General features: G+C 69.9%; 53 protein-coding genes (1 of these 53 cut by a window edge). 21 read left to right on the plus strand and 32 right to left on the minus strand.

What is annotated here, in order from left to right; translation table 11 throughout:
- Together ACFSKW_RS32145 and ACFSKW_RS32150 are read right to left on the minus strand one after the other, a co-directional pair.
- Positions 1 to 6: the start of an L-fuconate dehydratase gene (locus ACFSKW_RS32145; RefSeq protein WP_379576228.1), read on the minus strand. It extends 1,284 nt beyond the left edge of the window; 6 of the gene's 1,290 nt are visible here — the first part of the coding sequence; the start codon lies at positions 4 to 6; the stop codon falls past the left edge of the window.
- Positions 3 to 848: a fumarylacetoacetate hydrolase family protein gene (locus ACFSKW_RS32150; RefSeq protein ID WP_379576229.1), complete on the minus strand. Its 846-nt coding sequence runs from the start codon at positions 846 to 848 to the stop codon at positions 3 to 5. Before ACFSKW_RS32150 ends, ACFSKW_RS32145 begins: the two co-directional genes overlap by 4 nt.
- Positions 849 to 1,079: 231 nt before the next feature.
- Here ACFSKW_RS32150 and ACFSKW_RS32155 point away from each other — a divergent pair, with 231 nt between their 5' ends.
- A complete protein-coding gene (locus ACFSKW_RS32155) occupies positions 1,080 to 4,370 on the plus strand; it encodes a glycosyl hydrolase family 95 catalytic domain-containing protein (protein WP_379576230.1) in 3,291 nt (1,096 codons plus the stop codon).
- Positions 4,371 to 4,890: 520 nt separating this feature from the next.
- Here the strand turns inward: ACFSKW_RS32155 and ACFSKW_RS32160 are convergent.
- The 3 genes from ACFSKW_RS32160 to ACFSKW_RS32170 form a co-directional block, all read right to left on the minus strand.
- Positions 4,891 to 5,607, minus strand: coding sequence for a hypothetical protein (locus tag ACFSKW_RS32160; protein ID WP_379576231.1), 717 nt, complete (start codon positions 5,605 to 5,607; stop codon positions 4,891 to 4,893).
- Positions 5,604 to 5,942 carry a PadR family transcriptional regulator gene (locus tag ACFSKW_RS32165; RefSeq protein ID WP_379576232.1) on the minus strand — a complete coding sequence of 113 codons (339 nt, stop codon included), beginning with the start codon at positions 5,940 to 5,942 and terminating at the stop codon, positions 5,604 to 5,606. Before ACFSKW_RS32165 ends, ACFSKW_RS32160 begins: the two co-directional genes overlap by 4 nt.
- 283 nt (positions 5,943 to 6,225) lie before the next feature.
- A complete protein-coding gene (locus ACFSKW_RS32170) occupies positions 6,226 to 7,089 on the minus strand; it encodes a CPBP family intramembrane glutamic endopeptidase (protein WP_379576233.1) in 864 nt (287 codons plus the stop codon).
- A 165-nt stretch (positions 7,090 to 7,254) separates the two neighbouring features.
- Between ACFSKW_RS32170 and ACFSKW_RS32175 the strand changes: the two genes are divergently transcribed.
- Both ACFSKW_RS32175 and ACFSKW_RS32180 read left to right on the plus strand, forming a co-directional pair.
- Positions 7,255 to 8,451, plus strand: a complete 1,197-nt coding sequence (locus tag ACFSKW_RS32175) for a cytochrome P450 (RefSeq protein ID WP_379576234.1) — start codon at positions 7,255 to 7,257, stop codon at positions 8,449 to 8,451.
- Positions 8,452 to 9,135: 684 nt separating this feature from the next.
- Positions 9,136 to 10,320: a cytochrome P450 gene (locus tag ACFSKW_RS32180; protein WP_379576235.1), complete on the plus strand. Its 1,185-nt coding sequence runs from the start codon at positions 9,136 to 9,138 to the stop codon at positions 10,318 to 10,320.
- 667 nt (positions 10,321 to 10,987) lie between these two features.
- Here the strand turns inward: ACFSKW_RS32180 and ACFSKW_RS32185 are convergent.
- Positions 10,988 to 11,839, minus strand: coding sequence for an AraC family transcriptional regulator (locus tag ACFSKW_RS32185; RefSeq protein WP_379576236.1), 852 nt, complete (start codon positions 11,837 to 11,839; stop codon positions 10,988 to 10,990).
- Between the two features lie 573 nt (positions 11,840 to 12,412).
- Here ACFSKW_RS32185 and ACFSKW_RS32190 point away from each other — a divergent pair.
- Positions 12,413 to 12,823 (plus strand): DUF2000 family protein, encoded by a 411-nt coding sequence (locus ACFSKW_RS32190; RefSeq protein ID WP_379576237.1) that lies wholly within the window; start codon positions 12,413 to 12,415, stop codon positions 12,821 to 12,823.
- Here the strand turns inward: ACFSKW_RS32190 and ACFSKW_RS32195 are convergent, their stop codons facing one another.
- A complete protein-coding gene (locus ACFSKW_RS32195) occupies positions 12,824 to 13,612 on the minus strand; it encodes a DUF559 domain-containing protein (protein WP_379576238.1) in 789 nt (262 codons plus the stop codon).
- A 229-nt stretch (positions 13,613 to 13,841) separates the two neighbouring features.
- A complete protein-coding gene (locus tag ACFSKW_RS32200; RefSeq protein ID WP_379576333.1) occupies positions 13,842 to 14,846 on the minus strand; it encodes a GDP-mannose 4,6-dehydratase in 1,005 nt (334 codons plus the stop codon).
- A 236-nt stretch (positions 14,847 to 15,082) separates the two neighbouring features.
- Between ACFSKW_RS32200 and ACFSKW_RS32205 the strand changes: the two genes are divergently transcribed.
- From ACFSKW_RS32205 to ACFSKW_RS32220, 4 genes are all read left to right on the plus strand, one after another.
- Complete coding sequence (locus tag ACFSKW_RS32205; RefSeq protein ID WP_379576239.1) at positions 15,083 to 16,309, plus strand: glycosyltransferase family 4 protein; 1,227 nt, start codon at positions 15,083 to 15,085, stop codon at positions 16,307 to 16,309.
- Complete coding sequence (locus ACFSKW_RS32210) at positions 16,303 to 17,010, plus strand: class I SAM-dependent methyltransferase (protein ID WP_379576240.1); 708 nt, start codon at positions 16,303 to 16,305, stop codon at positions 17,008 to 17,010. Before ACFSKW_RS32205 ends, ACFSKW_RS32210 begins: the two co-directional genes overlap by 7 nt.
- A complete protein-coding gene (locus tag ACFSKW_RS32215; RefSeq protein ID WP_379576241.1) occupies positions 17,007 to 18,032 on the plus strand; it encodes a prenyltransferase in 1,026 nt (341 codons plus the stop codon). The genes ACFSKW_RS32210 and ACFSKW_RS32215 overlap by 4 nt, the downstream gene beginning before the upstream one ends.
- A 207-nt stretch (positions 18,033 to 18,239) precedes the next feature.
- The gene (locus ACFSKW_RS32220) at positions 18,240 to 19,205 is read left to right on the plus strand and encodes a DUF1702 family protein (RefSeq protein ID WP_379576242.1); all 966 of its coding nucleotides are present in this window, start codon (positions 18,240 to 18,242) and stop codon (positions 19,203 to 19,205) included.
- Between the two features lie 35 nt (positions 19,206 to 19,240).
- On the opposite strand, the gene ACFSKW_RS32225 is transcribed toward ACFSKW_RS32220, so the two are convergent.
- Together ACFSKW_RS32225 and ACFSKW_RS32230 are read right to left on the minus strand one after the other, a co-directional pair.
- Positions 19,241 to 19,837 (minus strand): cupin domain-containing protein, encoded by a 597-nt coding sequence (locus ACFSKW_RS32225; protein WP_379576243.1) that lies wholly within the window; start codon positions 19,835 to 19,837, stop codon positions 19,241 to 19,243.
- A gap of 56 nt (positions 19,838 to 19,893) precedes the next feature.
- The gene (locus tag ACFSKW_RS32230) at positions 19,894 to 20,520 is read right to left on the minus strand and encodes a class I SAM-dependent methyltransferase (protein WP_379576334.1); all 627 of its coding nucleotides are present in this window, start codon (positions 20,518 to 20,520) and stop codon (positions 19,894 to 19,896) included.
- Between the two features lie 74 nt (positions 20,521 to 20,594).
- Here ACFSKW_RS32230 and ACFSKW_RS32235 point away from each other — a divergent pair, with 74 nt between their 5' ends.
- From ACFSKW_RS32235 to ACFSKW_RS32250, 4 genes are all read left to right on the plus strand, one after another.
- Complete coding sequence (locus ACFSKW_RS32235; protein ID WP_379576244.1) at positions 20,595 to 21,038, plus strand: pyridoxamine 5'-phosphate oxidase family protein; 444 nt, start codon at positions 20,595 to 20,597, stop codon at positions 21,036 to 21,038.
- Entirely contained in the window at positions 21,035 to 21,226 is a 192-nt protein-coding gene (locus ACFSKW_RS32240; RefSeq protein WP_346129432.1) for a ferredoxin, read from the plus strand. Before ACFSKW_RS32235 ends, ACFSKW_RS32240 begins: the two co-directional genes overlap by 4 nt.
- Before the next feature lie 6 nt (positions 21,227 to 21,232).
- Entirely contained in the window at positions 21,233 to 22,315 is a 1,083-nt protein-coding gene (locus ACFSKW_RS32245) for a Zn-dependent alcohol dehydrogenase (RefSeq protein WP_379576245.1), read from the plus strand.
- A gap of 94 nt (positions 22,316 to 22,409) precedes the next feature.
- On the plus strand, positions 22,410 to 23,156 hold the full coding sequence (locus tag ACFSKW_RS32250) for an AraC family transcriptional regulator (protein ID WP_379576246.1): 747 nt from the start codon (positions 22,410 to 22,412) through the stop codon (positions 23,154 to 23,156).
- 65 nt (positions 23,157 to 23,221) lie between these two features.
- On the opposite strand, the gene ACFSKW_RS32255 is transcribed toward ACFSKW_RS32250, so the two are convergent.
- The 7 genes from ACFSKW_RS32255 to ACFSKW_RS32285 form a co-directional block, all read right to left on the minus strand.
- Positions 23,222 to 24,229 carry a sugar phosphate isomerase/epimerase family protein gene (locus ACFSKW_RS32255; protein WP_379576247.1) on the minus strand — a complete coding sequence of 336 codons (1,008 nt, stop codon included), beginning with the start codon at positions 24,227 to 24,229 and terminating at the stop codon, positions 23,222 to 23,224.
- A complete protein-coding gene (locus tag ACFSKW_RS32260; RefSeq protein ID WP_379576248.1) occupies positions 24,226 to 25,368 on the minus strand; it encodes a Gfo/Idh/MocA family protein in 1,143 nt (380 codons plus the stop codon). The genes ACFSKW_RS32255 and ACFSKW_RS32260 overlap by 4 nt, the downstream gene beginning before the upstream one ends.
- A complete protein-coding gene (locus ACFSKW_RS32265; protein WP_379576249.1) occupies positions 25,368 to 26,420 on the minus strand; it encodes a substrate-binding domain-containing protein in 1,053 nt (350 codons plus the stop codon). The genes ACFSKW_RS32260 and ACFSKW_RS32265 overlap by 1 nt, the downstream gene beginning before the upstream one ends.
- Positions 26,417 to 27,412: an ABC transporter permease gene (locus ACFSKW_RS32270; RefSeq protein WP_379576250.1), complete on the minus strand. Its 996-nt coding sequence runs from the start codon at positions 27,410 to 27,412 to the stop codon at positions 26,417 to 26,419. Before ACFSKW_RS32270 ends, ACFSKW_RS32265 begins: the two co-directional genes overlap by 4 nt.
- Positions 27,409 to 28,893 carry a sugar ABC transporter ATP-binding protein gene (locus ACFSKW_RS32275; RefSeq protein ID WP_379576251.1) on the minus strand — a complete coding sequence of 495 codons (1,485 nt, stop codon included), beginning with the start codon at positions 28,891 to 28,893 and terminating at the stop codon, positions 27,409 to 27,411. Before ACFSKW_RS32275 ends, ACFSKW_RS32270 begins: the two co-directional genes overlap by 4 nt.
- Entirely contained in the window at positions 28,887 to 30,044 is a 1,158-nt protein-coding gene (locus ACFSKW_RS32280) for an ROK family transcriptional regulator (RefSeq protein WP_379576252.1), read from the minus strand. Before ACFSKW_RS32280 ends, ACFSKW_RS32275 begins: the two co-directional genes overlap by 7 nt.
- A 218-nt stretch (positions 30,045 to 30,262) precedes the next feature.
- Entirely contained in the window at positions 30,263 to 31,135 is an 873-nt protein-coding gene (locus tag ACFSKW_RS32285; RefSeq protein ID WP_379576253.1) for an SDR family oxidoreductase, read from the minus strand.
- Positions 31,136 to 31,317: 182 nt separating this feature from the next.
- On the opposite strand from ACFSKW_RS32285, the gene ACFSKW_RS32290 reads away from it, so the two are divergent.
- On the plus strand, positions 31,318 to 32,397 hold the full coding sequence (locus ACFSKW_RS32290) for an NAD(P)H-dependent amine dehydrogenase family protein (RefSeq protein WP_379576254.1): 1,080 nt from the start codon (positions 31,318 to 31,320) through the stop codon (positions 32,395 to 32,397).
- Positions 32,398 to 32,532: 135 nt separating this feature from the next.
- Here ACFSKW_RS32290 and ACFSKW_RS32295 read toward each other — a convergent pair whose 3' ends face one another.
- A complete protein-coding gene (locus ACFSKW_RS32295) occupies positions 32,533 to 33,045 on the minus strand; it encodes an NADPH-dependent FMN reductase (protein WP_379576255.1) in 513 nt (170 codons plus the stop codon).
- Between the two features lie 80 nt (positions 33,046 to 33,125).
- Positions 33,126 to 34,184 carry an MBL fold metallo-hydrolase gene (locus ACFSKW_RS32300; protein ID WP_379576256.1) on the minus strand — a complete coding sequence of 353 codons (1,059 nt, stop codon included), beginning with the start codon at positions 34,182 to 34,184 and terminating at the stop codon, positions 33,126 to 33,128.
- Positions 34,185 to 34,277: 93 nt separating this feature from the next.
- Here ACFSKW_RS32300 and ACFSKW_RS32305 point away from each other — a divergent pair, with 93 nt between their 5' ends.
- Both ACFSKW_RS32305 and ACFSKW_RS32310 read left to right on the plus strand, forming a co-directional pair.
- A complete protein-coding gene (locus ACFSKW_RS32305; RefSeq protein ID WP_379576257.1) occupies positions 34,278 to 35,393 on the plus strand; it encodes a sensor histidine kinase in 1,116 nt (371 codons plus the stop codon).
- Entirely contained in the window at positions 35,390 to 35,995 is a 606-nt protein-coding gene (locus tag ACFSKW_RS32310; RefSeq protein WP_379576258.1) for a response regulator transcription factor, read from the plus strand. Before ACFSKW_RS32305 ends, ACFSKW_RS32310 begins: the two co-directional genes overlap by 4 nt.
- On the opposite strand, the gene ACFSKW_RS32315 is transcribed toward ACFSKW_RS32310, so the two are convergent.
- From ACFSKW_RS32315 to ACFSKW_RS32325, 3 genes are read right to left on the minus strand one after another with little or no spacing between them, the layout of a single operon-like run.
- Positions 35,945 to 37,309, minus strand: a complete 1,365-nt coding sequence (locus ACFSKW_RS32315) for an MFS transporter (protein ID WP_379576259.1) — start codon at positions 37,307 to 37,309, stop codon at positions 35,945 to 35,947. The genes ACFSKW_RS32310 and ACFSKW_RS32315 overlap by 51 nt on opposite strands.
- On the minus strand, positions 37,306 to 37,860 hold the full coding sequence (locus tag ACFSKW_RS32320; protein WP_379576260.1) for a helix-turn-helix domain-containing protein: 555 nt from the start codon (positions 37,858 to 37,860) through the stop codon (positions 37,306 to 37,308). Before ACFSKW_RS32320 ends, ACFSKW_RS32315 begins: the two co-directional genes overlap by 4 nt.
- 38 nt (positions 37,861 to 37,898) lie before the next feature.
- A complete protein-coding gene (locus ACFSKW_RS32325) occupies positions 37,899 to 38,297 on the minus strand; it encodes a hypothetical protein (protein WP_379576261.1) in 399 nt (132 codons plus the stop codon).
- Between the two features lie 25 nt (positions 38,298 to 38,322).
- On the opposite strand from ACFSKW_RS32325, the gene ACFSKW_RS32330 reads away from it, so the two are divergent.
- Both ACFSKW_RS32330 and ACFSKW_RS32335 read left to right on the plus strand, forming a co-directional pair.
- Positions 38,323 to 38,967 (plus strand): B3/B4 domain-containing protein, encoded by a 645-nt coding sequence (locus ACFSKW_RS32330; RefSeq protein ID WP_379576262.1) that lies wholly within the window; start codon positions 38,323 to 38,325, stop codon positions 38,965 to 38,967.
- 204 nt (positions 38,968 to 39,171) lie between these two features.
- The gene (locus tag ACFSKW_RS32335; RefSeq protein WP_379576263.1) at positions 39,172 to 42,813 is read left to right on the plus strand and encodes a multifunctional oxoglutarate decarboxylase/oxoglutarate dehydrogenase thiamine pyrophosphate-binding subunit/dihydrolipoyllysine-residue succinyltransferase subunit; all 3,642 of its coding nucleotides are present in this window, start codon (positions 39,172 to 39,174) and stop codon (positions 42,811 to 42,813) included.
- A 69-nt stretch (positions 42,814 to 42,882) separates the two neighbouring features.
- On the opposite strand, the gene ACFSKW_RS32340 is transcribed toward ACFSKW_RS32335, so the two are convergent.
- From ACFSKW_RS32340 to ACFSKW_RS32350, 3 genes are read right to left on the minus strand one after another with little or no spacing between them, the layout of a single operon-like run.
- Positions 42,883 to 43,686: a hypothetical protein gene (locus ACFSKW_RS32340; protein WP_379576264.1), complete on the minus strand. Its 804-nt coding sequence runs from the start codon at positions 43,684 to 43,686 to the stop codon at positions 42,883 to 42,885.
- A gap of 19 nt (positions 43,687 to 43,705) precedes the next feature.
- Positions 43,706 to 44,788, minus strand: a complete 1,083-nt coding sequence (locus tag ACFSKW_RS32345; RefSeq protein ID WP_379576265.1) for a CU044_5270 family protein — start codon at positions 44,786 to 44,788, stop codon at positions 43,706 to 43,708.
- On the minus strand, positions 44,781 to 45,365 hold the full coding sequence (locus ACFSKW_RS32350) for an RNA polymerase sigma factor (RefSeq protein ID WP_379576266.1): 585 nt from the start codon (positions 45,363 to 45,365) through the stop codon (positions 44,781 to 44,783). The genes ACFSKW_RS32345 and ACFSKW_RS32350 overlap by 8 nt, the downstream gene beginning before the upstream one ends.
- A gap of 158 nt (positions 45,366 to 45,523) precedes the next feature.
- Here ACFSKW_RS32350 and ACFSKW_RS32355 point away from each other — a divergent pair, with 158 nt between their 5' ends.
- From ACFSKW_RS32355 to ACFSKW_RS32365, 3 genes are all read left to right on the plus strand, one after another.
- Entirely contained in the window at positions 45,524 to 45,703 is a 180-nt protein-coding gene (locus tag ACFSKW_RS32355; RefSeq protein WP_379576335.1) for a DUF6104 family protein, read from the plus strand.
- Between the two features lie 101 nt (positions 45,704 to 45,804).
- Positions 45,805 to 46,605, plus strand: coding sequence for a DUF4097 family beta strand repeat-containing protein (locus ACFSKW_RS32360; RefSeq protein ID WP_379576267.1), 801 nt, complete (start codon positions 45,805 to 45,807; stop codon positions 46,603 to 46,605).
- A complete protein-coding gene (locus ACFSKW_RS32365) occupies positions 46,602 to 47,357 on the plus strand; it encodes a PadR family transcriptional regulator (protein WP_379576268.1) in 756 nt (251 codons plus the stop codon). Before ACFSKW_RS32360 ends, ACFSKW_RS32365 begins: the two co-directional genes overlap by 4 nt.
- On the opposite strand, the gene ACFSKW_RS32370 is transcribed toward ACFSKW_RS32365, so the two are convergent.
- The 4 genes from ACFSKW_RS32370 to ACFSKW_RS32385 form a co-directional block, all read right to left on the minus strand.
- Positions 47,346 to 48,185 carry an oxygenase MpaB family protein gene (locus ACFSKW_RS32370; protein ID WP_379576269.1) on the minus strand — a complete coding sequence of 280 codons (840 nt, stop codon included), beginning with the start codon at positions 48,183 to 48,185 and terminating at the stop codon, positions 47,346 to 47,348. The two genes, ACFSKW_RS32365 and ACFSKW_RS32370, sit on opposite strands and share 12 nt — an antisense overlap.
- A 78-nt stretch (positions 48,186 to 48,263) precedes the next feature.
- Entirely contained in the window at positions 48,264 to 49,220 is a 957-nt protein-coding gene (locus tag ACFSKW_RS32375) for a zinc-binding dehydrogenase (RefSeq protein WP_379576270.1), read from the minus strand.
- Positions 49,221 to 49,229: 9 nt separating this feature from the next.
- A complete protein-coding gene (locus ACFSKW_RS32380; RefSeq protein WP_379576271.1) occupies positions 49,230 to 50,117 on the minus strand; it encodes a hypothetical protein in 888 nt (295 codons plus the stop codon).
- 55 nt (positions 50,118 to 50,172) lie between these two features.
- Positions 50,173 to 51,606 (minus strand): acetyl-CoA synthetase, encoded by a 1,434-nt coding sequence (locus ACFSKW_RS32385; protein WP_379576272.1) that lies wholly within the window; start codon positions 51,604 to 51,606, stop codon positions 50,173 to 50,175.
- Positions 51,607 to 51,882: 276 nt separating this feature from the next.
- Between ACFSKW_RS32385 and ACFSKW_RS32390 the strand changes: the two genes are divergently transcribed.
- Complete coding sequence (locus ACFSKW_RS32390) at positions 51,883 to 53,001, plus strand: trypsin-like serine peptidase (RefSeq protein ID WP_379576273.1); 1,119 nt, start codon at positions 51,883 to 51,885, stop codon at positions 52,999 to 53,001.
- Positions 53,002 to 53,041: 40 nt separating this feature from the next.
- Here the strand turns inward: ACFSKW_RS32390 and ACFSKW_RS32395 are convergent, their stop codons facing one another.
- The 3 genes from ACFSKW_RS32395 to ACFSKW_RS32405 all read right to left on the minus strand — a co-directional run bounded on the left by ACFSKW_RS32395 (position 53,042) and on the right by ACFSKW_RS32405 (position 55,887).
- On the minus strand, positions 53,042 to 54,202 hold the full coding sequence (locus ACFSKW_RS32395; protein WP_379576274.1) for an RNA polymerase sigma factor: 1,161 nt from the start codon (positions 54,200 to 54,202) through the stop codon (positions 53,042 to 53,044).
- A 65-nt stretch (positions 54,203 to 54,267) separates the two neighbouring features.
- On the minus strand, positions 54,268 to 54,615 hold the full coding sequence (locus tag ACFSKW_RS32400) for a YciI family protein (protein WP_379576275.1): 348 nt from the start codon (positions 54,613 to 54,615) through the stop codon (positions 54,268 to 54,270).
- Positions 54,616 to 54,861: 246 nt separating this feature from the next.
- Positions 54,862 to 55,887, minus strand: coding sequence for an SSI family serine proteinase inhibitor (locus tag ACFSKW_RS32405; protein ID WP_379576276.1), 1,026 nt, complete (start codon positions 55,885 to 55,887; stop codon positions 54,862 to 54,864).
- Between the last annotated feature and the right edge of the window lie 162 nt (positions 55,888 to 56,049).

Here is a 56,049-nt window from a genome sequence, read left to right on the forward strand (position 1 = left end):
GCTCATGCCTGGCCCACCGTCTGGCGCTGCCGTCCGAGCTTGTCGATCTCCAGCTCGACGACGTCGCCTTCCCTGAGGTACGGCTGGCCCGGCAGGCCGAGCGCGACCCCCGCGGGCGTGCCGGTGTTGATGACGTCGCCGGGCTCCAGCACCATGAACCCGCTGAGATAGCGCACGACCTCGGCCACGCCGAAGATCATGTTCTTGCTGTTGCCGTCCTGGCGCCGCTCGCCGTTGACCCACAGCCGCATGCCGAGGTCCTGCGGGTCGCCCACCTCGTCGGCGGTCACCAGCCATGGGCCGAGCGGGTTGAACGTCTCGCACGACTTGCCCTTGTCCCACTGGCCGCCGCGCTCCAGCTGGAACTCGCGCTCGGAGACGTCGTTGGAGATCGCGTAACCGGCGATCCTGGCCAGCGCCTCCTCCCTCGACTCCAGGTAGCGGCAGGTCTCGCCGATGACGACGGCCAGCTCGACCTCCCAGTCGGTCTTCACGCTGCCGCGCGGCACCAGGATCTCGTCGTCGGGGCCGACCACGGTGTTGGGCGCCTTCATGAACACGACGGGCTCGGTGGGCGGGGTGGCTCCCGTCTCGGCCGCGTGGTCGCTGTAGTTGAGGCCGATGCACACGATCTTGCCGGGCCTGGCGATCGGCGGGCCGACACGCAGGCCCTCGGCGTCGATCACCGGCAGGTCGCCGCGCTCCAGCGCGGCCCGGACGCGCGCCACTCCCCCCGAAGCGAGGAAGGCCCCGTCGATCTCGGGCTCCCCGATGTCGTACAGGTTTCCCCGGGCGTCCATCACCGCGGGCCGCTCCTGGCCGACCGGTCCAACTCGCAGCAGCTTCACACCGCATCCCTCAGCTATACATCGGATGTCTCGCTAACCGATGCTCGTTGGCGCACGTGGCGCTGTCAAGCCCTCCACCACAGATACATCCGATCCGTGACCTCGGTTGATGGGGTTCGATCTGCATATGTGAACGAAAAATCCAACTAAACATCGGATCGAAGCTCTTGTTGCACCGACGTTTCAGGTGCTAACAACATGGCGGACATCCACCAGTCACCGGAGGAATCCGTGGCCCCACGGCTTGCGTTAGTCCTGCTGTCCGCCCTCATGATCGGAGCGTCACCCGTGCACTCCCCGGCGGCGGCCGCCGCCGCCCTCGACCCGCCCGACGATCTGACGCTCTGGTACGACAAGCCGGCCGCGAACTGGGAGACGCAGTCGCTGCCCATCGGCAACGGCGCGCTCGGCGCGACCGTGTTCGGCGGCGTGGCCACCGAGCAGCTCCAGTTCAACGAGAAGACGCTGTGGACCGGCGGCCCCGGATCCAGAAGCGGATACGACTTCGGCAACTGGAAGACCCCGAGACCCGGCGCGATCGCCGAGGTGCAGGCGCAGATCGATCGCGACGGCAAGATGTCGCCCGACGCGGTCGCCAGGAAACTCGGCCAGCCCAAGAGCGGGTTCGGCGCCTACCAGACCTTCGGCGACCTCTGGCTGGACACCGGGCACGCCGCGGCCACCGGCTACCGCCGGGAGCTCAGTCTGCGCGAGGCCGTGGCCAGGGTCGGCTACACCTCGGGCGGGGTCGCCTACGCCCGCGAGTACTTCGCCAGCCATCCCGGCAACGTGATCGTCGGCAGGCTCAGCGCCTCGGAGACGGGCAAGGTCTCCTTCACGCTGCGCACCTCCTCCCCACGCAACGACAAGACCGTGAGCGTCAAGGACGGCCGCCTCACCGTCCGCGGCGCCCTGGCCGACAACGGCATGGCGTTCGAGTCGCAGGTCCAGGTCATCACCAGCGGCGGCAGCCGTACCGACGGCACCGATCGGATCACCGTGACGGGCGCCGACAGCGCGGTGTTCGTGCTGTCGGCGGGCACCGACTACGCCGGCGTCTACCCCGCCTACCGGGGCGCCGACCCGCACGCCAAGGTCACCGCGGACGTCGACAAGGCCGTGGCGCTCGGCTACGACGGGCTGAAGCGCGCGCACCTGGCCGACTACCGGGACCTGTTCGACAGGGTGAAGCTCGACCTCGGGCAGCAGGCCCCGCGCGTCCCCACCGACCAGCTTCTCAGGGCCTACACCGGCGGCGGCTCCACCGACGACAGGGCCCTGGAGGCGATGTTCTTCGCCTACGGGCGCTACCTGCTCATCGCCTCCTCGCGGGAGGGCTCCCTGCCGGCGAACCTGCAGGGCGTGTGGAACAACTCCACCAGCCCGCCGTGGTCGGCCGACTACCACGTCAACATCAACCTGCAGATGAACTACTGGCTGGCCGAGCAGACCAACCTCGCCGAGACCACCAAGCCCTACGACGACTACATCCAGGCGATGCTCGCCCCAGGCAGGCAGACCGCACAGGAGATGTTCGGCTCGCGCGGATGGGTCGTCCACAACGAGACCAACCCGTTCGGCTTCACCGGCGTGCACGACTGGGCGACCGCCTTCTGGTTCCCCGAGGCGGCCGCGTGGACCACGCAGCAGATGTTCGACCACTACCGCTTCGGCGGCGACGTCCAGTACCTGCGCTCGGTCTACCCGGCGATGCGGGAGGCCGCGCTGTTCTGGGTGGACAACCTCCACACCGACCCGCGCGACGGCAAGCTCGTCGTCTCCCCCAGCTACTCCCCCGAGCAGGGCGACTTCTCCGCCGGCGCGTCGATGTCCCAGCAGATCGTCCACGACCTGTTCACCAACGTGCTGGAGGCCGCCGCCGTCCTCGGCGAGGACGAGCCCGAGGTACGGCAGGCGCTGGCCAAGCTCGACCCAGGCCTGCGCGTCGGAAGCTGGGGCCAGCTCCAGGAATGGAAGACCGACTGGGACGACCCGAAGAACACCCACCGGCACGTCTCCCACCTGTTCGCCCTGCACCCGGGCCGCCAGCTCGTCGCCGGCACCCCGATGGCCGAGGCGGCCAAGGTCTCGCTGACCGCCCGCGGCGACGGCGGCACCGGCTGGTCGAAAGCCTGGAAGATCAACTTCTGGGCGCGGCTGCTGGACGGCGACCACGCGTTCAAGATGCTCGGCGAGCAGTTGCGCGGCAGCACCCTGGACAACCTGTGGGACACCCACCCGCCGTTCCAGATCGACGGCAACTTCGGCGCCACCTCAGGCATGGCGGAGATGCTGCTCCAGTCGCAGTCCGGCGTGGTCGACGTGCTGCCCGCGCTCCCCTCGGCGTGGGCCACAGGGTCGGTCAAGGGGCTGCGCGCCCGCGGCGGCGTGACCGTCGACGCCGCGTGGAAGGACGGCACCGCCACCCGGATCGACCTGCGGGCCGGAGCCGCAGGGCCGCTGAAGGTCCGCAACAAGGTGATCGCCGGCAGGTACCGCCTGGTCGACGCCGCGGGTAGGAACGTCGCGCACACCCGCGAAGGCGACACGATCACTTTCACCGCCAAGGCCGGGCAGACCTACACGCTCGTCGGGCAGGTCGCCGTCGCGGTGAAGGCGCCCGCCGAGACCGGGCCCGGCGCGAGCTTCCCCGTCGAGGTCACGGTGTCGGCCACCGGCGGGCGGGCCGTACCGGCCGGCGAGGTCACGCTGGCGCTGCCGAACGGCTGGACCGCCACCCCGGAGGCCGCCCAACTGCCGGGCGTGCCCGGCGGCGGCAGCAGGACCGTGACGTTCACCGTCACCTCGGGACCCGCCGACGGCTCGCGCACGGCACGCGTCGTCGCGACCGCCAAGGGCGACGAATGGTCAGGCACCGGCGGCGCCGTGCTCGCCGTCGCCCCCTGCGCGGTGCCCACGCCCGACAAGCCCCTCGTGGCGTGGGATCCCGCCTCCGGCTCGACGGTCGCCGACACCTCTGGCAACGGCAGGAACGCCACCGTGACCGGCAACGCCGCCTACGACGGCGAGGGAGGACTGGTGCTCGACGGGTCCACCTACCTGACGACCGCGCCGACCACGCTGGGCTTCCTGCCCGAGGCGTCCTTCGCGGCCAGGGTCAAGGTGGCCGGGTCGGGGTATCGCCGGCTGTTCGACTTCCAGCCATCGGGCGACCCGGGCACCGACGGCGTGCTGATGGACCTGACGCCGGCCGCCAAGGTCCGGTTCATCGGGGCGGGGCTGAACGTGACCACCGACGCGACGGTGCCCACCGGCAAGTACGTCGACCTGGTCATCACGATGGGACGCGACGGGACGATCAACGTCTACGTGGACGGCGTACGAGCGGGCGGGGCCAAGGTGCCCGGCGACGGGATCACCGGATGCGCCACCAGGCCGTTGCGCTTCGCCGCCGACCAGGGCGGCGGGCAGCGTCTCAGCGGGGCCGTCGACCGGATGGCGATCTTCGCCCGGACGCTGACGGCGGCCGAGGCGCGGGAGTGGCAGCGGCTCGCGTTCTGATGCCTGAAGCCGGTCGAGACCCGCGGCCCCTCTTCCCAGGGGCCGCGGGTCCTGCCTCGGTGCACGACGATGCGGCCGCCGCGGACCAGCCGCTTGAGCTCCTCCGCGACGCCGTCGGCCACCGGCTCGCCGCTCTGGTCAAGATCAGCGCCGGCTACTTTCCCCAGCGGGCGCCGGCTTCTCTCCCCCGCGGGCGCCGGCTTCGTTTCCCAGCGGAGCCCGGCCGCCGGGCGGAGCCCGGGATTCCCGGGATGGCGCAGGTCCAGGACCTGGGCACAGGTCCGGGGGCCGGGCATCAGGTCCAGGGGCCAGGCACAGGTCCAGGGGCCAGGCACAGGGCCGGGGGCCAGGCACAGGGCCGGGGGCCGCTCGGGTGTCCGGGGTTCGGATCGAGGGCGGGCCCGCTCGGGTGTCCAAGGTCTGGGCGGGTGTGCAGGGTCTGGGTGGCTGTCCAGGATCTGGGCGGGCGTTCGGAGTCCGAAGGGAGATGCGGGTTTCGGGTGGGGGCTCGGGCGGCGGTTCAGCGGGACCTGTTGTGTCGGCGGGCGGCGAACCAGAGGGCTCCCAGACCGGCCAGCGCGCCACCCGCCGCACCAATGAGCAGGCCGACCACGAACCCCTCGCCCGCGCCCGAAGCCGACGGCAGCAGCGCCAGCGCGAAGATCAGCCCCGCCAGCATGACCACCATCAGGAGGTAGAACCGCTTGCTGAAGAAGACGCCCTTCACCGGAGCGCTCGGCGGAGAGTCGATCCCGGCTTCAGGACCCAGGCTCGCGGCCTTCGGACGCTTGAAGTACTCGTAGAACACCCAGGTGCCGCACGGTTCCCAGCCGTCGGGGGCCAGCCGCTCGACGAGCGCCTGCCTGCCCTTGCGGGTGACGACCTCCCTGCGGTACTCCCACCGCTGTGGCTCGCGCAGGTCGCGGTGGCTGATGAACCAGCCGACGGCGTCGACCCTGTCGACCTCCCAGCCCTGGTCGCCGAACTCGTTCAGCCGCCGCTCGTCGACGAAGATGTCGGCGGTCCAGCGCCAGGTGTCCTCCTCGGCCACGGGCTCCGCGACGGGCGTCACTCCCAGTTGCTCGGCGAACTCCGCGGCCGGGCCGAACTCCTCCTCGGGGTCACCGCCGGTCTCGGACAGGTAGGCGGTGAGATCGGCGACCGTGGCCCTCACCGTGTCCTCGGGGACCCCGCGTTCGCGCAGCCGTACGGCGAGCTCGTCGAAGTAGCCGGTCACTTGACGCCTCCCTGTTCGAGCACGGACCGTACGGACTGGTCGAACGCGAGCCACAGGCCTCCCTGCTCGGCGAGCGTCTGCCTGCCCTGCTCGGTGAGCCGGTAGTAGCGGCGGCCCGGGCCCCGCTCGGTCACCCTGAACTCGGCGGCGACCAGGCCCGCCTCCTCCAGCCGGTTGAGTACGGGATAGAGGGTGCCGCCCTTGATCTGCCCCAGGCCGGAGTCGGCGAGGCTCTTGGCGATCTCGTAGCCGTAGTTCTCGCCTTCGGTGAGGCTGGCGAGGACCAGCAGGTCGAGCACGCCCTTGAGCCAGCTCGCACGACGATCAGCGGTCATTAGGCCATCCTTCCACGGTAGCGATGCTACCTACGCCGCTCCACCACCTACACGATCGCCCGGTTCCTGCACGCGCCGGGTCTCCCCGATCCGCGAGTCGGCGACGCGCCCGGCCTGGCCTCTCGCCTCGAGCCACACCGTCGACCTCGGCCTGGCGCGCTCGGGGCGGAGGGATTCCGGGTCTCACGGGGTGCGGATCACGATCGGGAGGTGTGTCAGGGGCTGGCGGCGGTCGAGGCGCCCCAGGTCGCCTTGGCGCACTCGGCGTTCCCGCCGAGCTCTGCTACCGGCCGGATCCGGCGATCCTGGCGTCCCCGGCGGACACGGAGCGCTCGGTGATCTGGGAGGGCTCGGTGATCTGGGAGGACTCGACCGTTCCGGAGGACTCGACCGTTCCGGCGGACTCGACCGTTCCGATGGACTCGACGGTTCCGGCGGACTCGACGGTTCCGGCGGACTCGACGGTTCCGGCGGGCTCGGAGGTGGGCGCGAGCCGGGGCGTGAGGAGCAGGGAGCGGACGTCGATCAGGATGTGCAGGACGATCGGCAGGAGCAGCGAGCCGGTCGAGAAGTAGAGCATCGTCAGCGAGAACCCAGCGAGCGTCACCATCACCATGCCCTTCCACCCCTGGTAGAGGTGCCCGACGGTGAAGATCGCCAGCGCGAGCCCGGCCGCGACCGGTCTGGGGACGTCGAAGATCGACATGAAGCCCGAGATCAGGAGCCCGCGGTAGACGATCTCCTCACAGACGCCGGCGCTGATGGCCAGCGCGAGCGCGAGCCAGCGCTGTGCGGCCGTTCTGGGAATGAGCGCCTCGAACGCGGCCTGCCCGGACACCGCGATCTTCTTCAACCGCGTCACCAGACCGATGGCCACGGCCACGACCGTCGCACCGACGATCATGCCCAGCACGGTGGACAGGTCCTCGGCCGGCACCAGGCCGATGCCGGCGATGTCCAGGTCGGGAGACAGGCCGACGATCGCCAGGGCCACGAGCGCCAGGGCCCACAGCTCGGCGATCCAGACGAGGGACATCCGCGTGTACAGCCTCCGGTCCTCGCGCAGGGCCGCGTAGCTGCGGCGGCCGAGCAGCGGGCTCACGCCGGCCAGGTGAACCACCAGGAGAGCGAACAGGACGAGGGACATGGGAGCGGCCTCCGACAGCCAGGGAGTTTCCGGTACGACTTAGACGGTAGAACAAGCTAGTTAGGAATGCAATCTAGCTAGTGGCGCATGAGTCCTTGACGGGCGTACAGGACCGTAATAGAACACTTACAAAACCAAGCGCTTGATCAAAACAGGAGTGGCCGCATGATCGAGCTCTACGACCCGTCCGTCTACGAGCGCGGCGTGCCGTACCGGGATCTGGCATGGCTGCGGGAGCACTCCCCCGTGCACTGGCACAGGGACCCGCAGACTCCTGGGTTCTGGGCCGTGACCAGGCACGCCGACGTGGTGCACGTCTCCAGGCACCCGGAGCTGTTCTCCTCCTACGAGGGCCTGGCGATGAGCGGCGAGTACCCGGAGCCCGACAAGGAGCTGCAGCGGCTGCTGATGCTCAACCAGGACCCGCCCGAGCACTCCAAGCGGCGCTCGCTGGTCAACAAGGGATTCACCCCTCGCATGATCGGGAAGCTCGAACAGCACATCAGGGAGGTCTGCGACGACCTGATCGATCGCTGCTCGGGCGAGGGCGACTTCGTGACCCAGGTCGCCGCACCCCTGCCGCTGCAGGTGATCTGCGAGCTGCTCGGCGCGCCCGTGGAGGACAGGGACCTGCTGTTCGACCTGTCGAACCGGCTCATCGGCTGGGACGACCCCGAGTTCCAGACCACGTACGAGGACGGGCAGGCAGCGGGGACCGAGCTGATGGCGTACGGCAACGCGCTGGCGGCCGACCGCGTCGAGGACCCCCGCGACGACCTGATCACCAGGATGATCACACCGGACGCCGACGGGGCCGTGCTGTCGCCCGACGACGTGGGGATGTTCACGATCCTGCTGGCCGTAGCGGGCAACGAGACGACACGCAACGCGGCCTCGCTCGGGATGAAGGCGTTCTTCGACCATCCCGAGCAGTGGCGGCGGCTGGTGGCGAACCCCTCCCTGCTCGACACCGCGGTCGAGGAGATCGTCAGGTGGGCCACGCCCGTCATGCAGTTCCGCAGGACCGCCATGACCGACACGACCATCGGCGGGCAGCCGGTCAGCCGAGGCGACAAGATCGTGGTCTACTACAGCGCCGCCAACCGCGACCCCTCCGTCTTCGCGCGTCCCGACGTGTTCGACATCGGCCGGGACCCGAACCCGCACCTCGGCTTCGGCGGCGGCGGACCGCACTTCTGCCTGGGCGCCCACCTGGCCAGGATGGAGCTGAGGGTCCTGTTCGAGACCATCGCCCGCCGCCTGCCCGACATCGCTCCGGCAGGAGAGGTCCGCCGGCTGCGGTCCAACTTCATCAACGGCATCAAGGAGATGCGGGTCTCCTTCGGACCGCCGAGCTCGTGAGACCGTCGGCCCATCGCAGTCGGGTGCTCGGCAGAACACCGCAGTCGCGAGCCCCTCCCATGCCGCAGTGGTGCGATTGTCGGAACGCAAAGGCAGTCCTGACGCCTCCGGACACGGCGATCGCGAGCCGCCAGAACGCCGAGATCCGATGCCTGAGACACCACGGCCTCGAGGCCTTCGGACACCGGGTCGCGAAGCTGCCGGAACGGCGCGGTCGTGCGCCCCTCGCAACGCCGCATTGGCGCGACCCTCCAGCCCGTCGAGAGACACCCCACGAGCCGAGAGGCCCGCCGGACCTGGTCAGCACCTAGAACACCGAGGTCGCGAGGCCACCGGAACGGCACGGTCGTGCGCCCCTCGCAACGCCGCATTTGCGCGACCCTCCAGCCGGTCGAGGGACGCCCACGAGTCGAGGGGCCCGTCGGACCTGGTCAGCATCTCGGACACCGAGGTCGCGAGGCCGCCGGACCTGGTCAGCATCTCGGACGTTGGGGTCGCGAGGCCGCCGGAACGTCCGTGCGACTCTCGGAACGCCATGGCTACGGGGCCCTCGGAACGCCGAGGTCGTGGGGCCGCACCGACCTCCTCGGCGGCTCTCGTGCCTTGACCGTCGTGCGGGCCTGTAATAGAACACGTTTCAGTACTGCTCCTACCAAGCGCTTGATCAAGTCGAGGTGACGGCTCGTGCACATCGATCTCGTCGATCAGGACCACTACGCGGCCTTCGGACCCCCACACGAGCAACTGCGCTGGCTACGGGAGAACGCGCCCGTCTACTGGCATCCCGGCGAGCCGGGCTTCTGGGCCGTCACCCGGCACGAGGACGTCACCCACGTCTCCCGCCACTCGGACCTGTTCTCGTCGGCGCGCAGACTCGCCCTGTTCAACGAGATGCCGGAAGAGCAGCGCGAGCTCCAGCGGATGATGATGCTGAACCAGGACCCGCCCGAGCACACCCGGCGGCGTTCCCTGGTCAACCGCGGTTTCACCCCTCGCACGATCAGCGCCCTCGAACAACACATCCGCGACATCTGCGACGATCTTCTCGACAAGTGCTCGGGAGAGACCGACTTCGTCACCGAGATCGCCGCCCCCTTGCCGCTCTACGTGATCTGCGAACTCCTCGGCGCCCCCGTCGCCGACCGCGACAAGCTCTTCACCTGGTCGAACCGCATGATCGGCGCCCAGGACCCCGACTACGCCTCCTCCCCCGAAGAGGGCGGCGCCGCGGCCACGGAGGTCTACTCCTACGCCTCCGTCCTGGCCGCCCAACGCCGTACCGAGCCACGCGACGACATCGTCACCAAGCTCCTCCAACCAGACGAAAACGGCGAAAGCCTCACCGAGAACGAGTTCGAGCTGTTCGTCCTGCTCCTCGTCGTCGCGGGCAACGAGACCACCCGCAACGCCGCGTCCGGCGGGATGCTCGCCCTCTTCGAGAACCCGTCCCAGTGGGAACGGCTGGCCGCCGACCCCACGCTCGCCAGGACCGCCGCCGACGAGATCGTCCGATGGGTCTCTCCCGTGAACCTCTTCCGCAGGACGGCCACCGCCGACCTCACACTCGGCGGCCGGCAGGTCAAGGCGGACGACAAGGTGGTCGTCTTCTACTCCTCGGCCAACAGGGACGCCTCCGTCTTCACCGACCCGGAGACGTTCGACATCGGACGCAGCCCCAACCCGCACATCGGCTTCGGAGGCGGAGGGGCGCACTTCTGCCTCGGAAACCACCTGGCCAAGCTGGAACTGCGGGTGCTGTTCGAGCAGTTGGCCCGGCGGTTCCCCCGCATGCGCCAAACGGGAGAGGCACGGCGGTTGCGCTCGAACTTCATCAACGGCATCAAAGATCTCCCCGTCACCCTCTCCTGACCCAACCCCCCAACCAGCTCTTCCAGTCCCGACTCCCAACCGGATCCTCCAACCCCGCGTCCGGATCAGGTCCACCCGCCTCCGGACCCCCGCCGGATCGCCCCAGGACCCCGGCCGGATCTTCCCTGCCCCGGACCCCGGCCAGATCGCCCCCGAACCCCGGCCAGATCATCCCCGGCCCCGGATCACGGCCGGGTCGCCTCCACACACCGGCCGGATCACCCCCCGAGCCCGAACCCCGGCTGGATCACCTTCGGGCCCGGACCCCGACCGGATCACCCCCGAACCCGGGCCGGATTCGCCCCCGGGCCCGGACTCCGGTCGGATCGCCCCGGAAGCCGGCCGGATCAGCCCGACCCCAGATCACGGCCAGATCACCCCCGAGCCCGGCTCCCGACCAGATCGCCCCCGAACCCTGGCCGGATTCGCCCCCGGGCCCGGCCCCCGGTCAGATCGCCCCCGGAAGCCGGCCGGATCAGCCCGACCCCGGTCCCTGGCCAGATCATCCCCCGGCCTGGACCCCGACCGGATCGCCCTGCGCCACGCCAGGTCCCAGCCCGGAGCTGCCTGGCTGGCGAACCCAAGTGGGCCACTCGCGGACCTCGGGTGGACCGCTCGTTGAAGACAAGGTGGAGGCCTCTTCTCGCAGGCGGGATGAGGCGCGTGATCATCCCGTGGGCTGGCGGCCTGCTCTGCGGTAGGTGCCGGGGGTCACGCCGTAGGTGCGGGTGAACCAGCGGGTCAGGTGGCTCTGGTCGGCGAAGCCCGACTGGGCGGCCACCTCGCCCAGAGGGAGGCCTCGGGCGATGAGGCGGCGGGCGGTTCTGAGCCTGAGCTGGCGTTGGTAGTCGCTCGGGGCGAGGCCGTACGCGGCCTGGAACGCCCTGTAGACCATGAAGCGGCTGCATCCGGCTGCCGCGGCGAGGTCGGTGGCGGTGAGGTCGTCGAGCGGCGAGTCGTCGAGGCGGCGGCGGACGCGTTCGGCGATGAGTTGGGCGCCCGTCCGGGGTGCTCCGCCCGTCCGGAGTGTTCCGCCGGATGCTCGGCTGGTGGTGCTGCCGCGGCGGACCATCGCGGCGACCGTGGCCCTGAGCAGTTCGTCGCGGCGCAGGGCTGAGGCGCCGCCGAGGAGGGCGAGGTGGAAGGCGTGCAGCGAATGAGCGAGGACGGGATCGTCGAGAACGGGGTCGGTGAACAGGGGCAGGCCCGTTCGGTGGCCCGTGGTGTCCAGGGCGTCGGCGACGACCTCGGGCCCGATGTGGATGATCCGGTAGGTGAACCCGAACTGGTCCGCGGCGTGACCATCGTGCGGATCGTCGGGGTTGAACGCCATGACCATGCCGGTGGCGCTGGTGTGCGCCGAGCCCCGGCACGTGAAGGCCTGCGCGCCGATCTCGGTGACGCCGAAGGAGTAGGTGTCGTGACTGTGGCGGTGGTAGACGTGCTGCTCGAAGTGGGCGTGCATCGCCTCCAGCGGCCTGTCGGGAGAGCGCCAGTAGCAAGACCAGTCACGCGTCACCCCTCCATTGTGGCTGCTGGGCCCCGGTGAGCCGCACCGGTTCCCGGGGCCGAAGGCGGAAAAGACCCGGGCCGGTACCGCCCGCTGATCGGGACATCGTTATGGCTGCTCGCCGCAGGTGAGCCGCACCGGTCCCTCCTGGGCCGATGAGAGACCCGGGCTGGCACCACCCGCTGATCGGGACATCGTTATGGCTGTTCGCCGCAGGTGAGCCGCACTGGTCTCCCCCGGGTGGATGTGGAAGGGATCTTGGATGAGACCGCCCGCAGGCGGGACTCCCCCGGCACACGATGGTGCCTCGAATGACGCCCTCCGCTGATCGGAATCCCTGCGGCCGAAGGCCGGAAGATGGCGGCGTCTACGGGTCGGACCGGCCCGTGGCGACCGGAAGGTCCATGCGGTGACGGGTGGAAGGAGTCCGTGGGCGGCGGGAGTGGGTTGAGATGGGGCCCGCGGTGGGTTACGTGGGTTTCGGGCTGGATGGGGTTCTGAAGGGGGTCGGCGTGCGGGATGGGTCTTGTCGGGCGCACGAGCGTTCAAGACCGGGTTCGGCGGGGCGGGCAGGCTGGGGGCATGCGGTTCGATACGAAGATCGGCATCGTGGTCCGGGATGACCTCGCTGTCTGGCAGAAGCTGAACGTCACCGCCTTCCTCTCCAGCGCCGTGGCTGGCGGGGAGCCCGAGACGGTCGGGCTGCCGTACGAGGACGGCTCGGGCAACGTCTACCTCCCGATGTTCAGGCAGCCTGTGCTGGTCTACGCCAGCGACGAGGAAGGGCTCGCTCGGGTACGGGAGCGCGCCATAGCCAGGGGGCTGCGGGTGGCTGTCTACACGGAAGAGTTGTTCAAGACGGGCAACGACGACGACAACAGGGCCGCGGTGCGGGCGGTGGAGGCCGAGGATCTGCAGTTGGTCGGGTTGGCGATCTACGGGCCGAAGAACGCGGTGGACAAGGTGACGAAGGGGTTGTCGCTGCATCTGTGATCACCAACGTCGGCGGCGGGCGGCGCGCAGGCGGCCGAGAATGCGGGTCACCTGGGTGGGAGCCGGTTTCCATCCGCATTCGATGAGGGCGTTGGCGACCTGCTCGACGACGTCGGCGGAGCGGGCGGGGATGACGTCGCGTCTGACGGGGATGACGCGCCACCCCGCGGTGCGCAGGGCGGCACGGCGGGTGGCGTCGCGATGGCGGTCGGCGGGCGAGGTGTGGTGTTCGTGGCCGTCGTACTCGACGCCGAGGCGGAACTCGGGCCAGCCGAGGTCGAGGTAGGCGAGCCTGTCACTGGGCAGGTCGACGCGTATCTGCGTGGTGGGCCTGGGCAGGCCGCCTTCGACCAGGATGACGCGCAGCCAGGTCTCTCGTGGTGAGGCGGCGCCCTTGTCGGCCATGGCGAGGGTCTCCCACAGTCCGCGGAAGCCGGTGGCTCGGCGCATCAGCGCGTCGTGGTCGACGCCTCGGCGCAGGAACTGGTCGACGATGGCCACGCCGTCGCGTCTCGGGAGGTGCTGAGCGCAGTCGTAGGCGGTGCGTTCGGGGGTGGTCACGCGGACCGACCTGTGCTCGGTCACGTCGGCGGGCGGAAGCGTGGCCTGGTGGACGGTGCAGCCCCGGACATGGGCCGGGTACGGCATGGCAAGCTCGACCGGCCACTCGTCCTCACACTCGGTGAGGGCGTTGAGGCCCCAGATGTGGGCGGCAGTGCGGCGGCACGCGGTGGAGCCGGGGACGAGGCCGGTGAACAGGCGTGCTCGGTCGAGGAGGGAGGTCTGCACGGGGTCAGCTTGGCGGGGAGGGGGCCAGGGGCGGGCGACCGAGCGGGTTTCTGTGGACGGGGCGCGGTTGTCCACAGGGCCGCGCCCTCCCACGAATGCGCACTCTGATGGCGCTCCCCGCAGATCGGCCGCCGTGCTGCGGAGGTGCCCGTCGAGGCGGGTACGGGCCAACCGTGGAACACGGGAACCGGCCGGCCGTGACAGGAGCGCGGGAGCGCGGGAGGGGTGGTCAGGGCCAGGAGCTGTCCTGGTCGGGGTCGCCGCCGTTGGACAGCAGACGGACGTCCGATTCGACCATCATCGCCACCAGCTCTTCGAACGACACCGTGGGCTCCCACCCCAGCTGCGTCCGCGCCTTCTTCGGGTCGGCGCACAGCAGGTCCACCTCGGCCGGCCGGTGCAGCGCCTGGTCGCACACCACGTACTGCTCCCAGTCCAGGTCGGCCGCCTTGAACGCCGCCTCGACCAGTTCCCTCACCGACTGCGTGCGCCCGGTCCCGATCACGTAGTCCTCGGGTGCGTCGGCCTGCAGCATGAGGTGCATCGCCTTGACGTAGTCGCCGGCGAATCCCCAGTCGCGCCGCGCCTCCAGGTTGCCCAGCCGCAGTTCGGAGGCCAGCCCCAGCTTGATCCGCGCCACGCCCAGCGTCACCTTGCGGGTCACGAACTCGGCGCCGCGCCGTGGCGACTCGTGGTTGAACAGGATGCCCGACACCGCGAACATCCCGTACGACTCCCGGTAGTTCTGGGTGAGGAAGTGCCCATAGGCCTTGGCCACGCCGTACGGCGAGCGCGGGTGGAAGGACGTGCGCTCGTTCTGCGGCGTCTCGCTGACCTGCCCGAACATCTCGGAGGATGACGCCTGGTAGAACCGGATGGAGGCGCCACGCGACGAGCACACCCTGATCGCCTCGAGCATGCGCAGCACGCCCATGCCGGTGACCTCTGCCGTCAGCTCGGCCTGTTCCCACGACATGGGCACGAACGAGATGGCCCCGAGGTTGTAGACCTCGTCGGGCTGCACCTTCTCCACCGCGGAGATCAACGACCCCTGGTCGAGCAGGTCGCCTCTGACGACCTGGACGTCGGCCAGTAGTTTGCGCATCCGCGACACCCGGGGGTTGGCCTGCCCTCGGGCGAGGCCCCACACCTCGTAGCCCAGGGAGAGCAGATGCTCGGCCAGGTAGGAACCGTCCTGCCCGGTGATGCCGGTGATCAGCGCGCGCCTGGCCAACGGGTCCTCCATCGTTAGTCGTTGGGACGGGAATGTACAGCGACGTTCCCTGGGGAAGCATCAAGCCTCATAGAACGCGTTCCACCGAACGCAGTTCGGTCAGGCTAACTTCCCAGTTCGAGCCCGGTGAAAGCCATGCGAGGAACAATTCCACAAGAGACCCCGCATACCTACCCAATGGTAAGGTGCGCAGACTAAGGTCATCTTTCACGGTACCGGTGGAGAAAGGGGTATCCGTGCGGATCGCGCTGCTTTCCTACCGGAGTAAGCCCACCTGCGGCGGCCAAGGCGTCTACCTCCGCCATCTCAGCAGAGAGCTGGTCGCACTGGGGCACCACGTGGAGGTCTTCTCCGGCCAGCCGTACCCGGAGCTGGACGAGGGCGTGATCCTCAACAAGGTTCCGAGCCTGGACCTCTACCGCGACGAGGACCCCTTCCGCACGCCGAAGCTGCACGAGTACCGCGACTGGATCGACTGGCTCGAGGTCGGGACGATGTGGACGGCGGGCTTTCCCGAACCGCTGACCTTCACCCTGCGCGCCTACCGCGAGCTGAAGAAGCGCCTCGGCGACTTCGACGTCGTCCAGGACAACCAGACCCTCGGATACGGCCTGCTCGGCATCCAGAAGCTGTTCCCCGTCGTGGGCACCATCCACCACCCGATCAGCGTGGACAGGCGCATCGAGCTCGAGGCGGCCAAGGGCGCCAAGAAGCTGACCATGCGCAGGTGGTACGGCTTCGTGAAGATGCAGGCCAAGGTGGCGCCGAGGCTGAAGCCGATCCTCACGGTGAGCGAGTCGAGCCTGGCCGACATCCACCGCGACTTCAACGTCCCGCAGGCCAACATGCGTCTGATCCCGCTCGGCGTCGACACGCGCTACTTCCACCCGCGGCCCGACAAGCCGAGGAGGAAGGGCTCCATCGTCGCCGTGGCCTCCGCCGACTCCCCCATGAAGGGCGTCGCGACGCTGCTCAGGGCGGTCGCCAAGCTGGCCACCGAGCGCGACGTGAACCTCACCGTCGTCAGCAAGCCGACACCTGGGGGACCCACCGAGCAGCTCGTCCAGGAGCTCTCGCTGCAGGACAGGGTCCGCTTCGTCCACGGCATCTCCGACGACGAGCTGGGCGAGCTGATCGCCACCTCCGAGATCTCCGTCGTCCCGAGCCTCTACGAGGGCTTCTCGCTGCCCGCCGTCGAGCACATGGCGTGCGCCACCCCGCTGGTCGCCAGCCGTACGGGGGCGCTGCCCGAGGTGGTCGGGGACGCCGCGGTTCAGGTCGCGCCCGGCGACCCGGAGGAGCTCGCCGCGGTGCTGCGCCGCCTGCACGACGACCCCGAGGAGCGCGAGCGGGTCGGCAAGGCGGGCTACGACCGCGTGATGGAGCGTTACACCTGGCACGTCGTCGCCAAGAAGACCGTCGAGGCCTACAGAGAGGCCATTGAGGAGTTCGGCAAGTGCTGACCGTCGACTTCGCCCGGCTGCCGGTCGGGCCGGGCCATCGCGTGCTCGACCTGGGCTGTGGCGCCGGCCGCCACGCCTTCGAGGTGCTGCGCAGGGGCGCGGACGTGGTCGCCTTCGACATGGACCAGGGCGAGCTCGACGGCGTCAAGTCCATGTTCGCGGCCATGGAGGAGACGGGCGAGGCCAAGGGCACGGGCGAGACCGTGCAGGGCACCGCGCTCGACATGCCGTTCGAGAACGACAGCTTCGACCGGGTGATCGCCGCCGAGGTGCTGGAGCACATCCACGAGGACACGACCGCGATGCAGGAGATCCTGCGCGTGCTCAAGCCTGGAGGGCTGGCCGCGATCACCGTGCCGGCGTTCCTGCCCGAGCGGATCTGCTGGGCGCTGAGCGAGGACTACCACACGGCTCCTGGCGGGCACATCAGGATCTACACGCTGGCGGAGCTGCGGGCCAAGCTCAAGGCGACGGGCTTCAGGGTCGGGCCGCATCACTTCGCGCACGGACTGCACGCGCCGTACTGGTGGATCAAGTGCGCGGTGGGTGTCGACAACGACAGTCACCCGCTGGTGAAGGCGTACCACCAGCTCCTGGTCTGGGACATCATGAAGGGCCCGAAGACGACCAGGGTGGCCGAGGCCGTGCTGAACCAGGTCGTCGGCAAGAGCCTGGTGCTCTACATCAGGAAGCCTGCGTGATCACGCGGGAGCACGTCCTCCAGACCGCACTGAGCATCGCGGCCATCCAGGAGGACGACGGCGGCGTGCCATGGCCCGAAGGGCATGTAGACGCGTGGAACCACGTCGAGTGCCTCATGGCCATGTCGGTGGCGGGCCTCGAGGACGAGGTCGAGCGCGGCTATGCCTGGCTGGAGGCCCACCAGCGCGAGGACGGCTCGTGGCCGATGAAGCTGGTCGCGGGCGAGGCCGTCGAGCGCGGCGGTGAGACCAACCACGCCGCCTACGTCGCCGTCGGTGTCTGGCACGACCTCCTGGTCACGGGAGATCTGGACAACGCCCGGCGGCGCTGGGACATGGTCAAGAAGGCCCTCGACTACGTCGTCGACCTCCAGACGCCGCGCGGCGAGGTCGTGTGGGAGCGCGACGCGCTGGGCCGCCCCTCCGGCTACGCGCTGCTGACCGGCTGCTCCAGCATCCACCAGGGGCTGCGCAGCGGCGTCCTGCTCGCCGACCGCCTGGACGACCCGCAGCCGCACTGGGAGCTGGCCGCCGACCGCCTGGCCAACACCCTGCAGAACACCCCCGAGGCGTTCGCCGACAAGAGCCGCTTCTCGATGGACTGGTACTACCCGGTGCTCGGCGGCGCCGTCCGCGGCGACCTGGCGCTCGATCTGCTCGACAAGGAGTGGGACACCTTCGTCGTCCCGGGTCTCGGCATCCGCTGCGTCTCCGACCAGCCGTGGGTGACCGGCGCGGAGACGTGCGAGCTCGTCCTGGCCCTCGACGCGGTCGGCGACCGCGAGCGCGCCGAGCGGCTGTTCGCCGACATGCAGCACCTGCGCCACGAGGACGGCTCGTACTGGACCGGCTGGCAGTTCGCCAACCTCAAGCACTTCCCGCACGAGCGCTCCGGCTACACCGCCGCCGCCGTGATCCTCGCCGCCGACGCCCTGTCCGGGTTCACGCAGGGCGCGGGCCTGTTCCGCGACATCCCCGTCTCCGGCCAGAGCCACCCCTTCCAGTACGACAAGCGAGCATGACCGGGGAGCACCGGGACGCGCCGACCGCCCGTACGGCACGCCCGCCGGCGCCGGCTGATCGTTAGGACCCGCAAGCCGTTTTACCGCTTCTTTGCCGCGAGAGGCGGAGCGCCGCCGAGGGCCGCCGCGAAGCGCTCACTAGGTTCGTGAGTGGCCGTTCGATGCGTCTTCGGGGGAAGAGTGGGCGACACGGGCACACTTGCGTTCTTGGATCAGGTCAGGACCGATCCGATCGTCTCCCCCTCGTCGGGTCTCCGACGCCTCCTGGCGAAGGATCCCGACGAGGCCGACCTGGGCAGGCGCCGCTTCCGCCTGAGATCTGGACCCGCCCGCGCCGCCATGGAGCGCGCCGAACGCTCGCACGTGCTCGGCTACAACGCCGTCCTCTCCCACGAGACTGGCAAGATCGACGAGCTGCCTCCCGAGCAGCGGGGCTTCGCCTACGGTGGCGCCGCGATGGCGTGCGCGACCCTCGACCTGCTCACCATGACCAGGGGCCGTCGCCTGCGGGAGCTCCTGGCCGGTCCCGCCGTACGGCACCAGCACGCCGCGCATCTGGGCGTGGGCCGCGCCTACGCCGGGCTGCGCGTGCGCCCGCTGTGGGGTCTGGGAAGCACGCACCCGCTGCTGCGCTGGCTGGCGGTCGACGGGTTCGGTTTCCAGCGCTCGCTCACCCGCGCCGACACGATGGTGGGTGAACGAGCCGTCCCCCACCTGCTCACCAGGAGCCAGCGCGCCCTGTTCGACCAGGGGCTCGGGCGCATGCTGTGGTTCCACGACTGCGCCTCGCCCGAGGACGTCTCGGCGCGCCTCACCGAGTTCCCCGCGGTGCGCAGGGCCGACCTGTGGAGCGGGGTGGCGTTCGCCGCCACGTACGTGGGCGGCGCGGACGTGGACGAGATGTGCAGGCTGACCGCCTACGCCGCCTCCGACGGCTTCCGCGCCCATCTGACGCAGGGCGCGGCCTTCGCGGCGGCCGCCAGGCTCCGTGAGGGGCACGTGCCCGACCGTACGGCTCAGGCCGTCCAGCTGCTGGCGGGGGCGGAGCCGGAGGAGGCGGCCTCGTGGGCGGACAGGGCGCTGATCGGGCTCGGCCACGACCCGCACACGCACGAGGACCTGCTCGGCTGGCAGGCCCACACCCGCAGGGTGTGGACCCACAGGAACCGGTGAGGGCGGCTCACTCGTAGCCGAGGTAGACGGTCTTGTCACCAGGTTGGAGGTGTGATCACCCAGATGGCGGTGCAGACCTCGTCGCCGTTGTTGGCGTACCAGTGAGGGATGGTGGACGGGTAGCGGATGGAGTCGCCAGGGCCCAGCTCGTGTCTGACCCCGTCCAGGTACACATCCTTGTGCCCTGTGATGACGATGCCGACCTCTTCCCCGAGATGGGTGAAGGGGGTGGCGCTGGTGTCGTGGCCTGGACGGGTCTCGACCCAGGTCACTTCGAGCGCGCCGGAGAGGTCGGGGGTGAGGAGTTCGTAGACGGCACTGTCGTCGTCGCCGACGCCGTGTCCGCCGAGCCTGCGGCGCTCGGACTTGCGCACCACGGGCGAGCGGTGCTCCTCCTGCACCTGGAAGAGCAGGCCCACGGGGATGCCGAGCCCGTGTGCCAGCTGGACGAGCGTGGAGAACGCGGGGTTGGCCAGACCGCGCTCCACCTGGCTGATGATCCCCATGCTCAGCCCCGACAGCTCGGCGAGCCGTTCGAGGGTGAAGCCTCGCTCCTTGCGCAGGGTGCGGACGCGGGTTCCGACAGCGCCGAGCATCGCCGCGACGGACTCGGGGGTGCTGTCGTTCGTCATGACTTCATCCCAATGAAGGTGTCTTCAACGTCAATAGAATGATGAAGATTTTCAGGTTAATGAAGGCGAGTGAGGACCCGGAGCGAGCCCGTCACCGAGGTCTCCTTGAAGGCGCCGCTCTCCAGCGCGCGCAGATAGACCCGGTACGGCGCCTGCCCGCCGTCGGCGGGATCGGGATAGATGTCGTGGAAGACCAGCGCGCCGCCCACCATCACGTGCGGCGCCCAGCCCTCGTAGTCGCGCGTCACCGGTTCCTCCGAGTGCCCGCCGTCGATGAAGAGCATGGCCAGCGGCGTGTTCCAGAGCCGCGCCACCTGCTCTGACCTGCCCACGATCGCGATCACCTCGTCCTCGAGGCCCGCCTCCGCGATCGTCGCGCGGAAGGTCGGCAGCGAGTCCATCCTGCCGAAGCGCGGGTCGACGAGCGTGGGGTCGTGGTGCTCCCAGCCCGGCTGGATCTCCTCCGAACCCCTGTGGTGGTCGACCGTCACCACGACCGAGCCGGTCAGGCGGGCGGCGGCGCCGAGATAGACGGCCGACTTGCCGCAGTAGGTGCCGATCTCGCAGATGGGGCCGCGTGTGCCGTACCGGAGGGCGGCCTCGAACAGCGCCATGCCCTCGTCGGCGGGCATGAACCCTTTGGCGCGCTCGGCGGCGAGCAGTAGATCGGGCGGCATCTCCATGGTGAGCACCTTACTCACGACCCCAACCGAACATTCCTCTTGAACGACATTCTGGAACCTGTTCTACTTGGCACGTGAACCAGCGCGCCCGCATCGCGATGTCCGACGACGACATCGCCGCCTTCCTCCAGGAATCGCGCAAGCTGCAGCTCGCGACCATCAACCAGGACGGCACGCCGCATCTGGTGACCATGTTCTACGCCATGGACGCCGGCCGGATCGCCTTCTGGACCTACGGCAAGGCGCAGAAGACACGGAACCTGGAACGCGACCCGCGGGTCAGCTGCCTGATCGAAACCGGCGACGACTACGCCGACCTCCGCGGCGTCCTGGTGTACGGCGTGGCCGAGCAGGTCGACAAGACGCTCGACATCGGCATGGAGATCGCCAGGCGGATGACCCCTGGCGTACCCGATGAGCTGCTCCGCGAGTACGTCGAACATACGGGGAAAAAGCGCACCGCCTTCGTCGTGGAGCCGACCAAAGTGGTCTCATGGGACCACAGGAGGCTGTCATGAAGATCAAAGTCGATGACCTGGTCTGCGAGGCCAACGCCGTCTGCATGGGACTCGCGCCCGAGGTCTTCGAGGTGGACGACGACGACCAGCTGCACATCCTGCTGCCTGAGCCGCCGCCGGAGATGTTGGACCGCGTCCGCCACGCGGTGCGGTCATGTCCGAAAGCCGCCCTCTCTCTGGAGGAGTAACCCCCCATGCGCGCAGCGCTGCTCCACACCGTAGGAGACGACAAGCTCGACATCCGCGACGACATCACCCTGGCCCCCGTCGGCCCGTCGCAGGTCCGCGTCAAGATCAAGGCGACCGGTGTCTGCCACTCCGACCTGTCGGCCATGACCGGCGTCGTGCCGCAGCCCGTGCCACTGATCCTCGGACACGAGGGCGCGGGCGAGGTCGTGGAGGTCGGCGACCACGTCACCACCGTCCAGCCGGGCGACCACGTCATCATCAACTGGCGCCCGTCCTGCCAGAACTGCGAGCTGTGCGTGGGTGGCCAGCCGTACCTGTGCATGAAGTACATCATCGAGTCCTTCAGCACCGGCACCTTCAGGCTCGGCGACACGATGGTGTACGGCATGGCGGGCTGCGGCACGTGGGCCGAGGAGATCGTCATCCCGTGGGAGGGCGCCATCAAGGTCGACCCCGGCGTCCCGTGGGAGGCCGCCGCGCTCATCGGCTGCGGCATCACCACCGGCGTCGGCGCGGCCATCAACACCGCCCGCGTCCGGCCAGGCTCCACCGTCGCCGTCATCGGCTGCGGCGGCGTCGGCCTCTCCGTCATCCAGGGCGCCCGCATCTCGGGCGCGCGGACCATCCTCGCCGTCGACCCGCTCACGTCGAAGCACGAACTCGCGCTGAAGGTCGGCGCCACCCACGCCGTCACCCCCGACGACCTGCCTGGCGCGCTCCAGGAGCTCACCGGCGGGCAGGGGTTCGACTACGGCTTCGAGGTGGTCGGCAAGTCCGCCACCATCCAGAGCGCGTGGCAGCTCACCCGCCAGGGCGGCGACGTCATCGTGGTCGGGGCGGGCGCCATGGACGACATGGTGCAGATCTCGGCGTTCAGCCTGCTGTTCGAAGGCAAGAACCTGCTCTCCTCCCTGTACGGCGAGGCGGACGTCAGGCACGACTTCCCCTACTTCGCCGAGCTGTACAAGTCGGGCCAGCTCGACCTGGACTCGATGATCAGCGCCCGGATCAAGCTGACGGACCTGAACGACGCGGTCACGGCTCTCCGCAACGGAGAGGCACTTCGCCAGATCGTCCTGTTCGACTAGGTCGTCCGTCGGCCGCGGGTGAGGGCCCCTCGCCCCCACCCGCGGCCGACGGATGCCCGATGGGATCACGCTGATTTCGATAGAATCACAAACAATGTCGGGAATCCGCCATACTCCGCGTGCCACGACAGGCCTCCTCCCCCTGCCCGCCGGCACCGGAGTCGACGCCCACTGGCACGACGAGAACCAGATCGTCTACGCCGGTCGCGGCGTGCTGTCGGTCACCACGGACGCGGGCAGTTGGATCGCCCCCGCCACCCGGGCGATCTGGATTCCGGCCGGTACGGTCCACGAGCATCGTGCCTACGGCGACACCGACCTCTACCTGCTGGGCCTGCCGGTGAAGGACAACCCGCTGCGCCTGGACCAGCCCGCGGTCATCGGCGTCGGCCCGCTGCTGCGCGAGCTGATCATCACTTACACCAGGCAGCCCGCCGAACGCACCGCCGAGCACCGCCGCCTGCGGGCCGTCCTGCTCGACCAGCTCCGCCACTCCGCCCAGGCGCCGGTCAACGTGCCGGCCGCCAAGGACCCGCGGCTGGTCGCGGTGTGCGCCATCCTTCGTGACAACCCGGCCGACAACAGGACCCTGGCGCGGCTCGGCGCCGAGGCGGGCGTCAGCGACCGCACGCTGACCCGGCTGTGCAAGGCCGAACTCGGCATGAGCTTCCCGCAGTGGCGCACCCAACTGCGCCTGCACCACGCCCTGCGCCTGCTGGCCGAGGGCACCCCTGTCACGGTCGTCGCCCACCAGTGCGGCTGGGCCTCCAGCAGCGCCTTCATCGACGTCTTCCGCCGCGCCTTCGGCCACACCCCTGGCGCCCACCGCGCACGATCCTGACCTCGCGGCCGGGGTCAACGTGGGAGGGGGCGGGCCGCCGAGGGGGCGGAGACCCGCCCGCCCGCCTACTCCGAGGCGAAGGCCGCGTCGAACGCCGCCGTCGGCGGAGTGATCGCGTTCAGCTTCCTGATGTAGGCCAGCGCCTCGGGCGCCCCGTCCAGCCGGTCCATGCCCGCGTCCTCCCACTCGATAGAGATGGGGCCGGCGTACCCGATCGAGTTCAGCGCCCTGAAGCAGTCCTCCCACGGCACGTCGCCCCGCCCTGTCGAGACGAAGTCCCAGCCGCGCCGCAGGTCGGCCCACGGCAGGTGCGACGACAGCCGGCCCCTGCGCCCGTCGCCGACGCGCACCTTGGTGTCCTTGCAGTCGACGTGGTAGATCCGGTCGGCGAAGTCGAGGATGAAGCCGACGGGGTCGAGGTCCTGCCACACCATGTGGGAGGGGTCCCAGTTGAGGCCGAAGGCGGGCCTGTTCCCGATCGCCTCCAGGGTCCGCTGGGTCGTCACGTAGTCGTAGGCGATCTCCGACGGGTGCACCTCGTGCGCGAACCGCACGCCCACCTCGTCGAACACGTCGAGGATCGGGTTCCACCTGTCGGCGAAGTCGTGGTAGCCGGCCTCGATCATCGACGGCGGGACCGGCGGGAACATCGCGACCGTGTGCCAGATGGACGACCCGGTGAACCCGACGACGGTGTCGACGCCGAGCAGCGCGGCGGCACGCGCGGTGTTCTTGAGCTCCTCGGCCGCGGCCTGCCGTACCGACTCGGGGTCTCCCGAGCCCCAGATGCGCGCGGGCAGGATCGCCTGGTGGCGGGCGTCGATGGGGTGGTCGCAGACCGCCTGCCCCGCCAGATGGTTGGAGATCGCCCACACCTTGAGACCGTGCTTGTCGAGCTGGGCCCGCTTGGCGGCGATGTAGGACGGGTCGGCGACGGCCTGGCTGACGTCGAAGTGGTCGCCCCAGCAGGCGATCTCCAGGCCGTCGAAGCCCCATTCGGCGGCCAGCCTGCACACCTCGTCGAACGGCAGGTCGGCCCACTGTCCCGTGAACAACGTGACTGGTCTCGTCATGCGATCTCCTTGTAGCAACCCTCGGCCGCGCTCTGCTCGACGGCCGCCAGCACCCGCTGCACCCTCAGCCCGTCGGCGAACGAAGGCGATGGGTCCGTCCCGTTGCCGACCGCCTCGAGGAAGTCCTTGATCTCGTGCGTGAACGTGTGCTCGTAGCCGAGACCGTGTCCCGGCGGCCACCACGCGCCCACGTAGGGGTGGTCGGGCTCGGTGACGAGGACGCGTCTGAAGCCCGTGTCGCCGGAGGACACCCACAGCTCGTTCATGGCCTCGAAGTCGAAGGCGAGGCTGCCCAGCGACCCGTTGACCTCCAGGCGCAGGGCGTTCTTGCGCCCCGTGGCGAACCTGGTCGCCTCGAAGGAGGCCAGCGCCCCCTCCGACATCCGCCCGATGAACAGCGCCGCGTCGTCGACGGTGACGCTCCCCTTCTCGGAGGTACCGCTGCCGCCCAGCCCCGAGGAGGCCGACGCCAGCGGCCGTTCCCTGACGAAGGTCTCGGTGAGCGCCGAGACGCCCACGATCGTCTGCCCCGTGACGAACTGGGCGGTGTCGATGATGTGCGCTCCGATGTCGCCGAGCGCCCCCGACCCCGCCTTGTCCTTCTGCAGCCGCCACACCAGAGGGAAGTCGGGATCGACGATCCAGTCCTGCAGGTACTGCGCCCTGACGTGCCTGATCTGCCCGAGCTCACCCGCGGCGACCATCCGCTGCGCCAGCGCGATGGCGGGCACGCGCCGGTAGTTGAAGGCGACCATCGACCTGCCCGGCGAGGCGGCGGCGGCCGCCACCATGGCCTGCGCCTCCTCGACGGTGTTCGCGAGCGGCTTCTCGCAGATGACGTGCTTGCCGGCCTGGAGCGCCGCCACGGCGATCTCGGCGTGGGAGTCGCCGGGCGTGCAGATGTCGACGATCTGCACGTCGTCGCGGTTGACCAGCTCCCTCCAGTCGGTCTCGACCGCGGCCCAGCCCATCCGGGCCGCGGCGTCGGTGGCGGCTTCGAGCGACCTGCCGGACAGGGCCGCCATGACGGGCGTCACCGGCAGGTCGAAGAAGGCCGCCACGTTGCGCCAGGCCTGGGAGTGGACGCGCCCCATGAACGCGTACCCCACCATGCCGACGCCGATGGTCGTTCGAGTCATCAGGATTCAAACCCCAGAGGTAGGTACTTCTGCACGTTCTCCTTCGTGATGGTCTCCGAAGCGAGCGTGATCGACTGCGGAACCTGGTTCTCCACGAGGTCGCTCATGCCCTTTCCCTGGGCTATCAACCTCGCGAGCTTGATGGCCGACGATGCCATGGTGGGGCTGTAGGTGACGGTCGCCTCCAGCACCGAGTCGCCCGACTGGATCTCCCGCATGGCGTTGGCCGAGCCGGCGCCGCCCACCATGAAGAACTCGTTGCGTCCCGCCTCCTTGATCGCCGCGAGGACGCCCACGCCCTGGTCGTCGTCGTGGTTCCACATCGCGTCGATCTTCTTGTGCGCCTGGAGCAGGTTGGCCGCGACCTTGTTGCCCGTCTCGACCGTGAACTGGGCGTCCTGCTTGGCGGTGACGCTGAAGCCGTACGTCTTGAGCGCGTCGGCGAAGCCCTTGGTGCGGTCCTGCGTCAGCGGGAGCGTGGCGATGCCCTGGATCTCGACGATCACCGGGTTGGTCACGCCCTTGTCCTTCAGCTTCTTGCCGACGTAGTGGCCCGCGGCGACGCCCATGCCGTAGTTGTCGCCGCCGATCCAGGTGCGGTAGGCGAGCTTGTCGGGGAAGACGCGGTCGAGGTTGACCACGGGGATGCCCGCGGCGGTGGCCTGGAGCGCGATCTGGTTCAGCTGCTGGCCATCGTTGGGCAGGATGACGAGGGCGTTCACCTTGGCCGCGATCAGCGATTCGACGGCGGAGATCTGCGCGTTGATGTCGTTGGTCGGCTCGACGGCCTTGAACTCGACGTCGGAGTACTGCTTGGCGGCGGCCTCGGCGTTCTTGGCGATGGCGGCGATCCACCCGTGGTCGGCGGCGGGCGCGGAGAATCCGATGACGACCTTCGTGCCCGGCTGGTCGTTGCCGCCGGCGGCGGGCGCGGGCGCGGGTGCGGCGCTCTGGGCGGACGGCTGGGCCGCGGGCTGGTTGCTGGTGCATCCGGTGGCCAGCAGGACGGCCCCGCCAACGAGGAAACCTCTGCGCGCGACTTTCTCGGTCATGGTGCTCTCTCCTTGAGGTTTCGCCGCTGGAGAAGGACGGCGATGACGATGATCAGGCCCTTGGCGATCAGCTGGTCGCTGGTGTTGAGCCCGTTGAGGATGAACAGGTTGGTGATCAACGTGAAGATCAGCAGGCCGAGGATGGAGCCGATGATCGTGCCCCGTCCCCCGGTGAGCAGCGTGCCGCCGATGATGACCGCGGCGATCGCGTCCAGTTCGTAGAGGTCTCCATGGGTGGAGGAGCCCGTGGTGGTCCTCGCCATGATCAGGATGGCGGCGATCCCGCAGCAGAATCCCGACAGCGCGTACAGCAGCATCGTGTGCCGCCGCACGTCGATTCCGGCCAGCCGCGCGGCCTCGGGATTGCCGCCGACGGCGTAGGTACGGCGGCCGAAGGTCGTGCGGTTCAGCACGATCCAGCCGACCGCGACCACCAGCGCGAAGATGTAGACGAGCAGCGGGACGCCGAGCACCCTGGTGGTCGACAGCGCCACCACCGCCTCGTTGCCCTGCTGGATGAGCTGCGTCTTGCGGTCCGACATCCGCTGGGCCAGGCCGCGGGCGGCCACGAGCATGGCCAGCGTGGCGATGAACGGCACCATCCGCCCGTAGGCGATGAGCAGGCCGTTGACGAGGCCCGCGCCGGTGCCGACGAGGACGGCGCACAGGCCCATGACGAACGGGCCGTAGGACTGGGTGGCGAGCGTGGTCGCCCATACCGAGGCCAGCGCCATGACCGCGCCAACGGACAGGTCGATGCCACCGCCGATGATCACGAAGGTCATGCCGACGGTGATGACGCCGATGGTGGCGGCCAGCGAGAGGATGCTGACGAGGTTGGAGGTGGTGGCGAAGTTGTCCGGTACGGTCACCAGGCCCACGACGGCCAGCAGCACCAGCGCCGCCACCAGCCCGAGATGTCGCACCTCGCCGAACCTGGCGAACACGCCGCCGCCCACACCCGCGGTCGCGGGAGCACCATCGGTCTTCACGCCGCACTACCTTCCATGATCATGTCCAGCACCGTGTGCTCGTCGAGTTCCTGGGCGGAGGCCGAGTGGATGACGCGGCCCTCGCGGACCACCAGCACCCGGTCGGCCAGCCCCAGCACCTCCGGCACCTCGCTCGAGACCAGCAGGACTCCTATGCCGTCGTCGGCCAGCTTTCTGATCACCGCGTACAGCTCGGCCCTCGCGCCCACGTCCACCCCTCGGGTCGGCTCGTCGAGGAGGAGCAGCTTGCGGTCGTTGAGCAGCCAGCGGGCCAGCACCGCCTTCTGCTGGTTGCCGCCCGACAGCGTCTTGATCGGCCGCTGCGGGTCGGCGGGCCTGATGTCGAGCGTCTGCACCAGACGCCTGGCCTCGGCGTCCTCTCGCGCCCTGTCCAGCCAGCCGAACCTGGCGTAGCGGTCGAGGCTGCCGAGCGTGATGTTGGCCGTCACCGTCTGGTCGAGCAGCAGCGCCTGCGCCTTGCGTTCCTCAGGGGCCAGGCCCATGCCCTGCCGTACGGCACGCGCGGTGGACCTGGACACGGGCCTGCCGTCCAGCAGGACCCGGCCCGTGGCGGGCCGCGCGCCGTACACGGCCTCGAGGATCTCCGAGCGGCCCGAGCCGACCAGGCCCGCCAGGCCGACGATCTCGCCGGCCCGCACCGAGAAGGAGACGTCGGCGAAGACGCCCGGAGCGCTGAGGTTCTCCACGCGCAGGACGTCGGCGCCTGGGGCGGCGCCCGAGCGCGGAGGGAAGACGTACTCCACGTTGCGGCCGGTCATGAGCGAGACGACCTGGGAGGTCGGCGTGTCGCCAGCGGGCAGGCCCACCGCGACCGTCCTGCCGTCCTTGAGCACGGTGACCCTGTCGCCGATCTCCCTGATCTCCTCCAGGCGGTGGGAGATGTAGACGACGGCGACGCCCTGCGCGGTGAGCTCCCTGATGATGCGGAACAGGTTGGCGACCTCGTCGTGGGCGAGGGCGGCCGACGGCTCGTCCATGACGATCACGCGGGCGTCGTGGGAGAGCGCGCGAGCCATCGAGATCACCTGCTTGGCGGCCGGGGAGAGCCTGCCGACCTCCTTCGACGGCCTGATCTCGCCATGGCCGAGCCTGGTGAGGATCTCGGTGGCGGTGCTCCTGAGCGCCTTCCTGCGGGTGAATCCGAGGCGGGTGGGCTCGTGGCCGAGCATGATGTTCTCGGCCACGCTGAGCCCGTCGACGAGGTCGAGCTCCTGGTACATGGTGGCCACGCCGAGCCTGATGGCGTCGACGGGGTTGCTCGGCGCGATGGTCGTGCCGTTGAGTTCGATGGTTCCCGCGTCGGGCCGGTGAACGCCGGCGAGCACCTTGATGAGCGTGGACTTGCCCGCACCGTTCTGGCCGAGCAGGCAGTGCACCTCGCCGGCCCGCACGTCGAGGTCCACTCCGTCCAGCGCCCGCACGCCGGGGAACTGCTTGACGATGCCTCTCATGATCAACATGTGACGATCCTGTTGATGTTGTCGGGAGCCAGGTAGTGCTCGATGGCCAGCGTCCCCGCGCCGAGCGCGGCCGCGTCGACTCCCGTACGGCTGGGCACGATGACCAGCTCGTGGGTGGCCAGAGGGAGCGAGCGCTGGTAGACGGTCTCGCGGATGCCCGCCATCAGGTGCTCGTGCACCCTGGCAAGCACGCCGCCGATGACGATGACCTCGGGGTTGAAGAAGTTGACGAGCCCCGCGAGCACCTCGCCGATGACCCTGCCCGCCTCCCTGACCAGGCGGAGGGCCGGGGTACTGCCCTTCTGGACGAGCGCGACGACGTCGGAGCCCGTCTCGGCGGCGAGGCCGAGCTCGGTGAGCCTGCGCGCGAGCGCGTGACCGCCCGCGACCGCCTCGAGGCACGCGCTGTTGCCGCAGTGGCAGGTCACGTCGTCGTGGCCGCTCACCCTGATGTGCCCGATGTCCCCCGCCGAGCCCTGCGCGCCCCTGTGCAGCCCGCCGTCGGCCACGATGCCGCACCCGATGCCGGTGCCGACCTTGACGAACAGCAGGTGCCTGACCATGGGAAAGGCGTTGCGGTGCTCCCCCAGCGCCATCACGTTGACGTCGTTGTCGACCAGGCTCATGGTGGCGAAGTGGTCGGGGATCGGGTAGCCGTTCCAGCCCGGCATGATCGGTGGATTGTTCGGCCTGCCCGTCGCGAACTCGACCGGGCCAGGCACGCCGACCCCCATCGCCCTGAGCGCCGCATACGGGCGGCCCGCGCGGTCGAGGAGCTCGCGGACCCTGCGGTCCACGTGGTCGAGCACGGTCACGGGCCCTTCGGCGATGCGGATGGGATCCTCCGCCTCGGCGATCACCTGCCCCGTGAGGTCCATCAACGCGATCCTGCAGTGGGTCGCGCCGAGGTCGACGCCGGCGACAGCGTGGTCCTCGGTGTGCAGACGCAACTGGCGCGGCGGCCTGCCGCCCGTGGAGTCGCCCGCGTGCGCCTCCTCGACCAGCCCGCGCTCGATGAGCGCGTCGACCCGCTGGGAGATCGTGGACCTGGCCAGGCCCGTGATCCTGGCGAGGTCCGACCGCGTGGTGGCCGAGCCGCTGCCGATCAGCGTCAGAACATCGCCCGGCGTGCCGGGGACGTCACCCGTCATGCCGCGACGATAAGAGGGCACTTATGACGAAAGCAAGGGATCAAGAGCCTGTAATTCGACGGAGATCCGCACCTCTTCCGCTGAGGATCGAACAAAGTTGGATCTCTATCGGCGTAACCTGCGGCTTTCCGTCACCGATCTCCCCGAGCGGCACCGGGCCCGGTCGTCAAAAAAGGGACCACCTCCGACGAGGTGGCCCCCTGCGTGTCCGCGTGCCGCTAGAGCATCGCCTTCATCGAGTCGGCCGCCGACAGCACGTAGGGCTGCTCGACCATGATCGAGTCCCAGTTGTCGGCGATCGCCTCGGGCGACAGGTCGTCGGTCTTCCACCCCGGCCCCTCGGCGACGAACACCCGTGCCACCTTCCCTCCGCCGACGCTGAACACCTCGCCCGACGCCTCGCACGACTCGTGCGCGAGGAAGGCCACGAGCGCGCTGACCCGCTCCGCGGTGAACTTCGCCTCGAACTCGGCCGGCAGCAGCGCCTCCGTCATCCGCGTCCACGCGATGGGCGCGATCGCGTTGGCCTTGATGCCGCTGCGCGCGCCCTCGATCGCCAGCGTCTTGGTCAGCCCGACCAGGCCCATCTTGGCCGTGGAGTAGTTGGCCTGGCCGAAGTTGCCGAACAGGCCCGCGGGCGAGGAGGTGTTGACGATGCGCCCGTAACCCTGCTCCTTGAGGTATGGGTAGGCGGCCTGGCTGACCAGGTAGGAGCCGCGCACGTGGACGGCGAGCACCGCGTCGAACTCCTCGACCGTCATCTTCCCGAACGACTTGTCGCGCAGGATGCCCGCGTTGTTGACGACGATGTCGACCCGGCCGAACGCGTCGACGGCGGACTGGACGATCGCCTTGGCGCCCTCAGGGGTGGCGACGTTGTCGGTGTTGGCGACGGCCTCTCCGCCGTTCTTCCTGATCGTCTCCACGACTTCCGCCGCCGGGCCCGCCGAGGCGCCGGTGCCGTCGAGCGCGCCGCCGAGGTCGTTGACCACGACCCGCGCGCCTCGTTCGGCCAGGAGGAGCGCGTGCGAGCGACCGAGACCGTGCCCGGCGCCTGTGATGATCGCGACCTTGCCGTCGAACCGGAGCATGCGAACCCTCCACCGTAGGAGAACAACATTCTAGTAAGGGCACAATATCTCGATGGAGCTGTTGCGGACAGTGATCAGTCATGCGGATTTCTGCTAGAGTTCTTCACCCCGCTAGGGCGGCGGTCAAAGACGACACCCCTCCCTGTTACGGCCCCGCCCACCATCCGGGCTGGAGGCCTTGCATGCCCGCACAGCCGCCCCTCCGCGTGATCCAATGGGCCACTGGCGCCGTCGGACGCTGCGCGCTGCGCAGCGTGCTCACCAGACCGGAGTTCGAGCTCGCGGGTGTTCTCGTCTACGACCCCGACAAGGTCGGCATGGACGCGGGCGAGCTGGTGCGCATGCCGGAGACGGGCGTCAGGTGCACCGACGACGTCGAGCGGATCATGGCGCTCGACGCCGACTGCGTCCTGCACATGCCGCTGCCCGCCTCCTACTTCGGCCGCGACCACACCTCGGACATCGAGACGATCTGCGCGCTGCTCGCCTCGGGCAAGAACGTGATCACCACCACCGGGTTCGTCTACCCGCGCTCCTACGGCCCCGGCGTCGTCGAACGCATCGAGCAGGCCTGCAAGAAGGGCGGCACCTCGCTCCACGGCACCGGGATCAACCCCGGCTTCATGAGCGACTTCCTGCCGCTGGCCCTGACCGGGCTCTCCAGCAGGGTCGATCACATCTACGTGCGCGAGTCCTCGGACTTCCGCGGACATCCCTCCCGGCAGATCGTGGTGGACCTGGTCGGATTCACCCGCTCGGCCAAGGACTACACCGCCGCCGTCCGGCCGTACCGGGCCTTCCAGCGCTCGCTCTTCGCGGAGAGCGTGCAGCTGGTGGCCGACGCGCTCGACGTGCGGCTCGACGAGGTGGAGGAGAGCGACGAGTTCGAGCTGGCGACCGAGGAGTTCGAGATCGCGGCCGGGCTGGTCCGCGAGGGCACGGTGTGCGCGTCGCGCTGGGTCTTCTCCGGGCTGGTGCGCGGGCGGCCCTTCATGACCATCGAATGCGTCTACAAGGCCGACGCGACCAAGGTGCGCCGTTGGCCCGAGCCCGGGTTCGCCATCCACATCGAGGGGGTGCCGCAGATGACGGTGACCGTGGACGAGGTCTCCCACGGGCTCGCCGCGGCCGCGGCCAGGGCCGTCAACAACGTGCCCGCCGTGTGCGCGGCGCCGCCCGGGATCCGCACCATGCTCGACCTGCCGGTCCCGACCGGCCGCCACACCGTCACCCGCCACCGGCCGTCACCGGCGGCCCGCTGAGCACCCTCCCCCAGCCGACCGCCTGACCGTCGATCGGCCTCCGCTCAGCGTGCCCTCCCTCAGCCGAACAGTCCGGCCGTCGATCGGCGTCCGCCCAGCGGACCGTTCACCAGCCCGCAGGGCCGTCGCCGGCGGTCAGCTCAGAGCGCTCTCCTTCAGCCGGATCTGCGGCGCGACCAGGTCGGCCCACGCCGCGAGCACCTCGTCGCCCGGCAGGTCCGACTCGAGCAGCGCGAGCCCCGGGGTGGGCACGACGGCCCCGAGCTCCACCAGCAGCGGGCGGAAGTGGGCCTCGACGGCGAGGGCGTGCCTGGGGTCGCCCATGACCAGCACCGGCAGTGCCGTCCTGCCCGCCAGCCCCCTCGGCGGCAGCCGGTCGAGGAAGGCCTTGAGCAGCCCCGTGTAGGTGGCCTTGTAGGTGGGGCTGGCCACCACGATCACCGACGCGCCCCGCACCAGGTCGAGCGCCACCTCCAGGCCGGCGTGCGCGCCAGGGTCGAGGAGGTGGGTGGCCAGGGCCGACAGGTCGACCACGTCCCGCTCCCCTTCGTGGCCGAGTCTGGCGGCGATGGCGTCGGTGGCCGCCACCGCGGCGCCATGGGTCCTGGATCCCGCTCGCGGGTTGCCGACGACGGTGACGATGCTCATCGCTCTCCTCTGGCCACTGTTCAGCCTTCGCGACCGACGCTACGCATCCAGAGGGGGTAAGTCAATTTTTCCTACTTGATTTACATGGAATGCCAGACGTCCGGCTCGCCCTGGACGCATACAACACGCCCCCTGGCCTCCAGCCAGGCCAGGTGAGCGAGCGTCTCGTTGTTGGCGGCCCTGCGCATGAACGGCTGGATCGTCTCCCACGGCCGCGACCAGGTCAGCCTGGTCGCGATGTCCCAGCAGGTGATGCCGTCGTGAGCGGCCACCACGGCCGCGATCTCCGCCAGCCGCTCCTCGTGATGCCCGATCACGTAGTCCACCCGCTCGGCCAGCTCCATGAAGCGGTACTCGTGCGCGGGCAGCACCTCCTCCACATCGAGCTTGCGTACGGCGAGCAGCGCGTCGAGATAGTCGGCCAGCGGGTTCGGCCCCGACTGCGGGTGCACGGCCACGATCGGAGTGATCCTGGCGAGCACGTGGTCGCCGGAGAACAGCACCTTGCGCTCGTCGGAGACGAAGCACAGATGCCCCGGCGAGTGTCCCGGCGTCCACACCGCCCGCAGGTCCCAGCCGGGCAGGTCGAGCCGGTCGCCGTCCTCGACCAGCCGGTCGGGGCGCGCCATCGTGACCATGTGTCTGATCATCATGGACGCCCCCGCCAGCTCGCCCAGCGTCTGCGCCGGCACACCCGACCTGACCAGGAGCGCCTTCTCCCTCTCCACCAGCGACTCGACGTACTCGTCGTCGTAGCGGTCGCTCAGCAGGCTCGCGTCGGCGGGGTGGAGCGCGATCCACGCGCCCGACGCCTCGCGGACGCGTCCTGCCAGGCCGTAGTGGTCGGGGTGGATGTGGGTGACGAGCACGGCCTTGACGTCGGTGATCGCGTAGCCGGCCTTGGCGAGGCCCGCGGCCAGCGCGTCGTAGGCCTCGTCGGTGTTCCAGCCCGCGTCGATGATCGCCACGCCGTCCGGCAGTTCGAGGGCGTAGACCAGGACGTAGCGCAACGGATTGACAGGGATCGGCACCGGGATCGACCACAGGCCGGGCCGTACCCTCTCGACCGCGGGGAGCGTTCCGTCCAGCCAGGCGGCCCGTTGAGCCTCGTTCGCCGCCGTCACCACAAACTTCGACATTTCACCATTGTTCCAGAACCATGTTCGGTTTTGGCGGCCCAGGGGTGAAGCGGCGGCGCGGCCCGCCTGGAGTCGCGGCCTAGAATGGCGCGCGTGCTGCGCTGGGCCAGGATCGCGACCTTGGCGACACTGGGCATGACCGTGATGGCGAGCCTCGTCATGCCCGGCATCGGCGTGTTACGCGAGCCCGACCCCCTGCGCGCGGCCCTCGGCGGGCTCGGCGTCACGCTGTTCACCGCCGCGCAGGCGGCCCTCTTCTACGCGGCCATCACCCCCTCCGTGCGCGGGCGCGTCCAGCGCCTGCTCTTCGCCGCGGCGACCGTGGCCTCCATCCCCCTGGCCGGCCCCCTGGCCGCGCCGGCGTGGGAGACATGGGCGTGGATCGGCGGCGCGGTGCTGGCCACGGCGCCGCTGGTGACGACCCGGCGATGGGCGTCCCTGGCGATCATGGCGGCCGCCACGGCCACCTCCGCGGGGGTGGCGCTGTGGGTGGGCGACCAGGTCCGCCTGTACGTCGTGATCACGCTCCTGCTCGGCCTTTCCACGCTCGCGGTCAGCGGCCTGCACGTGTGGCTCTGGAACCTGCTGCTCGAAGCGCACGAGGGCAGGGCCGCCCAGGCCAGGCTCGCCGCCGCGGAGGAGCGGCTGCGGTTCGCGCGCGACGTGCACGACCTGCTCGGTCACGACCTGTCGGTGATCGCGCTCAAGGCCGAGCTGGCCGAGCGGCTGATCACGCTCTCCCCCGAGCGGGCCGCGCGGGAGGCCGCGGACCTGCGCCGTCTGGCCGCCACCGCGCTCACCGACCTGCGCGCGGCCGTCAACGGCTACCGCGAGGTGGATCTGCCCGCCCAGCTCGCCGCCGTCGCCCAGGTGCTGCGCTCCTCCGGCGTGCGCTGCACGGTCGACGGTACGGCGGGCGAGCTGCCGCGGGAGAGCGCCGCCCACCTCGCCGTCGTGCTGCGCGAGGCGTCGACGAACGTCCTGCGGCACAGCAAGGCCGCCTGGTGCACGATCGAGATGGCGCGGGAGGCCGGCAGGGTGCGCATGACCGTGACGAACGACGGCGCGACGAACGACGGGGCAGGGCCCTCCACACCCGACCGCCACAGCTCGGGCCTGCGCGGACTGCGCGACCGGCTCGCGGAGGCGGGCGGCACGCTGCGCGCGCGGGCCGAGGGCGACGTGTTCACGCTGGAGGTGACGCTGTGATCAAGGTGCTGCTCGCCGACGACGAGGAGCTGATCAGGACGGCCCTGGCCGCGCTGCTGGGGCTCGAACCCGACCTCGAGGTCGTCGCCCAGGCCGCGGACGGCAGATCCGCCGTCGACCTCGCGCTGTCGCACCGCCCCGACGTGGCCGTGGTCGACCTGGAGATGCCCGCGCTCGGCGGGCTCGAGGTCAGCGCCGAGCTGGCCACCGCGCTGCCCTCGTGCGGGGTGGTGATCCTCACAGGGCACGGCAGGCCGCCGCTGCTCAAGCGGGCACTCGACGCGGGCGCGAAGGGCTTCCTGCCCAAGGGCTCGCCCGGCGGCGCGCTGGCCGAGGTGATCAGGCGGGTCCACGGTGGCGGCCGGTACGTGGATCCCGGTCTGGCAGCCGACGCCCTGACCGCCCCCGAGTGCCCGCTCACGCCGCGCGAGCTGGAGGTGCTGCGGCTGGCGGAGTTCGACACGCCGGTGGCGGTGATCGCCCGCCGTACGCATCTGTCGAACGGGACCGTCCGCAACTACCTGGCGGCGGCGGTCACCAAGCTCGGCACGTCAAACCGGGCGGAGGCCGTCAGGCTGGCTCGCGAGCACGGATGGCTGTAGGGCGGGCAGCCTCACGAGGAGCAGCGCGGAGGCCAGCACGAGCGCGGCGGCCGGCCACCACGCGCCGGCCGTGCCGAGACCGAGCGCGAGCGAGGCGAGCCCGAGGTTGGCCAGTCCCGCGCCCGCCTGGAGCGACATGGACGACACCGACGTCATGGTGGCGCGCTCGGCAGCGGTGACGCGCAGGTGGGTCAGCTCGGAGAGCAGCAGGGCGTTGATCGACAGCCCGGTGAACATGCCCGCGTAGGCGAGCCCCGCCGACACCAGCCCCGCCGCCCCTGTCAGCCCCGCGGTGGCGGCGAGCGCGGCCAGCGACAGCGCCGTCACCACGATGCCGGCCGCCGCGCCGCACACCGAGCCGCGCACCGTTCCGGCCACCGAGCCGCCCACCGTTCCGGCCACCGCGCCGCCCGCCGAGCCGCGCACCGTGCCGGACCCCGAGCCACCCGCCGAGCCGCCCAGGAGCACGGCGATCCTCGGGGCCAGCGCGCTGCCGAGGGCGCTGGCGGCGAAGCCGATCGCGGCGACGAAGGCGTAGGCGGTCGCGCCGGTCTCCGCCTCTCCCGTGAGCGCGGCCAGCCGTACCGGGGTCAGCAGTTCGACGGCCACCAGGGCCACACCGAAGACGGCCGCGATCGGCATCAGCCGCCGCAGCACGACGTCGAGCAGCGCCATGCGCAGCCCCGTGACCACGGTCGTGGGCACGGCCCTCAGGACCTCGCCGAGCCCGCGCCGCGCGTGCGGCGGCTCGGGCAGCGCGAAGAGCGCCACCACCAGCAGCAGGACCGCCGCGCCCGCGCCCATCGCGGGCGGTACGGCCAGCCCTCCCGGCACGACCGGCGGCACGAGGCCACCGGCGAGCGTGCCGCCGCACAGCGCCACGGACTCCATGGCGTGCCCCCTGGACAGCCCCGGCTTGAGGTCGGCGTCAGGGCCTTCGAGCGTGTGCAGGGTGTCGACGTACCACGCCTCCGCGGGCCCGCTGGACAGCGCCCTCGCCGCGCCCTTGAGCACCGCGCCGACCGCGAAGAGCAGGAAGGAGTCCGCCACGACCATCAGCGACAGCCCCGCTGCCGTGAAGGCCGCGGAGGCCGACAGCACGACCCTGCGTCCCACGACGTCGGCCAGCCCGCCCGTGGGCAGCTCGAGCGCGACGCTCACGGCGGAGTAGACCGCCATGACCGCACCGACCTGGGAGATGCTGAGCCCCCGCTCGGTCATGAGCAGCACCATCGGCGCCATCATCAGGCCGGGCGGCAGCCAGGTGAGCAGGCTGACGAGCATGTACCGGCGGCGCGCGGACAGGGGAGTCATCGCTTCCCCCTGGGAAAGGCCGTGGTGCCGAGGTGGACCTGCTCGGCGGAGGCGGCGTCGCCGCACCTGGCCTCGAGCTCGCGCTGCAGGTCCGCGACCCGCGCGAAGTACTCCTTCACCCCCTCCGGAGTGAGCCTGACCAGCGCGTCGCCCATGCCTGCCGCCTCGATCCACTCCGCGGGCCAGTCGTCCGCCTGGAACTCCTCCATCGAACGGACGATCGCCTCGATCTGGCGCAGTGCCATGATCGTGACGGCTTCCCTGCCTTCAGGGGTGGCCGACAGCTCGGCGGTGTTCCACTCGGTGTAGCGGTGGCGGGCGCGCCAGCGGCGTTCCCTGGCGTCGGGCGAGGGGTCCTCCTCGATGAAGCCGTACTTGGCCAGCTCGCGCAGGTGGTAGCTGGTCGAGCCTGAGCTCTCTCCCACCTTCCGCCCCAGCGCGCTGGCCGTGGCGGGCCCCTCCGCGCGCAGCAGACCGAGCAGCCTGACCCTGAGCGGGTGGGCGACGACCTTCAGCGTGCGCGGATCGCTGATGTGGAACGCCTCTTCCATGCCGCCCAGGCTAAATCGCAAAGAGTATTTTGCAAATACTAATTTGCGATCGATACCAGCACCGCGCCGAGCAGGACGAGGATGAACGCCAGCGGAACGAGCAGCGCGCCCAGCAGCATCAACTGGTAGACCAGGCCGTTCCACGGCTGCGGGGCCCGACCGAGCGCGCCCGGGGAGAAGGACCACACCGGGGCGCGGTACTCCACGGGAAGCGACTGGCCCTGCGCCACCCACACCTGGAGGTCGGCCTTGCCGACCTGGGGCGGCAGGATGCCGGGGATGTGCACGTGGAGGTGATGGGCGCCGGGCGCCACGGGGATCACGTTCCGCCCCCACGCGACAGGGACCGGGTAGCCGTTCAGCGTCACCACGGGCTTGAAGATGGCGAGACCGAAGACGGCCCAGTGGTACTTCAGGTCGAGGACGAGATGGTTCATACCAGGGTCCTTCTAGGCTGGGGAGATGATTGAAGACGTTCGCGTTGATCCTGAGATCTTCGAGCTGAGGCCCGACTTCGCCGTTCTGGTCATGACCGCGTACGGCCTGCGCAACGGTCCCGCGGACGACCGCTCGCGCGCGTGGCTCGAGGAGGCATCGTCGCATGCCGTACGGCAGGAGAAGATCGACCCATGGCGCGAGGCCTACCGGGCCTTCGGCGCCAAGCCGCAGCGGACCAGGCCCTCGGTCGACGCGCTGACCCGCCGGCTGCCCCTGCCCGAGATCAACCTCGTGGTCGACGCCTACAACTCCGTCAGCGTCAAGCACGTGCTCCCGATCGGCGGCGAGGACCTGCGCCACTACCAGGGCGCGGCGCACCTGATGCGGGCCGCGGGAGACGAGCCCTCAGAGGAGGCGCTCGGCACGCCCGACGCGGGCGAGGTGATCTGGCGCGACGACGCCGGCGTCACCTGCAGGCGCTGGAACTGGCGGCAGGTGGTGCGCACCAGGATCACCGAGGAGACCACCGACGCGCTCTTCCTCCTGGAAGGGCTCGAACCGCTCTCGCTGGAGGAGTTGAAGGAGGCCGGGGAGGAGCTGGCCGACCTACTGATTCGCATCACACCGGACATAAGGGTCGAAACCCGGCTCATTGTTAGCGGGAGGTAAAAACTCCCCCTGATCGTTGATACCGAATGGTAACAATGGCTGCACCCCCAGGAATGACTGGGGAGGCGTGACCACTTCGGACTCTCCTGAGAGGATCAGGCGGAGTGGTGTGGCCTCAAGGGCACACTCTGCCGGTCGAGGCGAGTAGCCTTGGACAGGTTCTCTATCATCAACGCCGATCTGCGGAAGAGGGCGATTTCCGCCGTGTCGTCTGAGTCGTCGCGGACAAACCCGCTGGCAAGCTTTGGGCAGAACGAATGGCTTGTCGACGAGCTGTACCAGAAGTATCTCCAGGACCCCGAGTCTGTAGACAAGGCTTGGTGGAACTTCTTCGCTGACTACAACCCTGACTATGGACCGGGCAGAACCCCGGCCAGGGAGGCGGCGAACGGCACAGCGACCGCGCCCGCCCCCGCTGCTCCTAAGGCCGCCGTGACTACCACCGCTACTGAGAAGCCCAAGGTCTCCACCCCCGTGCCCGCCGGCGCCGAAGAGGTCAAGCTCCGCGGCGCCGCGGCCCGCACGGCGGCGAACATGGACGCCTCGCTGGTCGTGCCGACGGCCACCAGCGTGAGGGCCATTCCCGCCAAGCTGCTCATCGACAACCGCATCGTGATCAACAATCACCTCGCGCGCGGTCGCGGCGGCAAGGTCTCCTTCACGCACCTGATCGGCTACGCCATCGTCAAGGCGCTGAAGACCATGCCGGAGATGAACTTCTCCTACGCCGAGGTCGACGGCAAGCCCACGCTGGTCAAGCCCGAACACGTCGGCTTCGGCCTGGCGATCGACGTCCAGAAGAGCAACGGCGAGCGCCAGCTCCTCGTGCCGTCGATCAAGGCCACCGAGGACATGGACTTCCGCCAGTTCTGGATGGCCTACGAGGACGTCGTCCGCAAGGCCCGCTCGGGCAAGCTCGGCGTCGACGACTTCGCCGGCACCACGATCTCGCTGACCAACCCCGGCACGATCGGCACCGTCCACTCGGTGCCGCGCCTGATGCCAGGACAGGGCACGATCATCGGCGTCGGCGCGATGGAGTACCCGGCCGAGTACCAGGGCGCCTCGCCCGACACGCTCTCGCGCCTGGCCGTCTCCAAGGTGATGACGCTCACCAGCACCTACGACCACCGGATCATCCAGGGCGCCCAGTCGGGCGACTTCCTGCGCACGATCCACCGGCTGCTGCTGGGCGAGGACGGCTTCTACGACGAGATCTTCGAGGCGCTCAGGATCCCGTACGAGCCGGTCCGCTGGACGCGGGACGTCTCGGCCTCCCACGACGACGACGTGGCCAAGTCCGCCCGCGTGATCGAGCTCATCCACGCCTACCGGGTTCGCGGCCACCTCATGGCCGAGACCGACCCACTGGAGTACAAGCAGCGCAAGCACCCCGACCTCGACATCCAGTCCCACGGCCTGACGCTGTGGGACCTGGAGCGCGAGTTCGCCACCGGCGGTTTCGGCGGCCGCCCGCTGATGAAGCTGCGCGAGATCCTCGGCGTGCTGCGTGACTCCTACTGCCGCACCGTCGGCATCGAGTACATGCACATCCAGAACCCGGAGGAGCGGGCCTGGATCCAGGCTCGGGTGGAGAAGCCCCACGCCAAGCCCGACCGCGAGGAGCAGCTCCACGTGCTCGCGCGCCTCAACACGGCGGAGGCGTTCGAGACCTTCCTGCAGACGAAGTTCGTCGGCCAGAAGCGCTTCTCCCTGGAGGGCGCCGAGTCCCTCATCCCGCTGCTCGACTCGGTCATCAGCGAGGCCGCGGGCGAGAACCTCGACGAGGTCGTCATCGGCATGGCCCACCGCGGCCGCCTCAACGTGCTGGCCAACATCGTGGGCAAGTCCTACGGCCAGATCTTCGGCGAGTTCGAGGGCAACATCGACCCGCGCACCGCCCACGGCTCCGGCGACGTGAAGTACCACCTGGGCGCCAGCGGCACCTTCACCGCGCCGACCGGCAAGACCATCGTCTCCTCCGTGGTCGCCAACCCCTCCCACCTGGAGGCGGTCGACCCGGTCCTCGAAGGCGTCGTGCGCGCCAAGCAGGACCTGCTGGAGCGCGGCGAGGAGGGCTTCTCGGTCCTGCCCGTGCTCGTCCACGGCGACGCCGCCTTCGCGGGCCAGGGCGTGGTGGCCGAGACGCTCAACCTGTCGCAGCTGCGCGGCTACCGCACCGGCGGAACCGTGCACATCGTGGTCAACAACCAGGTCGGCTTCACCACCTCGCCCGCCTCCTCGCGCAGCAGCGTCTACGCGACGGACGTGGCGCGGATGATCCAGGCGCCGATCTTCCACGTCAACGGCGACGACCCCGAGGCGGTCGTCCGCGTCGGCAGGCTGGCCTACGAGTACCGCCAGACCTTCCGCAAGGACGTCGTCATCGACATGGTCTGCTACCGCCGCCGCGGCCACAACGAGGGCGACAACCCGGCCTACACGCAGCCGCTGATGTACGACATCATCGACGCCAAGCGTTCGACCAGGAAGCTCTACACCGAGGCGCTGATCGGCCGCGGCGACATCACGGTCGAGGAGGCCGAGTCGGCGCTGCGCGACTACCAGGCGAAGCTGGAGCAGGCCTTCACCGAGGTCCGCGAGGCGGCCAAGCACCCGACCGACTCCGGCGAGCTCCAGGTGCGCGCCACCGAGGTCGTCAAGTGGTCCCACGCCGACACGCCGACGGCGATCTCCGACGAGACGCTGAAGCGCGTGGTCGACACCCAGCTCAACCTGCCCGAGGGCTTCACCCCTCACCCGCGTCTGGCGCCGATCATCCAGCGCCGCGGCCAGATGGTGGAGCAGGACAGCATCGACTGGGCCATGGGCGAGACCATCGCCTTCGGCTCGCTGCTCATCGACGGTCACCCCGTCCGGCTGGTCGGCCAGGACTCCCGCCGCGGCACGTTCGTCCAGCGCCACGCCGTGCTGGTCGACCGGCTCACCGGCGAGGACCACACGCCGCTCAAGACCTTCAACCAGGGCACGACGAAGTTCTACGTCTACGACTCGCTGCTGAGCGAGTACGCGGCGCTGGGCTTCGAGTACGGCTACAGCGTGGTCAGGCCGGACGCGCTCGTCGCGTGGGAGGCGCAGTTCGGCGACTTCGTCAACGGCGCCCAGACGATCATCGACGAGTTCATCTCCTCCGGTGAGCAGAAGTGGGGCCAGAAGTCCGGCGTCGTGCTGCTGCTGCCGCACGGCTACGAGGGTCAGGGCCCCGACCACTCCTCGGCCCGCATCGAGCGCTTCCTGCAGGTCTGCGCGCTCGACAACATGACCGTCGTGCAGCCGACCACCCCTGCCAACTACTTCCACCTGCTGCGCTGGCAGGTCGAGTCGGGCAGGCACAAGCCGCTGGTCGTCTTCACGCCCAAGTCGCTGCTGCGGCACAAGAAGGCGACCTCGAGCGCCGCCGAGTTCACCTCCGGCACCTTCCAGCCGGTCATCGGCGACACCACGGTCGACCCCGGCAAGGTCACCAAGGTCGTGCTGTGCTCCGGCAAGGTCTACTACGACCTCGCCGCGGCCCGCGAGAAGTCGCCCGCCGCCGACAACACGGCGATCGTCCGCATCGAGCGGCTCTACCCGTTCCCCGAGGACGAGCTCAACGCCGAGCTCGCCCGCTACAGCCCCACCGTGGAGCTGGTCTGGGCGCAGGACGAGCCGGTCAACATGGGGCCGTGGCCGTACCTCACGCTGAAGCTGGCGGAGAACCCCGACCTGTTCGGCGGTCGCCGCCTGCGCAGGGTCTCCCGCACGCCCAACAGCTCCCCCGCGACCGGCTCCCACGCCGCTCACGACAGGGAGCTGGAGGAGATCCAGCACGCGCTGTTCGGCTGACGTGACACCGAAACGCCCCGGCCTGTGTGACAGGCCGGGGCGTTCGGCTTCCCGGAGGGTGCCGGGGGTCTACCAGGCGAAGGGCAGGCCGTACTCCGCGTAGACCTTCTGCTGGAGCTTCCACGCCTGGGGCGCGTAGGCGGCGTAGAAGTCCTTACCGCAGGCCAGGTCTTCGAGCGCGGCCTTGACCTCCTTCTTCAGGTACGGCCTTGCCTGCGCGGGCGTCATGCTCGGGAACATGATCTTGGCGTTGGCCGGCGCGCGCACGCCCTGCTGACGAGCGACCTCCGTGCGCTCGTCGAGGAAGACCTTGCGCCCTCGCTCGGCCAGGTCCGTCGGCTTGGCGGGGGTGACCTTGAGGCAGGTGGCGAAGGACTTGCCCAGCTTGACCAGGTTCGCCGAGCCGTTCAGCTCGGTGTCGGCCAGCTTGTCGTAGGTGGCGTCGTGCTGTGCGGCGTAGTCCTCCCACGAGTCGACGTCCTTGCCGAGGACGGTCTTGACCGACTCGACGAAGCACTTGTCCTGGGCGGCCCTGTAGGCCTTGTGCTCCTTCTCTGGCAGCGCCAGGACGATCTTGTTGTTCGGGTGGTCCCTTCCTTCGTGGCTCTCGGGGTAGACGTGCCACGACCAGACGCCGAAGCCCTCCTTGGCCCGCTTGGCGCGCATGGCGGCGTAGTCGCCGTTGAGAGCCCTGCGGTCGGCGTCGCTCCTGGTGGCCTTCTCGATGTCGTCGGGCCGGTACTCCAGGCCCGCCGCCTTCATGCAGGAGAGCTGGGCCTGCTCCAGCTTGACCGCGTTGGCGTGGGCGGTGTCGTACTCGGGTGAGGGGGTGACGGCGACGGCCGCCACCAGCAGGGCGTTGATCAACAACATGGTGCGTGTTCTTCCTTACCTAGCAGGGAATCCGGAGTCGGGAAGCCTGAGGTGACGGCTCGGGCATCGCGTCGGCCGCCTCGACCCCGAGCAGGGCGGTGCCGGTGGCGGTGCCCCTGGGCACGACGTACGCGCGGCCGCCCGGGTTCTCTGTCCTGTCCTTGGTGACGACGTAGCGGATGCCGAGGTAGCGGTAGGTCTCCTTGTCGAAGACCAGCTCGGAGCGCATGGTCTCGTCCTCGGCCATGCCGACGGCCATGCCGGGCCTGCCCGCGGCGTCGGTGACGTCGGGGACGAGCGTGATGCCCTCCAGGCTCGACGCCACCTCGAACAGGGGCGCGGCCAGGCTGGGCCTGGCGGCCGACTTCTTGATCAGGTCGCTGATCGTCAGCCACAGCCGCAGGTGTCCTGGCTCTTCCTGCTGCGCGGCGACCTTCTCGATCCTGGCGCGCAGCGCGGCCACGTCGGTGGGCCACTCGCCGAGCCGCAGGTAGGAGAGCTCGTCGCCGGGGGTCTTGTCGCAGGAGGACTCGTAGACGCTCTCGTCGACGCCCGCCATTCCCGGTACGGAGGGAACAGGCCTGCTGCCCGGATAGGGGGCGACGCCCTTGGGCTCCTCCCTGACAAGCCACGGCTTACCCGGCTCCGCGGGCTCCCAGGTGTCCTCGGCGACCTTGATAGCCAGGTGGTCGACGCCGGTGCCGTCCTTGCGCCCGACCGTCATGTGCCGTGCGGCCACCGACCTGACATGGAGGTACTGCCCCGGCCTCAGCTTCAGCTCGGTCTGTTCCGACGCGGCGTCGGCCGCCCTCGCGAGCAGTTCCTGGGCGCTCGCGGGGGGCACCGCACCGGGGACGAGTTGGGTCGCCACGACGACGGCGGCCGCGACGGTGACGGCGGCCATGCCCTTGAACAGGGGGCCAGGCATCCTGACCGCGCTGCGGAGGATCCGGCGCGGCCCCCGCGCACGCCGGTCCTCCTGCCGGTCCTTCACATAGGCGCGCTCCATGAGGGCGCGGGAGCCGGCGAGGTCCGCCGCCGACCCGTCGGGCGTGCCCGCCCACAGGCGGCGCAGCGCGTCCATCTCATTCATCTCATCCATCGATGCCGTCCTTCCGTTCGGTGTCCTCCAGTGCCTGCCGGGCCTTCTTCCTGGCCCTGTTGAGCCGCGAGCGGACCGTCCCCACGGGGATGGCCAGCGCCCGCGCGACCTCCTCGTAGCTCAGTCCCACCCACGCGATCAGCAGCAGCACGTCGCGGTCGCCTGACCTCAGCCCGGCCAGCGCAGCGACCAGCGGCCGGTTCACCGTCAGCGTCGTCACGCCGTCCTCGACGAGGCCACCGGCGATCTCCATGGGGTCCACGCCGCCTCGTACGTAGGCGCGGTAGCGGGTGATCTCCTCCCTGCGGCGTTTGCCGATCACGTTGGAGGCGATGCCGTACAGCCATGGCGTGGCGTCGGGGTACTCCGGGTCGTACCGGCGGCGGTTCTGGAAGGCGGCCAGGAACGTCTCGGAGACGACGTCCTCGGCCGCGTCGGGGCCGAGCCGCCGCACGGCATATCCGTGCAGCCGTGGGGCGTGGCGGTCGAACACCGCGGCGAACGCCTCGGGTTCCTGCCACGACCGCCGGATCAGCTCGGCGTCGGCGACCTCGAGGGTCGCGGCGGGCTGGGGCATAAAGTGCCTTTCGGTCCGGGATGGGGCGAACGCCTGTACTTACCGGCCCGCGCGCAAAAGGTTCATGGCGGGCGGAGGCGCAGGCAGAGCAGTCGTGGCCGCTCGTTAGAGTTACCTCACGGTCGCGAGACCGCCTCGACCGAGTGAACAGGAGAGAGATGTACTTCACCGACCGGGGGATCGAGGAGCTCGTCGAGCGTCGCGGCGAGGAGGAGGTCAGCATCCTCTGGCTGGGCGAGCGGCTGCGCGAGTTCGTCGACCTCAACCCCGACTTCGAGACGCCGATCGAGCGCCTGGCCACGTGGCTGGCGCGCCACGAGTCCGACGACGACGAGTGACGCCTGGTTCTCGATACGCCAAACGCGATACATCTTGATGTTTCGCGAAACGCGACATATCGTGTCTTGTGTCGGACGTGTCGGGAACGAAGGACGGAACCATGTCACAGTGGACGATCGAGAGCCCCCAGCAGCTCACGTTCGACGCCGTGCGCGCGCTCAACGTGCGCGTGGTAGCAGGACGGCTGGCCGTCCTGGCCAGCGAAGGACCACCGACGCTCGAGGTCGCCGAGATCGACTCCTCGCCGCTGATCGTCACCCATGACGAGGACGGCACGCTCACCGTCGCCTACAAGGACCTCACGTGGGACGGCCTGCTCGGCTGGCTCAAGCGGTCCGGCAAGCGCGCGACCACTCTGACGATCACCGTTCCCAAGGACTGCCCGCTCAGCGTCGGCGTCGTCTCCGCCTCGGCCGTCGTCGCCGGGTTCGAGCGCCGCACCAACGTCCGCAGCGTCTCCGGCGAGATCGTCCTGGACGGCGTCAGCGGCGACGTCAACGCCGAGACAGTCTCCGGTGACGTCGAGAGCAGGGCGATGGAGGGCGACCTGGCGTTCAAGAGCGTGTCGGGCGACCTGGCGGTCGCGGGCGGCACGCCGAGAAGGCTGCGTGCCAACACGATCTCCGGCCGCATCACCGCCGACCTGGCCCTGCGCCCGACGGGCCACGTCACGTTGACCAGCGTCTCCGGCGACATCCTGGTCCGCCTGCCGTACGACGTGGAGAGCGATGTCATGATCCGCTCCACGACCGGGCGCCTGGACTCGGCCTTCGATGAGCTGCGCTCGAGCGGCCGTCCAGCGACCAAGTCGCTGTCAGGAAGGTTGGGTGGTGGAATGGCCTCTCTCACGGCCAACACCGTCTCGGCCGATGTCACGCTGCTCAAGGGGGAGAAGGAATGAGCCCGGTGTTCGGCCACGGAAGGCTCCGCCTGTACCTGCTCAAGCTGCTGGAGGAGAGCCCCCGCCACGGCTACGAGGTGATCAGGCTGCTCCAGGACCGCTTCCTCGGCGTCTACTCCCCCTCGCCCGGCACGATCTACCCGCGACTGGCCAGGCTGGAGGAGGAGGGCCTGGTCACGCACGAGTTGGTCGACGGCAAGAAGGTCTTCTCGATCACCGACAAGGGCCGCGCCGAGCTCAACTCCCGCCTGGACGAGCTGGCCGACCTCGAGCAGGAGATCACCGACTCGGTCCGCGACATCGCCCGCGAGGTGAAGGAGGACGTCCGCGAGACGGTCAAGACGCTCCGCGAGGAGCTGACCGCGATGGCCAAGGACGTCAAGAGAGGCGGCCGCGACGAGGCCCGCCGCATCCGCGAGCAGCAGAAGGCCGACGTGCTGCGGATCAAGGAGCAGCAGAAGCGCCAGTGGATGGAGCACGCCGCCCAGTGGCAGAGCCAGGGTGAGCGGCTGAGCAAGGAGTGGCGCCGCGTCTGGACCCAGGTGTGGAGTGACCTCGGCGGCCCCTCCGACGACACCACGCCCGACAACAGGGCGGAGCTCGACGCCGAGCTCGGCGAGCTGCTGGCCGACTTCGTCGCCAAGGTGCGCGAGGAGGCCTCGGAGAGCCGCCTCACCCGCGAGACGCTGTCGGACTGCAGAGAGGCACTCGACGAGGCCGCGGAGCGGATCCGCGACTCGCTACGCGGATAGCAGCTCCCGCCGGTCGCGCGCGGCCCGCCTGGCCCGGTAGGCGATCGGCATGTAGCGGACCCGCTCGGGCAGGCGAGGCGTCAGCGCCGCGACCGCCCGCCCGAGCCGCCGCAGCCGCCGCTCGTCCTTCTGCGACCAGTGGAGCCCGAGCACCTCCCGTACGGCGGGCGGCAGGGTTCCGACGGTGACGAAGGAGTTGAACTCGCCCGACCCCATCCCCACGGGCCGCCAGATCCCGCGCAGCGGCCTGGGCACCATCGGTGGCGCGGGCGTGCCGCGCATGGTGGCCAGCACCTCGAGCGCCGTCGGATGCGCTTCGAGCCGCTCGGCGACCATCCGGTCGAAGTAGGGCCAGAAGTCGTCCAGTGTCGGCGGCACCTCCCGTTCCGGCACCCGCAGGATGCGCCCGAGCTGCCGCGACTCGGCGTACAGCCGGCGCTCCTTCTCCCTGGAGTACGGCGTGCCGAAGTAGCGGTTGAGCACGACGAAGCGCTCGAACAGCGTGAGATGCACCCAGGCGTAGGCCTCGCCGTTGAGCGCGTGGTAGGAGCGGCCCCGCTCGTCGGTGCCGCTGATCCGGGAGTGGATCTCCCGCAGCCGCAGTCCCTCGCGCTCGGCTTCGGGGCCGCCGTACACCCACTTCTGGACGGAGGTCAGGGTGCGGGTGAGCCGTCCCCACGGGTCCTGCCTGTAGGTGGAGTGCTCGGCCACGGCCGCGCCCACGGCGGGGTGCATCGTCTGGAGGACGAGCGCGCTGCCCGCCACGAGGAGGTTGCGGTATTCGCCTGCGGTGTCCCAATGAATCGTGCCGGGACGGAACGGCTCCATGGGTCATGACCTCCCGGGTGATACATCTTCTCTCCCTTTGTATCACCCGGGAGACGGCGAAGTAACCCGTCACTTATCTCAGAGCGTGAACACGACCTTCCCGAACAACTCGCCCTCGTGCATCGCGGCGAACCCCTCACGCGCCTCGGCCATCGGCATCGACCTGTCGATGAGCGGGCGTACGCCGGTCTGCTCCAGGAAGACCGCCAGGCGACCGAGCTGGTCGCGGGTGCCCATCGTCGAGCCGACCACCGACAGCTGCAGGAAGAAGACCCTGTTCAGGTCGGCGGGCGGCACCGCCCCGCTGGTCGCGCCCGACACGACGATCCGTCCCCCAGGGCGCAGCGACTTCAGCGAGTGGTCCCACGTGGCCTGGCCCACGGTCTCCATCACGGCGTCGACCCGCTCCGGCAGCCTGGCCCCCGGCTCGAAGACCTGGTCGGCTCCCAGCTCGAGCGCCCTCTGCCGCTTCTCCTCCGAGCGGGACGTGGCCCACACCCTGAACCCGCCCGCCCTGCCGAGCGCGATCACCGCGGTGGCGACCCCGCCGCCCGAGCCCTGGACGAGCACGGTCGAGCCGGGCTGGAGCCCTGCCTTGTCGAACAGCATCCGGTAGGCGGTCAGCCACGCCGTCGGCAGGCACGCGGCCTCCTCGAAGCTCAGCACCGACGGCTTGGGCACCAGGTTGCGGCGCGGCACCGCCACCTTCTCCGCGAACGTGCCGTCGTGGACCTCCGACAGCAGCGACCGCTTGGGGTCGAGCGTCTCGTCGGCGCCCTGGCCGATGACGGAGTGGACGATGACCTCGTTGCCCTCCTCGTCCACGCCCGCCGCGTCGCAGCCGAGCACGATCGGCAGCCGGTCCTGGCGGATGCCGACGCCCTTGAGCGTCCACAGGTCGTGGTGGTTGAGCGCGGCGGCCTTCACGGACACCGTGGTCCAGCCGTCCGGGGCCTTCGGATCTGGATGCTCACCGAGCGTCAGCCCGGCCAGCGGGTTGTCGGGATCGGTCTGTGTAGCGGTAACGGCGAACATGGCCGCACCCTACTCGGTGAGCTTCACCTTGATCCCCAGCAGCGCCGTCCGAACGAACGCCTCCTTCCCCGCCGCGGAGACGAACACGTCCCCCCTGCACACCCCGTCGGTGTAGGTGGCGTTCCACCGGAGCTCGGGCGGGATGCCGCTGTTGCGCCGGCAGTCACGGGTCAGCACCAGCGACACCAGCTCGCTGCGCCCGTCGCCGAACAGCAGGCCGGGGCCCGCGGGCTCGCCGCCGAGCCGGTCGCCCGGCTTGGACAGGTGGACGGGGTCCTTGGCCGACAGCACGAGATAGCCGTCGCGCGTCTCCTTGCCCTTGAGCGACCTGGCCCACTCCATGCGCTGCTCGAAGGTCAGCCCGTCGCGGCTGTCCTGCAACGCGATCCGCCACCTGCCGAAAGCGAAGATCAGCAGCTGCCCGTCGCGGCCGGACCACAGGGAGACGTCACCGGTCATGCTCCTGATCCACGTGGTGCCCCGGGGCACGCCGCCGACGGGCGCGTAGAGCTTGCGGAACATCGCCCGCTCCCCGCTGATCCACGCGCCCTGGTAGGGCCTGGACCCCCTGTCGCCGAGCCGGAGCGCCGCGGGGTAGCGGACCCGGGCCTTCGTCCCGTCGGGGAACACCACGTCGATGGTCTCCTCGTCGCCGGTCGTCCTCGGACCGGCGCGCAGGATGTTGGGTACGCTCGCCTGCTCTCCCGTCGCCTCGCCCCGTCCGTCGCCCGTCCCCGGCCCGGTCGTGGCGGCCTGCGGGGCCCTGCCCGCCTGCTGCTCTCCAGGGTTCCTGCTGATCAGCAGGCTGACGGCGGGGACGGCGAGGACGGCGGCCAGGACCACGATGCCGATCCATCGCCTGCGCCTGGGAGTGCCTGCCTCTATGACGTCACGCACACCTTTATTCAGGTGACCTCACGCCGCTTCACGCAAGACCTCGGGCGTGATCCGTTCACCAGACCGCGGTGTTGACCTTCCCGTCGGTCGTCAGGCGCACCGCCTGGCCCACCAGCTGCCTGTCCATGGCGTCGGCCAGCAGGTCCGCCTGCCGTACCCACGCGTGGGCACGCCCGCCTTCGGGCAGGTCGACCACGAGCAGCCCCTTCGACGGCGACCCGTCGCGCTCGTGCGCGACCGTGTACCCGGCGACCGTCGCCGCGCCCTCGTGGACGGGCACGATCGGGACCGGCGGCGCGGTGTGGACGGGCTCGGCGGTGCCGCGCGTCCCGCCCGGCACGCTGGACCACACGGCGTAGGCGTGCTTGGTCAGGTGCATGCCCACCCCGCTGACCAGGCCGTGCCCGCCGTCCCTCAGCACCCCCGCCATCGTCGCCGTCGAGTGCAGGACGTAGCCGCTGGCCGGCCCGCCCGCGTACGGCAGGCCACCGGTGACCGTCAGCCCCCTCCGATCCAGCGGGTCCAGCTTGAGTGCGTCGCACGCCATCCGCAGCGCGACGGCGAAGCAGCTGTAGAGGTCCAGCGCGACCATGTCGTCCAGGGACAGGCCCGCCCGCGAGAACGCCGCGCCCGCCGCCGCGCCGAGCGCGACCGAGGAGCCGAGCGAGGGCCTGGCCGCCACCTCCCACGTGTCCTCCGCGTACGCCCACCCTCTCAGGTAGGTCCGCTGGTCGCGGGGCACGCCGAGCCGGTCGGCCAGCCCGGTGCCGACCAGCACGAGCGCCGCCGCCTGATCCACCTCCATGACCGCGACGGTCTTCTTCGTGTACGGCCAGCCGACGAAGCGGTTGCCGGGCCCCGGCGTCACGAGCTCGTCGGATGACAGCACGGCACGGTGCCAGGCGTGCGGGTTGACCGCGGCGACCTCGGTGAACGGGGCGAACAGCTCACCGCGTGAGGCCCGCTCCTCGGCGATTCCCTCGCGCCGGGCGGTCTCCATGATCGCGTAGGTGTGCACGGGCAGGAAGAGCTCGTGCGCCAGCTCGGCCTGGTGCGGCCCCCTCTCCCACCCGTAGGGCGGCTTGGGATCGGCGGGATGGCTCCACGTCACGTGCTCGCCCGCCTTGCGGTAGGCGCGCCTGGTTGCCAGCGCCTCGGCGCCCACGACCAGCGCCGCGTCCATCTCCCCCGCGGCGATCCTGCCTGCCGCCTCGCCGATGAGCAGGTGCGGCGCAGTACCGCCGACCCTGGAGTAGGCCCTGTGCCGCGGAGCGGCGCCGAGCCGCTCGGCCAGGCGCGCCACGGGGTCGTCGTACTGCCACGAGTCGGTGTAGACGATCTGGACGGAGTCGAGGCGGGCGCCGCCCAGCCGCGCCTCGGCCAGCGCCTGCCGCGCGACCGTCTCCCACAGCAGCAGCGGCTCGGGTCCCGGTTGGTCGCGAACGGTGAGCTGGGCGGCTCCGACGAGGCAGGGGGTGCGTGGATCCATAACGCCGATATAACCAGAGCAATGTTCGGTATGTAAAGGCTGGGACATTTGTTAATGGTGTTGCCAGCGATATTCGACACCGTCGTCCACCTGCGGAAATACCATTCTTGAATACATGCGAATTGGTTATTTCAATAACGGAATGGAACCGTCCCAGACTTTTTCGCGTCGTTTCCTGGTTCACGCCTTGCGCCATTCAGTAGCGTCCTCAACGTTTTCCTGGCCCACCGGGGCACCGTTCCCCGCTCTGGGCCGCCGAGAACCGGAAGGAGCTCCATGTTTTCCCGAGCAAGGCGCCTCACGGTCGGCGTCGCGGCCATCGGAATGGCCGCGGGTCTGATCAGCGCGACCGCGGCCGAGGCCGCGGCCCCCAGCGATGTCGTCTCCAAGGACGCGGCCACCTCAGCAGCCAGCGCCATCGCGTTCTGGACGCCGGACAAGCTCCGCGCGGCCACCGACATCAACGACGACCTGTCCATGGACGTGAGGGGCGCGAAGGGCACCAACTCCACCCCTGACGGCCCGCCCGGATCCGTCCCGCCGATCGGCCAGGAGAAGGCCAAGGCCACCAAGACCAAGCAGGTCAACCTGCCGAACACGGTCGGCCGCATCTTCTTCACGCTGCCCGGCGCCAACGAGAACGACAGCAGGAGTTGGAAGTACTGCTCAGGCACCTCGGTGCAGGGCAAGTACCGCAACCTCGTCGCCACGTCGGCCCACTGTGTCTACGACGTCAAGCACAACGTCTTCTACGACAACTGGGTGTTCATCCCGTCGTACTGGGACGGCAACAACAAGTGGGACGGCAAAACCCCCTACGGCATTTACGCCGCCAAGACGTTCAACGCTCACGACGACTTCGTCGTGAAGGAGGACTACGACTACGACTACTCCTTCGTCAACGTCTACAACGGCTTCAAGCCGCAGTGGGAGAAGGACAGCAAGGGCGTCTGGCACGTCGTCAAGAAGAACGTCGGCAGGCTCGGCGACAACGTCGGCGGTCAGGGCTTCACCTGGAACCGCAGCACCAAGGCCACCGTGTTCTCCTTCGGCTACCCGGCAGGCGAGCACCCCGACGGTGACAAGCCCTTCACCGGCAAGACCATGAAGTGGTGCTACGGCACGACGGCCGCCATGCCGCCCGCGCCGAAGTTCCGCATCGAGGAGCACATCGGCTTCAAGTGCTCCTTCACCGCCGGCGCCAGCGGAGGACCGTTCCTGTACAACTACAAGAACTCCAGCAGGACCGGCTACCTCATCGGTGTCAACAGCGTCGCCTGGGACACCGACGGCAACGACCGCTACGACCGCATCTCCTCGCCGTACTTCAACGGCGACACCTACAAGGTGTACAAGGCCGCCGCCAACCGCTGGAGCGGCAACCAGCCCGGCTAGACATCGAGGGCAGCACCTGCCACCGGGGTCCCGGTCCTTCTCAGGGCCGGGGCCTCCCCTTTTCCTCCAGGTAGCGCCGCTCCGGCACGCTGGCCGTCAGTGCCGCCGCCCTGGCGTACGACTCGCGCGCGGCCCGCTCCTCCCCCGCCATCTCCAGCAGATGCCCCCGTACGGCATGCAGCCGGTGATGCCCGTCGAGCCCCTCGATGGTGTCGAGCAGGGCCAGACCCTCGCGCGGCCCCCGCGCCATCGCCACCGCCACCGCCCGGTTGAGCGTCACCATCGGCCCCGGCGCCACCCGCGCCAGCAGCTCGTACAGCGCCACGATCTGCGGCCAGTCGGTCTCCCCCTCCTCGGTGTGCACGGCGGCGATCGCCGCCTGGAGCTGGTACGGCCCCAGCGGCCCCCGCGACAGCGCCGCCGTCACCAGCTCGACGCCCTCGCCGATCAGATCCTTGTCCCACAGGCTCCTGTCCTGCTCGTCCAGCGTGATCAGCGCGCCGTCCACGCTCGTGCGCGCCGCGCGACGGGCGTCGGTAAGCAGCATGAGCGCCAGCAGCCCCGCCACCTCGCCGTCGTCCGGCAGCAGCCGGCGCACGGTCCTGGCCAGCCTGATCGCCTCACCGGTGAGGTCGGCGCGATGCAGGTCGGGCCCCGAGGTGGCGGTGTAACCCTCGTTGAAGATCAGATAGAGCACGTGCATGACCACGTCGAGCCGGTTGGGCGTCAGCTCGAAGGTGGCGCCGGACTTCTTGATCGTCGCCTTCGCCCTGCTGATCCGCTGGGCCATCGTCGACTCGGGCACCAGGAAGGCCCCTGCGATCTCCGCGGTCGACAGACCCCCGACCGCGCGCAGCGTCAGCGAGATCTGAGAGGCGGGCGTCAGCGCGGGATGGCAGCACATGAACAGCAGCGTCAGCGTGTCGTCCTGGTCGGAGACCTCCGGCGGCTCCTCGTAGGCCTGCTCCACCTCCCTGCGCCGCCGCGCCTCCTCACTGCGGATCTCGTCGATCATCCGGCGGGAGGCGACCGTGACCAGCCAGGCCTTCGGATTGTCCGGCACGCCGTCCTTCGGCCACTGCGTCGCCGCCGCGAGCAGCGCCTCCTGCACCGCGTCCTCGCACGCGTCGAACCGGCCGTAACGCCGCACGAGCACGCCGAGCACCTGCGGCGCCAGCTCCCTCAGCAGCTCTTCCCTCATGCCCGCGTCATTCACCGAGCACCTGCGGCGCCGGCTCTCTCAGCAGTTCTTCCCTCATGCCCGCGTCATTCCTCGAAGACGGGACGCAGCTCGATCGCGCCGCCGTAGGCCACGTCCGGCCAGCGCATGGCCACCTCGAGCGCCCGCTCGGGCGAGGCGCAGTCGATGACGCAGTAGCCCGCGAGGTACTCCTTCGACTCCAGGAAGGGCCCGTCGGTGACAGCCGGCACGCCGTTCTTCAGCGTGATCGTCCGCGAGCCGGCCGGGTCGGCGAGCGCCTCGCCGCCCACCCACTCGCCCGCGGCGGTGAGCTCGGCCATGAGGTCCTCCACCGTCGCCATGGCCTGGTCGATGTTCTCGCTGACGGCCTGCGCTGCGGAGGCGTTCGTGTAGATCATCAACATGTACTTCATGAATTCGACGCTACATGTCGAGACATGCCGAGCGCGGGCCGTCCGAGCGCGGGCCGTCGGCTCGCAGGGCTGCTGCTCGTCGGGCAGGCGGACAACGTGGTCGCGGTGTCGGCGGAGGGTTCGCGCGCGGCATCGCCGCCCTCGGCAGCCTCGGCGCCGCCGTCCGCCGCCCGGCCCCTGCCCGAGGACGCGCAGGGGCCGTCCGCGAGAGCCTGTCCGCCTCGGGCCTCGATCCGGTGTCGCCGCCTACCGGCGGCCGTCCATGGGCCCCCACCTGAGGTCGTTCATGTGCGGCCGACCTCGCGAGCTCACCCCTCTGAGGTCACCCTCGTGGAGCCGGCCTCGTGAGGTCATGCCCCTGTGCTCCCCGTCGGGGAACCGGCCACGCGAGGTCGTCCCCCTGTGCTCGCCTCCGGGGAACCAGTCCCGCGAGCCCATCCCCCCGCGATCCTCGTTGGGGAACCGGCCACGCGAGGTCGTCCCCCTGTGCTCGCCACCGGGGAACCAGCCCCGCGAACCCATCCCCCCGCGCTCGCCGCCGGGGAACCGATCACGCGAGGTCGTCCCCCTGTGCTCGCCACCGGGGAACCAGCCCCGCGAGCCCATCCCCCCGCGCTCGCCGTCGGGGAACCGACCACGCGAGCCCGTCCCCCTGTGCTCGCCACCGGGGAACCAGCCCCGCGAGCCCGTCCCCCTGTGCTCCTCGTCGGGGATCCGATCACGTGAGGTCGCCCCCCTGTGCTCCTCGCCCTGGAACCGACCGCTCCAGGTCATCCCCCTGAGGTCGCCCTCGCCGGGTCGGCGCCCGAAGTCGCCCTCCTCGGGCCGCTGCCTCGATGTCGCCGTTCTGAAGGTGAAGACCGATCTCGTCTCGGCCCGCATCTTGCAGGCGTTGCTGAAGGTCTCCCTGTACTTGATCGTCCTGCCGTCCCACACGCCGGTGGCGGTCGCGCGGACGGGCTCGTACCCCGCGGTGCATCTGAGGCTCGGGTCGGGCTCGAGCGCGGCGGGGTCGCCGCCGACCGCGTCGAGCTCCGCGCAGGCCTGCTGCGGGTTCGGATGCGTGGAGGCCTGGGACGGATCACACGTCAGAAGTGCCAGGCGCGACCCGGCGCTCAGAATGATCATCCGCTTCTGGTTGACCTTCTTCATGATCACGTCGGCGATCCCCCGCACAGGATCAGGGTTCGGGTCGGGGGTCGCCGTCGCGGGCGCGGGAGACGCGGCGAAAGCCGTACAGCAAAGCACGGCCAAACATGCGAGTCTTCTCATGACAAGAAGCCTCTCCTGGGCCTTTGACCAGGGACAACGACCGACGCGCGGGATATTGGGCACCTATCGGACGATGCCCTCATACAAGCACTTGCCTTTCTTGATCAGATAACGATCGCCAATCCAGGCTGCAATAGCGCTTACGATCTGGAAAAATCGCTC

The sequence above is a fragment of the Nonomuraea mangrovi genome (assembly GCF_042681425.1).
GTDB lineage: Bacteria > Actinomycetota > Actinomycetes > Streptosporangiales > Streptosporangiaceae > Nonomuraea > Nonomuraea mangrovi.

Bases quoted from the DNA above. Each gene is read 5' to 3' on its own strand.
- ACFSKW_RS32165 (WP_379576232.1), bottom strand. From the start codon at position 5,942: ATGACCGCTGATCGTCGTGCGAGCTGGCTCAAGGGCGTGCTCGACCTG.
- ACFSKW_RS32170 (WP_379576233.1), bottom strand. From the start codon at position 7,089: ATGTCCCTCGTCCTGTTCGCTCTCCTGGTGGTTCACCTGGCCGGCGTG.
- ACFSKW_RS32175 (WP_379576234.1), top strand. From the start codon at position 7,255: ATGATCGAGCTCTACGACCCGTCCGTCTACGAGCGCGGCGTGCCGTAC.
- ACFSKW_RS32190 (WP_379576237.1), top strand. From the start codon at position 12,413: ATGCGGTTCGATACGAAGATCGGCATCGTGGTCCGGGATGACCTCGCT.
- ACFSKW_RS32225 (WP_379576243.1), bottom strand. From the start codon at position 19,837: ATGACGAACGACAGCACCCCCGAGTCCGTCGCGGCGATGCTCGGCGCT.
- ACFSKW_RS32230 (WP_379576334.1), bottom strand. From the start codon at position 20,520: ATGGAGATGCCGCCCGATCTACTGCTCGCCGCCGAGCGCGCCAAAGGG.
- ACFSKW_RS32240 (WP_346129432.1), top strand. From the start codon at position 21,035: ATGAAGATCAAAGTCGATGACCTGGTCTGCGAGGCCAACGCCGTCTGC.
- ACFSKW_RS32245 (WP_379576245.1), top strand. From the start codon at position 21,233: ATGCGCGCAGCGCTGCTCCACACCGTAGGAGACGACAAGCTCGACATC.
- ACFSKW_RS32250 (WP_379576246.1), top strand. From the start codon at position 22,410: ATGTCGGGAATCCGCCATACTCCGCGTGCCACGACAGGCCTCCTCCCC.
- ACFSKW_RS32255 (WP_379576247.1), bottom strand. From the start codon at position 24,229: ATGACGAGACCAGTCACGTTGTTCACGGGACAGTGGGCCGACCTGCCG.
- ACFSKW_RS32260 (WP_379576248.1), bottom strand. From the start codon at position 25,368: ATGACTCGAACGACCATCGGCGTCGGCATGGTGGGGTACGCGTTCATG.
- ACFSKW_RS32265 (WP_379576249.1), bottom strand. From the start codon at position 26,420: ATGACCGAGAAAGTCGCGCGCAGAGGTTTCCTCGTTGGCGGGGCCGTC.
- ACFSKW_RS32275 (WP_379576251.1), bottom strand. From the start codon at position 28,893: ATGTTGATCATGAGAGGCATCGTCAAGCAGTTCCCCGGCGTGCGGGCG.
- ACFSKW_RS32280 (WP_379576252.1), bottom strand. From the start codon at position 30,044: ATGACGGGTGACGTCCCCGGCACGCCGGGCGATGTTCTGACGCTGATC.
- ACFSKW_RS32285 (WP_379576253.1), bottom strand. From the start codon at position 31,135: ATGCTCCGGTTCGACGGCAAGGTCGCGATCATCACAGGCGCCGGGCAC.
- ACFSKW_RS32290 (WP_379576254.1), top strand. From the start codon at position 31,318: ATGCCCGCACAGCCGCCCCTCCGCGTGATCCAATGGGCCACTGGCGCC.
- ACFSKW_RS32295 (WP_379576255.1), bottom strand. From the start codon at position 33,045: ATGAGCATCGTCACCGTCGTCGGCAACCCGCGAGCGGGATCCAGGACC.
- ACFSKW_RS32300 (WP_379576256.1), bottom strand. From the start codon at position 34,184: ATGTCGAAGTTTGTGGTGACGGCGGCGAACGAGGCTCAACGGGCCGCC.
- ACFSKW_RS32315 (WP_379576259.1), bottom strand. From the start codon at position 37,309: ATGACTCCCCTGTCCGCGCGCCGCCGGTACATGCTCGTCAGCCTGCTC.
- ACFSKW_RS32320 (WP_379576260.1), bottom strand. From the start codon at position 37,860: ATGGAAGAGGCGTTCCACATCAGCGATCCGCGCACGCTGAAGGTCGTC.
- ACFSKW_RS32325 (WP_379576261.1), bottom strand. From the start codon at position 38,297: ATGAACCATCTCGTCCTCGACCTGAAGTACCACTGGGCCGTCTTCGGT.
- ACFSKW_RS32330 (WP_379576262.1), top strand. From the start codon at position 38,323: ATGATTGAAGACGTTCGCGTTGATCCTGAGATCTTCGAGCTGAGGCCC.
- ACFSKW_RS32340 (WP_379576264.1), bottom strand. From the start codon at position 43,686: ATGTTGTTGATCAACGCCCTGCTGGTGGCGGCCGTCGCCGTCACCCCC.
- ACFSKW_RS32345 (WP_379576265.1), bottom strand. From the start codon at position 44,788: ATGGATGAGATGAATGAGATGGACGCGCTGCGCCGCCTGTGGGCGGGC.
- ACFSKW_RS32350 (WP_379576266.1), bottom strand. From the start codon at position 45,365: ATGCCCCAGCCCGCCGCGACCCTCGAGGTCGCCGACGCCGAGCTGATC.
- ACFSKW_RS32355 (WP_379576335.1), top strand. From the start codon at position 45,524: ATGTACTTCACCGACCGGGGGATCGAGGAGCTCGTCGAGCGTCGCGGC.
- ACFSKW_RS32360 (WP_379576267.1), top strand. From the start codon at position 45,805: ATGTCACAGTGGACGATCGAGAGCCCCCAGCAGCTCACGTTCGACGCC.
- ACFSKW_RS32365 (WP_379576268.1), top strand. From the start codon at position 46,602: ATGAGCCCGGTGTTCGGCCACGGAAGGCTCCGCCTGTACCTGCTCAAG.
- ACFSKW_RS32370 (WP_379576269.1), bottom strand. From the start codon at position 48,185: ATGGAGCCGTTCCGTCCCGGCACGATTCATTGGGACACCGCAGGCGAA.
- ACFSKW_RS32375 (WP_379576270.1), bottom strand. From the start codon at position 49,220: ATGTTCGCCGTTACCGCTACACAGACCGATCCCGACAACCCGCTGGCC.
- ACFSKW_RS32385 (WP_379576272.1), bottom strand. From the start codon at position 51,606: ATGGATCCACGCACCCCCTGCCTCGTCGGAGCCGCCCAGCTCACCGTT.
- ACFSKW_RS32390 (WP_379576273.1), top strand. From the start codon at position 51,883: ATGTTTTCCCGAGCAAGGCGCCTCACGGTCGGCGTCGCGGCCATCGGA.
- ACFSKW_RS32395 (WP_379576274.1), bottom strand. From the start codon at position 54,202: ATGAGGGAAGAGCTGCTGAGGGAGCTGGCGCCGCAGGTGCTCGGCGTG.
- ACFSKW_RS32400 (WP_379576275.1), bottom strand. From the start codon at position 54,615: ATGAAGTACATGTTGATGATCTACACGAACGCCTCCGCAGCGCAGGCC.
- ACFSKW_RS32405 (WP_379576276.1), bottom strand. From the start codon at position 55,887: ATGAGAAGACTCGCATGTTTGGCCGTGCTTTGCTGTACGGCTTTCGCC.